At 54.9% G+C, this 57,671-nt stretch carries 51 protein-coding genes and 1 tRNA gene (1 of these 52 running past the window's edge); 4 read left to right on the top strand and 48 right to left on the bottom strand.

The features are described 5' to 3' along the window. Window positions 1-360 precede the first annotated feature (360 nt). The 25 genes from JNK54_05595 to JNK54_05715 all read right to left on the bottom strand — a co-directional run bounded on the left by JNK54_05595 (window position 361) and on the right by JNK54_05715 (window position 24,538). On the bottom strand, window positions 361-3,036 hold the full coding sequence (locus JNK54_05595) for a phosphoenolpyruvate carboxylase (protein ID MBL8023740.1): 2,676 nt from the start codon (window positions 3,034-3,036) through the stop codon (window positions 361-363). Window positions 3,037-3,313: 277 nt separating this feature from the next. After that, window positions 3,314-4,441 carry a radical SAM family heme chaperone HemW gene (gene hemW / locus JNK54_05600; protein ID MBL8023741.1) on the bottom strand — a complete coding sequence of 376 codons (1,128 nt, stop codon included), beginning with the start codon at window positions 4,439-4,441 and terminating at the stop codon, window positions 3,314-3,316. Window positions 4,442-4,444: 3 nt separating this feature from the next. Continuing rightward, window positions 4,445-5,194, bottom strand: a complete 750-nt coding sequence (lepB, locus tag JNK54_05605; GenBank protein ID MBL8023742.1) for a signal peptidase I — start codon at window positions 5,192-5,194, stop codon at window positions 4,445-4,447. 531 nt (window positions 5,195-5,725) lie between these two features. Then, the gene (gene lepA, locus JNK54_05610) at window positions 5,726-7,537 is read right to left on the bottom strand and encodes an elongation factor 4 (GenBank protein ID MBL8023743.1); all 1,812 of its coding nucleotides are present in this window, start codon (window positions 7,535-7,537) and stop codon (window positions 5,726-5,728) included. A 13-nt stretch (window positions 7,538-7,550) separates the two neighbouring features. Beyond that, window positions 7,551-9,305 (bottom strand): phosphoenolpyruvate--protein phosphotransferase, encoded by a 1,755-nt coding sequence (gene ptsP, locus JNK54_05615; GenBank protein MBL8023744.1) that lies wholly within the window; start codon window positions 9,303-9,305, stop codon window positions 7,551-7,553. 7 nt (window positions 9,306-9,312) lie between these two features. Further along, window positions 9,313-9,579, bottom strand: a complete 267-nt coding sequence (locus tag JNK54_05620; GenBank protein MBL8023745.1) for an HPr family phosphocarrier protein — start codon at window positions 9,577-9,579, stop codon at window positions 9,313-9,315. Continuing rightward, window positions 9,576-10,319: a PTS mannose/fructose/sorbose transporter family subunit IID gene (locus tag JNK54_05625; protein ID MBL8023746.1), complete on the bottom strand. Its 744-nt coding sequence runs from the start codon at window positions 10,317-10,319 to the stop codon at window positions 9,576-9,578. The genes JNK54_05620 and JNK54_05625 overlap by 4 nt, the downstream gene beginning before the upstream one ends. Beyond that, window positions 10,316-10,975, bottom strand: coding sequence for a PTS sugar transporter subunit IIC (locus JNK54_05630; GenBank protein MBL8023747.1), 660 nt, complete (start codon window positions 10,973-10,975; stop codon window positions 10,316-10,318). Before JNK54_05630 ends, JNK54_05625 begins: the two co-directional genes overlap by 4 nt. Before the next feature lies 1 nt (window position 10,976). Further along, window positions 10,977-11,465, bottom strand: coding sequence for a PTS sugar transporter subunit IIB (locus JNK54_05635; GenBank protein MBL8023748.1), 489 nt, complete (start codon window positions 11,463-11,465; stop codon window positions 10,977-10,979). Between the two features lies 1 nt (window position 11,466). Beyond that, complete coding sequence (locus tag JNK54_05640; protein ID MBL8023749.1) at window positions 11,467-11,889, bottom strand: PTS sugar transporter subunit IIA; 423 nt, start codon at window positions 11,887-11,889, stop codon at window positions 11,467-11,469. Next, window positions 11,886-12,752, bottom strand: a complete 867-nt coding sequence (rapZ, locus tag JNK54_05645; GenBank protein MBL8023750.1) for an RNase adapter RapZ — start codon at window positions 12,750-12,752, stop codon at window positions 11,886-11,888. Before rapZ ends, JNK54_05640 begins: the two co-directional genes overlap by 4 nt. A 41-nt stretch (window positions 12,753-12,793) precedes the next feature. Further along, window positions 12,794-13,780: an HPr(Ser) kinase/phosphatase gene (hprK, locus tag JNK54_05650; protein MBL8023751.1), complete on the bottom strand. Its 987-nt coding sequence runs from the start codon at window positions 13,778-13,780 to the stop codon at window positions 12,794-12,796. Continuing rightward, on the bottom strand, window positions 13,780-14,238 hold the full coding sequence (locus JNK54_05655; protein ID MBL8023752.1) for a PTS sugar transporter subunit IIA: 459 nt from the start codon (window positions 14,236-14,238) through the stop codon (window positions 13,780-13,782). Before JNK54_05655 ends, hprK begins: the two co-directional genes overlap by 1 nt. A 19-nt stretch (window positions 14,239-14,257) precedes the next feature. Continuing rightward, window positions 14,258-14,779, bottom strand: a complete 522-nt coding sequence (gene raiA / locus JNK54_05660) for a ribosome-associated translation inhibitor RaiA (GenBank protein MBL8023753.1) — start codon at window positions 14,777-14,779, stop codon at window positions 14,258-14,260. Between the two features lie 86 nt (window positions 14,780-14,865). Beyond that, on the bottom strand, window positions 14,866-15,585 hold the full coding sequence (gene lptB, locus JNK54_05665) for an LPS export ABC transporter ATP-binding protein (GenBank protein ID MBL8023754.1): 720 nt from the start codon (window positions 15,583-15,585) through the stop codon (window positions 14,866-14,868). Next, on the bottom strand, window positions 15,569-16,444 hold the full coding sequence (locus JNK54_05670; GenBank protein ID MBL8023755.1) for a hypothetical protein: 876 nt from the start codon (window positions 16,442-16,444) through the stop codon (window positions 15,569-15,571). The genes lptB and JNK54_05670 overlap by 17 nt, the downstream gene beginning before the upstream one ends. Beyond that, entirely contained in the window at window positions 16,441-17,004 is a 564-nt protein-coding gene (gene lptC, locus JNK54_05675) for an LPS export ABC transporter periplasmic protein LptC (GenBank protein MBL8023756.1), read from the bottom strand. The genes JNK54_05670 and lptC overlap by 4 nt, the downstream gene beginning before the upstream one ends. Continuing rightward, window positions 16,973-17,560 (bottom strand): HAD hydrolase family protein, encoded by a 588-nt coding sequence (locus tag JNK54_05680; protein MBL8023757.1) that lies wholly within the window; start codon window positions 17,558-17,560, stop codon window positions 16,973-16,975. Before JNK54_05680 ends, lptC begins: the two co-directional genes overlap by 32 nt. Continuing rightward, window positions 17,550-18,542 (bottom strand): KpsF/GutQ family sugar-phosphate isomerase, encoded by a 993-nt coding sequence (locus tag JNK54_05685; GenBank protein MBL8023758.1) that lies wholly within the window; start codon window positions 18,540-18,542, stop codon window positions 17,550-17,552. The genes JNK54_05680 and JNK54_05685 overlap by 11 nt, the downstream gene beginning before the upstream one ends. A gap of 7 nt (window positions 18,543-18,549) precedes the next feature. Beyond that, window positions 18,550-18,771, bottom strand: a complete 222-nt coding sequence (locus tag JNK54_05690) for a hypothetical protein (GenBank protein MBL8023759.1) — start codon at window positions 18,769-18,771, stop codon at window positions 18,550-18,552. Window positions 18,772-18,781: 10 nt separating this feature from the next. After that, a complete protein-coding gene (gene kdsA / locus JNK54_05695) occupies window positions 18,782-19,639 on the bottom strand; it encodes a 3-deoxy-8-phosphooctulonate synthase (GenBank protein MBL8023760.1) in 858 nt (285 codons plus the stop codon). 81 nt (window positions 19,640-19,720) lie between these two features. Beyond that, the gene (locus tag JNK54_05700) at window positions 19,721-19,921 is read right to left on the bottom strand and encodes a cold-shock protein (GenBank protein MBL8023761.1); all 201 of its coding nucleotides are present in this window, start codon (window positions 19,919-19,921) and stop codon (window positions 19,721-19,723) included. A gap of 208 nt (window positions 19,922-20,129) precedes the next feature. Next, window positions 20,130-21,578: a hypothetical protein gene (locus JNK54_05705; GenBank protein MBL8023762.1), complete on the bottom strand. Its 1,449-nt coding sequence runs from the start codon at window positions 21,576-21,578 to the stop codon at window positions 20,130-20,132. 237 nt (window positions 21,579-21,815) lie between these two features. Continuing rightward, entirely contained in the window at window positions 21,816-22,247 is a 432-nt protein-coding gene (locus JNK54_05710) for a hypothetical protein (protein MBL8023763.1), read from the bottom strand. Between the two features lie 53 nt (window positions 22,248-22,300). Beyond that, window positions 22,301-24,538: a UvrD-helicase domain-containing protein gene (locus JNK54_05715; GenBank protein ID MBL8023764.1), complete on the bottom strand. Its 2,238-nt coding sequence runs from the start codon at window positions 24,536-24,538 to the stop codon at window positions 22,301-22,303. 102 nt (window positions 24,539-24,640) lie between these two features. Between JNK54_05715 and JNK54_05720 the strand changes: the two genes are divergently transcribed. Together JNK54_05720 and JNK54_05725 are read left to right on the top strand one after the other, a co-directional pair. Then, complete coding sequence (locus JNK54_05720) at window positions 24,641-25,924, top strand: TolC family protein (protein ID MBL8023765.1); 1,284 nt, start codon at window positions 24,641-24,643, stop codon at window positions 25,922-25,924. Continuing rightward, the gene (locus JNK54_05725) at window positions 25,921-29,046 is read left to right on the top strand and encodes an efflux RND transporter permease subunit (GenBank protein MBL8023766.1); all 3,126 of its coding nucleotides are present in this window, start codon (window positions 25,921-25,923) and stop codon (window positions 29,044-29,046) included. Before JNK54_05720 ends, JNK54_05725 begins: the two co-directional genes overlap by 4 nt. Window positions 29,047-29,057: 11 nt before the next feature. Here the strand turns inward: JNK54_05725 and rlmD are convergent, their stop codons facing one another. The 11 genes from rlmD to JNK54_05780 form a co-directional block, all read right to left on the bottom strand. Beyond that, window positions 29,058-30,233, bottom strand: coding sequence for a 23S rRNA (uracil(1939)-C(5))-methyltransferase RlmD (gene rlmD, locus JNK54_05730; protein ID MBL8023767.1), 1,176 nt, complete (start codon window positions 30,231-30,233; stop codon window positions 29,058-29,060). Between the two features lie 33 nt (window positions 30,234-30,266). Further along, on the bottom strand, window positions 30,267-31,412 hold the full coding sequence (locus JNK54_05735; protein MBL8023768.1) for an ATP-binding protein: 1,146 nt from the start codon (window positions 31,410-31,412) through the stop codon (window positions 30,267-30,269). A gap of 44 nt (window positions 31,413-31,456) precedes the next feature. Beyond that, window positions 31,457-31,858, bottom strand: a complete 402-nt coding sequence (locus JNK54_05740) for a VanZ family protein (GenBank protein MBL8023769.1) — start codon at window positions 31,856-31,858, stop codon at window positions 31,457-31,459. Next, window positions 31,855-32,607, bottom strand: coding sequence for a DNA repair protein RadC (radC, locus tag JNK54_05745; GenBank protein MBL8023770.1), 753 nt, complete (start codon window positions 32,605-32,607; stop codon window positions 31,855-31,857). The genes JNK54_05740 and radC overlap by 4 nt, the downstream gene beginning before the upstream one ends. Before the next feature lie 4 nt (window positions 32,608-32,611). Continuing rightward, on the bottom strand, window positions 32,612-33,037 hold the full coding sequence (locus JNK54_05750; protein ID MBL8023771.1) for an acyl-CoA thioesterase: 426 nt from the start codon (window positions 33,035-33,037) through the stop codon (window positions 32,612-32,614). Between the two features lie 24 nt (window positions 33,038-33,061). Further along, window positions 33,062-33,472 (bottom strand): endonuclease domain-containing protein, encoded by a 411-nt coding sequence (locus JNK54_05755; GenBank protein ID MBL8023772.1) that lies wholly within the window; start codon window positions 33,470-33,472, stop codon window positions 33,062-33,064. Between the two features lie 329 nt (window positions 33,473-33,801). Beyond that, the gene (locus tag JNK54_05760) at window positions 33,802-35,463 is read right to left on the bottom strand and encodes a diphosphate--fructose-6-phosphate 1-phosphotransferase (protein MBL8023773.1); all 1,662 of its coding nucleotides are present in this window, start codon (window positions 35,461-35,463) and stop codon (window positions 33,802-33,804) included. Between the two features lie 103 nt (window positions 35,464-35,566). Then, complete coding sequence (locus JNK54_05765; protein ID MBL8023774.1) at window positions 35,567-36,646, bottom strand: class I fructose-bisphosphate aldolase; 1,080 nt, start codon at window positions 36,644-36,646, stop codon at window positions 35,567-35,569. 13 nt (window positions 36,647-36,659) lie between these two features. Then, entirely contained in the window at window positions 36,660-37,715 is a 1,056-nt protein-coding gene (locus JNK54_05770) for an acetyl-CoA carboxylase carboxyltransferase subunit alpha (protein MBL8023775.1), read from the bottom strand. A 5-nt stretch (window positions 37,716-37,720) separates the two neighbouring features. Further along, window positions 37,721-38,416 carry a hypothetical protein gene (locus tag JNK54_05775; protein MBL8023776.1) on the bottom strand — a complete coding sequence of 232 codons (696 nt, stop codon included), beginning with the start codon at window positions 38,414-38,416 and terminating at the stop codon, window positions 37,721-37,723. A 72-nt stretch (window positions 38,417-38,488) separates the two neighbouring features. Beyond that, window positions 38,489-40,285: an ABC-F family ATP-binding cassette domain-containing protein gene (locus JNK54_05780; GenBank protein ID MBL8023777.1), complete on the bottom strand. Its 1,797-nt coding sequence runs from the start codon at window positions 40,283-40,285 to the stop codon at window positions 38,489-38,491. A gap of 44 nt (window positions 40,286-40,329) precedes the next feature. Between JNK54_05780 and JNK54_05785 the strand changes: the two genes are divergently transcribed. Continuing rightward, window positions 40,330-40,803 (top strand): hemerythrin domain-containing protein, encoded by a 474-nt coding sequence (locus JNK54_05785; GenBank protein ID MBL8023778.1) that lies wholly within the window; start codon window positions 40,330-40,332, stop codon window positions 40,801-40,803. Between the two features lie 210 nt (window positions 40,804-41,013). Here the strand turns inward: JNK54_05785 and JNK54_05790 are convergent. From JNK54_05790 to JNK54_05805, 4 genes are all read right to left on the bottom strand, one after another. After that, window positions 41,014-41,090: transfer RNA gene (locus JNK54_05790), tRNA-Pro, on the bottom strand. Window positions 41,091-41,476: 386 nt separating this feature from the next. Beyond that, window positions 41,477-43,429: an LTA synthase family protein gene (locus tag JNK54_05795; GenBank protein MBL8023779.1), complete on the bottom strand. Its 1,953-nt coding sequence runs from the start codon at window positions 43,427-43,429 to the stop codon at window positions 41,477-41,479. Between the two features lie 76 nt (window positions 43,430-43,505). Beyond that, window positions 43,506-44,051: a YceI family protein gene (locus JNK54_05800; protein MBL8023780.1), complete on the bottom strand. Its 546-nt coding sequence runs from the start codon at window positions 44,049-44,051 to the stop codon at window positions 43,506-43,508. A 9-nt stretch (window positions 44,052-44,060) separates the two neighbouring features. Next, window positions 44,061-44,678 carry a hypothetical protein gene (locus JNK54_05805; protein MBL8023781.1) on the bottom strand — a complete coding sequence of 206 codons (618 nt, stop codon included), beginning with the start codon at window positions 44,676-44,678 and terminating at the stop codon, window positions 44,061-44,063. A gap of 23 nt (window positions 44,679-44,701) precedes the next feature. On the opposite strand from JNK54_05805, the gene JNK54_05810 reads away from it, so the two are divergent. Then, the gene (locus tag JNK54_05810; GenBank protein MBL8023782.1) at window positions 44,702-45,943 is read left to right on the top strand and encodes an MFS transporter; all 1,242 of its coding nucleotides are present in this window, start codon (window positions 44,702-44,704) and stop codon (window positions 45,941-45,943) included. On the opposite strand, the gene JNK54_05815 is transcribed toward JNK54_05810, so the two are convergent. The 8 genes from JNK54_05815 to JNK54_05850 all read right to left on the bottom strand — a co-directional run. Further along, window positions 45,897-46,898: a hypothetical protein gene (locus tag JNK54_05815; GenBank protein MBL8023783.1), complete on the bottom strand. Its 1,002-nt coding sequence runs from the start codon at window positions 46,896-46,898 to the stop codon at window positions 45,897-45,899. The genes JNK54_05810 and JNK54_05815 overlap by 47 nt on opposite strands. 22 nt (window positions 46,899-46,920) lie before the next feature. Then, complete coding sequence (locus JNK54_05820; protein ID MBL8023784.1) at window positions 46,921-48,093, bottom strand: TonB family protein; 1,173 nt, start codon at window positions 48,091-48,093, stop codon at window positions 46,921-46,923. Continuing rightward, a complete protein-coding gene (locus tag JNK54_05825) occupies window positions 48,093-48,515 on the bottom strand; it encodes a biopolymer transporter ExbD (protein ID MBL8023785.1) in 423 nt (140 codons plus the stop codon). The genes JNK54_05820 and JNK54_05825 overlap by 1 nt, the downstream gene beginning before the upstream one ends. Next, window positions 48,512-48,937, bottom strand: coding sequence for a biopolymer transporter ExbD (locus JNK54_05830; protein ID MBL8023786.1), 426 nt, complete (start codon window positions 48,935-48,937; stop codon window positions 48,512-48,514). Before JNK54_05830 ends, JNK54_05825 begins: the two co-directional genes overlap by 4 nt. Window positions 48,938-48,994: 57 nt before the next feature. Continuing rightward, window positions 48,995-49,618 (bottom strand): MotA/TolQ/ExbB proton channel family protein, encoded by a 624-nt coding sequence (locus JNK54_05835; GenBank protein MBL8023787.1) that lies wholly within the window; start codon window positions 49,616-49,618, stop codon window positions 48,995-48,997. 1 nt (window position 49,619) lies between these two features. Further along, window positions 49,620-52,625, bottom strand: coding sequence for a tetratricopeptide repeat protein (locus tag JNK54_05840; GenBank protein MBL8023788.1), 3,006 nt, complete (start codon window positions 52,623-52,625; stop codon window positions 49,620-49,622). Window positions 52,626-52,640: 15 nt separating this feature from the next. Next, the gene (locus JNK54_05845) at window positions 52,641-53,993 is read right to left on the bottom strand and encodes a PorV/PorQ family protein (GenBank protein ID MBL8023789.1); all 1,353 of its coding nucleotides are present in this window, start codon (window positions 53,991-53,993) and stop codon (window positions 52,641-52,643) included. A gap of 110 nt (window positions 53,994-54,103) precedes the next feature. Further along, window positions 54,104-57,671, bottom strand: partial view of an Ig-like domain-containing protein gene (locus tag JNK54_05850; protein ID MBL8023790.1) — the 3' portion only. Its footprint extends 2,366 nt past the window's final position; only the last 3,568 of its 5,934 coding nucleotides appear in the window; its start codon lies off the right edge, out of view; its stop codon occupies window positions 54,104-54,106.

Genomic DNA, 57,671 nt, shown 5'->3' on the forward strand with positions numbered 1-57,671 from the left:
TCGCGGGGACTACGGACAAACTTTTTTGGGAAGGAAAAAGGTCCGGATTTTTCGTCGAATCCCGCGATCCAACTGAAAATTACAGGCTAGTCTGCATCTGGGTATTGAGGAAGGGGGAGGCTCGCGACAGCCGTGACAATAAATCGAGCGCCGTCTGATTTCCTCTTATTGGGCAACGACTAAGAAGAAGTTCAGACGTTTCTCCCTCTCCCGCTCGCGGGAGAGGGTCGGGGAGAGGGTGGTGTTTTCCAATAAGGAAACGATCGATAATTTTATTGGTTTAAATTCGAACCCGTTCGGTGGCCATTTCAGACCAAAATGACCAGTCGCCCACTCGAGGACAAGAAATAAGGAATCCCGTTACCCCGTACTTTTCATGCCCGCGGCGAGACCGTTCACGGTGAGAAGAAGGATTCTCAAAATCCGCTCTTGTTCCGATGCGGAAAGTCCTGGACGACGCCAAAGGGCCAAATGCCTGACTTGAAGAGCGTTCAGAGAATCCACGTAAGGGTTTCGAACCCGGATGGACTCGCGCAGGACTGGATGGCCCGACAAAAGGCCCGGGTGGCCCGTCACACGGCGAACCGATCGCACCGTCCGATTGTATTCGTCGTGGATACGCCCAAAAACAATATCGCGAACGCGGGCGTCCTTGACCAACGCCGCGTACCGCGCGGCGATCGTCATGTCGGCCTTGGCTAAAGACAACTCCAGATTATCAACAAGCGCCGCAAAAAAGGGCCAACGCCGATACATTTCCTGAAGGTCCTCCCATCCCCGTGACCGTTCGTCCCCTAAACTTTCCAACGCGCTCCCGGCCCCGAACCACGCGGGAAGAAGCACACGGGACTGTGTCCAGGAAAACACCCAGGGGATGGCCCGCATTCCGTCTAAAGACCGCGCTCCACCGCGAAACACCGGCCGGGAAGCGATGCGCACCCGTTCAATCAAATCAATGGGAGTGGCCTCAAAAAAATACGGAGCGAAATCCGGTGTGTCGTAAACGAGAGCGCGGTAATGGGCGCGGGATCGGTCCGCCAAATCCGCCAAGAGGGGCTCATACTTTGCCTGAAGAACTCCCGCCAAATTCTTTTGAGGAGGTTCGAGGGCCGCCCCCAACACCGCGTTGGCCATTTGTTCGAAATTTCGACGGGCAATGGAAGGATGCCCGTATTTAAAAGCGATCACTTCCCCTTGCTCCGTGATGCGCAATTGAAGGTTCGGCGTGGCCGCGGGCGCCGCGCGAATGGCCCGGTGAGCCGGCCCGCCGCCGCGATCGATGGTCCCTCCTTTCCCATGAAAAAAATGAAGGTGAACTCCCACTTTCTCTGCCTCACGACAAAGGGCCCGTTGGGCCCGATACAAATGGGCGTTGGCGGCCAAATAACCGGCGTCCTTGTTGGAATCGGAGTATCCCAACATGATTTCCTGAACATCCCCCCGGGCCGTGATCAGCCCCCGGTAAACGGGATCTCGCCACAACCCCGCCATCAAAGAAGGGGCCCGTTCTAAATCTTCAACTGTTTCAAAGAGCGGAACAATATCGACACCAGACCGCCAACCTCCACGTACGGGGTGAAGGAGCCCCGCTTGCCGAGCCAGATAAATCGCCGCCCACAGATGCTCCGGGCTGTGGGTCATAGAGAGGATGTAGTGATTGGCCGCCCCTTCACCAAAGAGCTTTTGAATCGTGGCCAACATCTTCATCTCTTGAAAAGCCAGCCCCCCGCGGGTTCGCCCCACCTGCGAGAGCCCCTTTCGCACCAACCGCGGCCAATCGGAAGAGGCCGGGGAAGTCCCCAGAACATCCAGAGCCGATTCCCAAACTTTCTGGGAATGTTGTCGAAAATCCAACCGAGCGAAATGAAAACCGAACACCTCCGACTGCCGCTCCAACACTGTCAAGGAACCTCTTGCGGTTCGGTCATACCCACGCCTCTCCAAGTAATCGTGAACCAACCGAAGATCCGCGCGAAACGCTTCCGGCGTTTCGTATCCTCCCGATCGACGCGCTTGACTCCGCGCCAGCCTCGCCTCCACGGCCCACATTTTAGCCCGCACGATTTCCCCGGGCTCCCAAACCGCCCAAGACTTTTCAAGCTCGGGCAACTCCCGCCTGTCTTTTGCCAGGGAGGTTTCCAAGGCGCCCCCTGGGCCCGACCGGTCTTCCCGAACGGTCAACAAGGAAGCCAAGCGCGACACGGAAGCTCGGTAAAATTGGAGGACAGATTTTCTCTGTTCGGTTATCGTCCAGAGCGAAAGGCCTGGCGTCACCGCAGGGTTGCCATCACGATCTCCGCCCACCCACGTGCCGAACCGAATCATTCCCGGCGGAGTGGGAAAACCCGCCTCCGCTAAAGTCCGGGAGGTCGCGTCCCAAAATTCAGCCACGACCGCGGGGACAGAGGTGGAAAGATAAAAGAGGATATTCCGGACTTCGTCTTGAACGGTCAGCGATCGCGCGCGCGTCTGACGCGTGTTCCACAGGATTTCCAGTGTCTCTAAAATTTTAGCATCGCATTGGGCCCGTTCTTGGGGGGTTAAATCCGGCCGAGAATGAATGTCCCACAGGGAAGAAACCCGGTTCAAATGGCGAAGCACCGTCCGCCGTTTCGCCTCGGTGGGATGGGCCGTAAACACGGGTTCCAGGCTCAGGCGAGAGAGGGCTTCACTAAACTTTTTACGACCCGCACCGCGGCCCCATCGATCCACCGCTTCAGCGAAAGACAAGGCGGGCGATCGTCCCTCTCGTTCGTGGTCGCGCAAGCGTTCGCGACGTTGCCTTTCCTCGGCCAAGTTCACCAATTGGAAATACAGCGTAAAAGCGCGGACCATCCGAAAGGCTTCTTCTCCCGAAAGCCCCTGCACCAAACGATTGAGGTGCCCTTCGGCCGGTCGGGAGGAATTTCGGGCCTGCTTTGCCAAATGACGAAGCCGTTCCAAACGCGAGAAAAAGACATTCCCTTCCCGTTCCCGAATGACCTGGCCCAGCCAGGTGGTCAAGGTTCGAACGTCTGTTGAGAGCCGAGGATCCATGGGTGAGATTTTAGAATTTATCCGAAAGGGGTCTATGATAATTTTGAAGCGGAACGAAACTCTGACCACAAGGACAGCACCCGTCTTCTGCCGAAAAAGGGAAAAACTATTTCAGTCTGGCCCCGCCCCATCCAGGGAAAGGAGTCCCACAAGAATATGGGGTCAAGTCTTGATTTTCCATTCATTCACCATTAAGCCCCTCCCTATCCAGACCGCTCCACAAGGAATCCCTACCCCAAGCGAGATCCGTGCGGAGGTTCGATAACGAAAGCTAAACTTAAACCTCACTTTCGATCGAAGGCCCAAGAAGTCCAACGAAAATCCGGTTGGATAACTGCCACCCTCGGCAGGTGGGTCGATACCGATCTCCCTCCCGAACCAACAGTCCCTCTTGAACACAACGGTCAAGCCCCTTCCCATAGAGGGTCAACCCTCGCGGGGAAGGAACCACCCCTTCTTGAAGTCGAAGCCCGAGCATTACATTTTCTCCCTCACGTTCGTCCGGAGAAAGGGAAACAGTATCGAACTGCGGACGACCACCCGTCAATACCGACTCGATGTACGTTGTCAGATCGTGAGTGTTCGTGTGGCGTCGAACCCCGTCGTACCAAGCCGAAGAAACTCCCGCCCCCAAACATTCTTGGTTTCGCCAATAACGTAAGTTGTGCCGGCATTCAAACCCCGGCCGGGCAAAATTAGAAATTTCATAATGAACATAGCCGGCGGAATCCAGAAGGTCCACCGCGGCCTCATACATATCGGCTTGCAGGTCGTCGTCCGATTGAACACCCGACCGGTGGTAATAAGTGGATTCCTCCACTTGAAGCCCATAGGCGGAAAGATGGTCCGGATTCGTTTCCAACACGCCCCGTAAAGTTTTGATCCACCCCTCGACAGACTGACCAGGAAGTCCATACATAAGATCGACATTGATATTGCGAAACCCCCGAGCGCGAGCGGCGCTCAAAACCCGAACATAATCGTCGTAAGAATGCGTTCGCCCCAGTGACGCCAAAAGAGGCGGCTCGTCAGTTTGTAAACCAAAACTCAAACGATTCATCCCCGAATCCTTCCACGCCCTCAGTTTTTCATGATTCACGCCATCTGGATTACATTCCAACGTGGCTTCCCAATCCGGCAAAACCTCAAAACGATCCCGCACCACAGCCAAAAGAGAACTCCAATCCTTAGGTTCTAAGAGCGAAGGGGTCCCCCCCCCCACATAAAGGGTATTAAGAACAACGCGGGGGACCTTCTCCGTGATCACGTGAATGTCTTTATGCAACGCTTGAAGATAGAGAGGGATATCGTTTCGGCGCCCTGGGAAGGCCGCGAAATCACAGAACCGACATTTAACGGAACAGAAGGGGATGTGGAGGTAAAGTCCGGTCGGGTTGAGGCTCAAGCGCTAACGAATAACCTTCCACCGGGAAAACGGAAGATAAAGCAACCACGCCCGCCCTTTCAGATTCGCGTCCGGCATGGGTCCCCAAAACCGACCGTCAAAGGAGCGGTCTCGGTTGTCCCCCATAACGAAATAATTTCCAGGCGGAACAACGATCGGCCCAAAATTATCTCGCACGTTCTCCCCCGTCAAGGACCGCTCCATCCATCGGCTCTGCCAGAGTTCCTGAACCACCTGGGGATCCTTAAGAAGAGGCACCGGACCGGGATAAACCAAATGATCTTCAAATTGGGCGTAGGATTCCGTCTGCTCCACCCCATTCACAAACACCCGTTTGTCTTTAATCTCGATCGTATCCCCCGGAACACCGATGGCCCGTTTAATGAAATCTTTTCCATAGTGGGGATTCTCTTTCTCGTCCGCTGGAAACCGAAAGACGATGATATCCCCCCGCTGAACTTCCCGCCACCGAAAGATTCGCTGACCTGTGTAGGGAACCCGCAACCCATAAATAAACTTATTAACGAAGAGGTGATCCCCTTCCAACAGAGTGCTCCGCATGGACCCCGACGGAATTTTAAACGCTTGAACCACGAAAAACATGATCGTGGCGGCTAAGAGGATGGCGGAAAACCCCGTGTCCGCCCATTCCAAACTCTCGCGAAGAAGAACACCGTTTTCTTCCGCCGACCATTTCACGCGGGGGCGCCAGGTGTTGCCCAAATAGTAGCCGCCCGCTCCTAAAAAGACCATCGTCCAAAGGGATGGCCCCCCCGCCCCCGCACTGGAAAACCAATACCCGGCCAACGCGCCCTGGGCCGCCAAAAACCCGGCTACAGAAGCTCGGCCCACAGACACCGTCGTGTTCCGCGCCAAAACCCCCGCCCCTCCGCCCAAAAGACCGATACCCAAAACCCCCGTGATCCATCCCGCCCGTTCGATTCCCAACACCCCCCCCAAGGCCCCTGTCAATAAGACCCCCTGGAGCGACCAGAGAAACGGAATAGCCCCCCGCTTAACTTGAATCGGGAGTCCCCAAAGTACCCCCAGGATCCCCCCCGCCAGAGCACACGCCATCCCTAACGGAACGGAGAGCGTATTGAGTTCTTTATAAGAGGCAATCAGGAATCCCGCCGCCAGACCCACGAAAGCCCAAAAAAGTCCATTGAGCAATAGAACGCGCGTGGATTGTTCCAAGCGTTTCGGGACTCGCAAGAACAGCTTGAACGCCAGGGCGTAGCCCCCACTCACCAACGAAATCCAAAACAGTTTTTCTTCCATGGGTTATTCCTTTTTGGGCCCGCCGTCGTCCCGACGAAGGACCGCCAGAAACGCTTCTTGGGGGATTTCCACCGCACCAAACTGACGCATCCGCTTTTTCCCTTCTTTCTGCTTTTCCAAAAGTTTTCGTTTACGTGAAATATCGCCCCCGTAACATTTCGCCAAAACGTCCTTGCGCATGGCACGCACGGTTTCTCGCGCGATGATCCGCCCGCCCAACTTCGCTTGAATGGGAATCTCAAACATTTGCCGGGGAATCAGTTCCCGTAATTTCTCGCAAATTTCCCGCCCCCGATAGGCCGCCACGGCCGCCGGAACCACAAAAGAAAAAGCGTCCACTTCTTCCTCGTCAATAAGGATGTCCATGCGCAACAGATCGCCGGGACGATAGCCCACGTGTTCGTAATCAAACGACGCATAGCCTTTCGAAATAGATTTCAACGCGTCGTAAAAATCCACAACCACTTCCGCCAAAGGGGTCTCGTATTTCAAGACCACCCGTGTGGGTGTTAAATATTTCATGTCCAGGAATTGACCCCGGCGCTCCTGACACAATTGCATGACCGGCCCCACGAATTCAGACGGCACCACAACCGTGGCGAGCACATAGGGTTCCTCAATCTCTTTTATGTCCCCGTAGGCAGGAAACTTGGCCGGGCTGTCGTATTCAGCGGTTGCCCCGTTTTGCGTCGTGACGCGATAAATGACGGTCGGTGCTGTCACGAGGATATCCACGTTAAATTCCCGCCTGACCCGTTCTTGAATAATGTCCATGTGCAACAATCCCAAAAACCCACAGCGGAAACCGAACCCCAACGCCACGGAAGTCTCGGGCTGGTGAAAGAAAGCCGCGTCTTCCAAATGAAGTTTGTCGATGGCCTTTTTTAAACTTTCGTAGTCCGCCTGGGCGATAGGGTAAAACCCCGCAAAAACGAACGGTTTCATTTCCCGATACCCCACATGGGGCGTCAGGGTGGGACGCAAATGCTCCGTGATCGTGTCCCCCACTTGGACCTGGTGAATGTCTTTGATCCCGCAAACCACATACCCCGCTTCACCAGCGGAGAGGGACTCCGCCTTCACGTATTTCAGTTGAAGGTGGCCCACCTCTTCCACCTCATCCACGTCCCCCGACCCCATGAACCGGACTTTTTGACCTGGTTTAAGAACCCCATCAATGATTCGAACGTAGACAATAACCCCACGATACGCATCGTAAACAGAATCAAAAACTAGAGCCGCTAAAGGCTTCTCCGGATCTCCCGTGGGAGCGGGAATCCGCTCCACAATGGCCTGAAGAATTTCCGGAATCCCTTTTCCCGCCTTGGCACTCGCGGGAATCCCAGGGATATCCAGTCCCAAAAATTCATGAATTTCATTTTGAACACTGACGGGATCCGCGGAGGGAAGATCAATTTTATTAATGATCGGAATCAGTTGGAGTCCCGCGTCAATGGCCAGTTGAGCGTTGGCCAACGTCTGCGCCTCAACCCCTTGGCTGGCGTCCACCAAGAGAAGAGCCCCTTCACACGCCGCCATCGCGCGGCTCACTTCATAGGTAAAATCCACATGCCCCGGGGTGTCAATCAAATTCAGGAGATAGGTCTTCCCCTGAGACGTCCAGTTCATCCGGACAGCTTTGGCTTTGATGGTGATCCCGCGCTCCCGCTCCAATTCCATCCCGTCCAATATTTGGGCCCGCATTTCACGGACCTGTACCGTCCCCGTCGCCTCTAAGAGTCGGTCGGCCAGGGTGCTTTTCCCGTGGTCGATGTGGGCGATGATGCAAAAGTTTCGGATATCGGCGGTTTCCATGGAAGAAGGACGGTTAACGGTTTCGGAACCGACGAAGGATGTTTTGAACGTTCTCCGAGGAAGGATCTTTCATCATCTCCACCGCAAGGGAGTGACATTCCGCGTAATTCGTTTCTCGAATCACCTTCTTAATTTTGGGAACCATTCCAGAAGAGACAGAAAGTTCGTCCAACCCCAACCCCAAAAGGATCGGCGTCAGTTCCGCGTCGCCGGCCATTTCACCGCACATGCCAACCCATTTCCCCGCGGCGTGGCCGGCCTGCACTGTCTGCAAAATCAAGCGAAGGATCGCCGGGTGCAAGGGCTCGTAGAGATGAGAAACTTCATCGTTCACCCGGTCCACCGCCAAGGTGTATTGAATCAGGTCGTTGGTCCCGATGGACATGAAATCCGCTTCCCGGGCCAAATAGTCCACCACCAGAGCCGCGGAGGGAACCTCGATCATGAGCCCCACTTCAATTTTATCATCAAAAGAAATTTTCTTATGGCGGAGCTCCGTCATGCATTCCGTTACTATTTTTCGCGCCTCCCGAAATTCTTCGAGCCCGGAAATCATGGGAAACATCACCCGCACTTTCCCGTGGGCGGACGCCCGCAAAATAGCGCGGATCTGTGTGCGAAACATGTCCGGATGCCGCAACGCCAGGCGAATCCCCCGAAGACCCAAAAACGGGTTGGGCTCGCTTTTGCCCATCCCCGGAAACCCCAGATCCATCAGCTTGTCGCCCCCGATATCGAGGGTGCGCAGAATCACGGGATGGGGCAACATGGATTCAGCGACCTTGGCGTAAAAATGGTAGTGATCGTCTTCCGTGGGAAGGGTGGTCCGGTTCAAATAGAGGAACTCGGTCCGATAGAGCCCCACCCCTTCGGCCCCATTGGCCAAAATATTTTTGATTTCGCTCGGGGAATCGATATTGGCCGCCAACGCAATCCGATGCCCGTCCAGCGTTTGGGCGGGCTGATCCCGTAACCGTTCCAAATCACGCCGTTCAGCTCCCCGAATGTCCCGTTCCCGCCGATAGTTATCCACCACGTCGGGCAGGGGGTTCAGGATCACCGTCCCGGTCCGACCGTCCACGATCATCATATCCCCGGGGCGAACGTGGCGTGTGATCTCATGCAACCCCACCACCGCGGGGATTTCCAGGGAGTTGGCTAAAATGGCGGTGTGACTGGTTCGCCCCCCAATGTCCGTGGCAAACCCTTCGGCGAATTGGGCTTTCATGTGAATGGTATCCGAAGGAGTCAAATTTCGCGCCACGATCACGGACGGTTCATCCAAATCTTCCAAATCATGGGGTTCATGCCCCAAGAGGTGAAGCAAAATTTTTCGTCCCACGTCCAACACGTCGTGCCGCCTCTCCCGGAAATATTCGTCGGTGGCGGATTCCAACGTTTTAACGGCGCCGGCCACCGCTTCGGACAGGGCGTATTCGGCGTTGACCCGATTGGTCGTAATGTTTTTTACCACGTCTTTTGAAATCAAGGGATCTTCCAAAATCAGCAAATAAGCTTCGATCAAGCGCGCGTGGCTTTTTCCCAAAAGTTTCAAAATCTTTTGTTGGGTCCCCACCATCTCTTTCCGCGTGTCGGCCACCGCTCCACGAAACCGGGACACTTCCGCCTTCACGGCTTCCGGAGGAACTTGCCAACGGCCCACCGCCAGGTCCATATCTTCCAAGACAAACGCCTTCCCAATGGCAATCCCCGGCGAAGCCGAGATCCCTTTAAAAACACGTGTTTCAGGCGGAGTGGCGGAGGACACCAAGGGATTATTCCTCGTGAACCTGATCGTTAAAGAATTGGGTCATATTGTCCATGACAGCTTGCTCATCGGGTCCCTCGGCGATGATGGTCAGTTTGGATCCGTATTCCGCCGTCAGGGTGAGAATCCCCATGATGCTCTTCCCATCAACTTCCTGGTCCTCTTTGCGAAGAAGAATCTCGCTCTCGAATTTTTGGAGCGCCGTGACCATGGCGGCCGCGGGTCGGGCGTGAAGACCCATTTTATTTTGAACCGTAAATGTACGCTCAATCATAGAAGAACCTTTCCCCAAGAGTAGGCCACGGCAGCTCCCGCAACCCCCATCGCCAAAATGGATGGTCGAACACCCAGTTTGAGCGTACCCCAAAATAAACCCACCCATAAAAAGCTTTGAACGGTTGAAAACCCCCGGAGCGGCACCAACCCTCCGCGCAAAAGAACCAACCCCATCCCCAACGCCGCCACCAACGGCAGGAGAACCTGAACCCGCACCGAAGCCAAGTGGGGGACTACTTCCGTTTTCCATCGGTACCCCAGCCATAATCCCGCTCCCCTCACCACCACGTGGGGGAGATTAAACAACAGCAAAAAAAGAATCGGCGCTCCGTTCACGCAGGACGGCCGGAAGGTCCCGGCCACAAGCGCCACCGCGAGACAAAAGGGAAGCCACGTTCCCCAGAAAAACCCTTCGCCCAACGCCGCCAGGGGGCCCGACATGGCCGAACGGGCCGAGAGAATCACCTCAGACGATGGTCCTTGCCCCAAAGATCGGTCCTCCTCCAGACCCACCACAACCCCTATCAGGACGCCGGCCGTGTAAGGATGCGTACTGAAATATCCCGCGTGCGCCCGGGCCACAACCGCACGATCTTCCCGGCGCGGATAGAACCGACGAAACGCAGGCCACACACTGTACAAATACCCTAAATTCTGTGCCCGTTGCGTGGTCCAGAGACCTTGAATCAAAAAAGACCGAAAAAAGATTCGAACCAGGTCCTCCCATTTTAACTTCATGAGGGTCCTCCAGACACCAGGGACCAACCGCTTCGGCGAAGTCGTGATGAAAAATGATGAAGGAGCGCGGCCAACCCCAACGCAGGCCAGAGCCGCCAGGCGAGAGACAACCCCTCCTCCCAGGGGCCAGCCAGGAGAGGAAGTAAACCATGAAAAACGCCTCCCCCTAACGATTGCGCCAGGAAAAAAATCACCAGACTTTTAAACCCCCACAAAACAGCGCCAAAGATCAGGCCATAACGAAGGGGGCCCACCACCCCCCGTTCCACTCCCGCCAGAGCTCGAACGGCGAAGACTCGCGTGTGACGGCGCATCCAATGGTCCACCCGCCGCCCCACCACCGCAAAGGGAATCGACAAAATGAAAGCCAAGGCCAATTCCGATCCCTTAACCCGGGCGCCGACAGTCCCCTCAAAAGCCCAAACACCGGCTAAGGCCACGGCCAACCCCACGTCCCATTGCCCCGCGCCCGAGGGGGGGACCATCACCCAAAGACATTCAGCGAAAAGACCTAAAGCAACACCCTGGGCCGGATTCCCAAACAAAAACCCGACCACCCCCCCCAGAACCAACGGACGAGAAAGCAGGAAAGGCCCCACCGAAAAATGGTCCAACGAAAATATTCCGTAGGTCAACGCCGAGAGGAGAGCGGCCATATTAGCCTTTCCTCAGTTGAGAAAGGTAGTCTTCCAAAGGAACCGGCACGTCCCCCGGAAGGGGACGAGTCTCAAATGAAATCCCCTCGGTCACCAACCGTGCCAACACTTCTTTTTCCTCCCGCGTAAACGCCAAATGGGGCGCCACCATGCGACGCCCGGGAGCGTCGTGCACCCCCCCCAGGTTCACCTGGGTCACTGGGGCACCCAAGGTCACAAAGTGAGCCAGTTCAAGAACCCCGGAAATAAGGAGCATCACCCGTTCGGTTCCCCAGGCTCCAGCTTTTAATGCCGTCGCGGCTTTCTCCAAGGGCAAAACATCGACGGCCACATGGTCCGGCACGGCCATCCGCATTAATCCTATTTGAAAGGGATCCGCCGCGGCCCGGTCAGACGCCACCACAATCCGCTCGGCTTGAATGACCGGCAACCAACCGCCGACCACCTGGCCGTGAATCAAACGATCATCGATACGAACGAGAACCAGCATTTCATCCGGCCTGCGAGAGATGATCCCTTAACCGCTGAAGAGGTCGTTGCGCGCTCCGGGACATGTCGTCCACCAACTTTTGAGCCAGTTGGGCCAGGGGCATGTAGTGACGGTTCGCCAGCGCTGTAATGAGCATAGGCAAGTTGACGCCCGTCACCAGTTCAAAATGGCACCCCGGGTCCCGGGCCAGCCGCAAACACACGTTGCACGGGGTTCCGCCCAACATATCCGACAAAACGAGAATTCCCGCGTTGGTCTCCATCGTTGCCAACGCCGCGCGAAGTCGCCCCTCAAATCCATCGGGAGACTCTGTTCCCTCCACCCCAAGAGCGAGAAGGGCGGATTGCTTTCCCACCACATTCTCCGCACACACCATCAATTCTTTGCCCAACCCACTGTGCGTCACCACCAAGACACCAATCATCGAGGCAACTCCTTTTCTCGGGTCGAATCCCGGTGATGAACGCGAACATCAAACCGTCCGTTCTTTCGAATGATCTCTGCAAGGGCTTCCGCCACCGCCACACTCCGATGTCGTCCTCCCGTACACCCCACCGCCAACGTCAAATAACTTTTTCCTTCCTGAGAAAAACGGTCCAAAAGGAAATCCTGCAAGGGAGCCAAATGTTCGAGAAAACGTTTCGTGAGCGGATTCTCCAAAACGTAACGGGACACCTTGGGGCTCAACCCCGTCAGGTTCCGCAAGGGGGCGACGTAGTTCGGGTTTGGCAGGAAGCGCACGTCCCAAACCACATCCGCGTCCAAGGGAACGCCATGCTTGTAACCGAACGATTCCACCACCACCGCCATCCCACGCGGGTGCTGAAGACCGAGAGTTTGCAGCACCATTTCCTTCACTTCAGGGGGCGTCAAATGGGAGGTATCAATGGTCTTGTCGGCCAAGGCCGCCACGTCATGAAGCATGCGACGCTCCCGTCGGATTCCATTGACCACCGAACCGGCCAAAGGGTGACGACGCCGGGTTTCAGAAAAACGCCGCAAAAGGGTGTTGTTGTCCGCGTTCATAAAAAGAACCCGCGGGGAAATATTTTGGTGGGTCAAATCCCCAATGGATCTCCGAAAAACTCGCGCGGGAAGACCGGTCCGAACATCGACGCCCACCGCGATCTTGGTCAACGCCTGGCCCCAATTTTGATACAACCGGATCAATGGGGGCAACAGGGAAAGGGGCAAATTGTCCACGCAAAAATAGCCCATATCTTCCAAGGCGCGCAGGGCGGTGGTTTTCCCAGCCCCCGAAAGACCGGAAACGACCACGCAGTCCATCCGGCGGGCGACCTTTTTTTTCGACCTACGCGGCGGGGCCATCAGGGACGGTTCTGGGCCCGCGCGCTGTGGCCCGACATGCGTTGAATAAGGCGCTCGTTCAATTCCCGAGCCGAGTGCACCCCGTGTTGCTTTAAGCGCTGGTTCAAGGTGGCCACTTCAATCAACGCGCCCAAATTTCGTCCCGGTTGAACGGGGACCCTGATTTCAGGGACGGCCACACCCAACAACGTGGTGCTTTTTTCTTCAAGGCCCATACGGTCATACTCTTTTTTGTTGTCCCATGTTTCCAAATAAATAACCAGTTCGATTAACGACCGTTTTAGGACAGCACCCACACCAAAAATTTTCCAAACGTCAATGATCCCCAGCCCGCGGACTTCCATGTGATGCTGAACCAACTGGTGTCCCGCGCCAACCAAAATACCGCCAGGCTTGTGGCGAACCTCCACGCGATCGTCCGCCACCAACATGTGGCTCCGTTTCAACAATTCCAAAGCGCACTCCGATTTCCCGATGCCCGACGAACCCAGGATCAAAACGCCCATGCCATACACGTTCACCAATGTTCCGTGCAGAGAAGTGGTGGGGGCCAAGCGCTCTTCCAAATAGGCCGTGAGTTCCCCGATGAAACGAGCGGTTTCCCATTGGGATTGAAAGAGGGGGATTTTGTAATGGTCACACTGCTCCAACATCTCGCGCACCGGCTCTCGGCCGTGGGTCAGGATAACGCAGGGGAGATCCGAAGCGGAGAGAAGCCGGTCAAAAATTTCCATGCGTTGAGCGCTCGACAACGTGGCGGTAAAAGCGGACTCTCCCATCCCAAACACCTGCATCCGTTCGCCCCGGTAGAACTCAAAAAACCCAGCGAGGGTGAGCCCCGGCCGATTGATGTCGGCCACGCGAATCAACCGTTGAAATCCTTCTTGCCCCGCCAAGAGAGAAAGGCGAAGGGGCTCCGCTTGGCTTTTCCAAAGTTCCTCGACGTGTAGGGGCGGGGGCTTCCCCGCGGCCGCGTCGGGAGGCATCAGTACTCGTCTTCTTCGCGAATGATCTTCAGGATTTCGTCGGCGCTCTTGGAATCTTTCAACGCTTGTCGAAAAAATTTATCCTTCAACAAACGAGAGACTTTCGCCAACGCTTTTAAATGATTTCCCGCCGCGTCCGGTGGAGCGATGAGAAGAAAAACGATATGCACCGGTTCCCCATCCAAGGAATCGAAATCCACCCCCCGCCGTGAAATCCCCAGAGCGGCGGCTTGGGCTTTAATCGACGGCGCTTTCCCGTGCGGAATGGCCACCCCTTGCCCAATGCCGGTGGAGCCGAGGGCTTCGCGTTCTTCGAGGATGTGAACCATAGCTTTTGGATCTGGCAGTTTTCCAGCTTTCCCCAACAGGGCACAGAGCTCTTCCAAAACTTCTTTTTTGGAGGCGGCCGACAACTCGACAGAGATGGCGTTGGAAGGGAGGATATCAACGAGTTTCATAGGGAAAGTCCTTAAAAGGCTAGAGGTTGGGCTCAAGCAGCCCGAATGTGGCATCCTGCCGTCGATAGATAATTCGAACAGCGTCGTCATCCCCCAAAAACAGGAGAAAATCCATGTCGGTATCGTCCAACGCACGGGAAGCCTCGGCAACGGAAAGGGTGCGGGGGGTGACTCGACTGATCCGCGTGATCACAGGCTCCTTGGAGGGCTCGGGAAGGGGGTCAACCTCCGGACGAGATTTCTCCCCCCGACGACCGCGAACCCGGCGATCCTTCTCGCGGGAAAAGTGCAACTGAAGTTTCTCCACCGCCAAGTCAATGGCGGCGTAGAGGTCACCCGCCACTTCGCGGGCGCGGAAATCATGATGCCCTTGAGCGTGGACAACCACTTCAGCGATGTGACGGTGTTTTTCAACGCCCAATATCACTTGGGCGCGCAAGACGATTTCGAAATGGCGGGCAATGCGTTCCAGCTTCTTGCGTGTGTGTTCGGCCAAGGCCGGGGTTAATTCGATGTGGCGGGCGGTAATATGAATTTGCATAGGGGTCCCTATGAATCAGTATTGGTTAAAACTCAATTTAACATTTACAACGGAAGAGTGTCAATTTCAAGCCGTTGATTTCAGGGTCATAACCGAAACTTTTCACCCAGATAGAGCCGCCGAGCTTCCGGAGATTTCATCAGATCGTGGGCCCCTCCGTGGACCAGAATGCGTCCGGCGTGAATGATGTAAGCCCGATCGACTATTTCAAGGGTCGCCCGAACATTGTGGTCCGTGATCAGCAAACCCAGCCCTTTTGATTTCAGTTGACCTAAAACCTCTTGAATATCGTTCACCGCTAAGGGGTCAATTCCCACAAACGGCTCGTCCAGGAGCAGGTAGCGCGGGTCGGTCACCAACGCTCGAGCGATTTCCGTCCGACGCTTTTCTCCCCCCGAAAGGGTGTAGGCCATCTGCTTGGCCAATCGGGTCAACCCCAGATCGGACAAAAGCCCATCACGTTTGGCGACTTTTTCCTCCGGGGTTAAGGGAAGATGCTCTAAAATGGCGTCCAGATTATCACGGACCGACAACCGTCGAAAAATGGAGGGTTCTTGAGCCAGATACCCCAACCCCGCCCGAGCCCGCTTAAACATCGGGAGGTCTGAAACATCTTTTCCATCGATTGAAATCCGGCCCCCGTCCGGACGAAGCAGCCCCACCGCCATATGAAAACTGGTTGTCTTCCCAGCCCCGTTGGGCCCCAAAAGGCCCACGATTTCACCGGGATTGACCTCCACGGTGACACCGTCCACCACAAGGCGCGCGCCATAGGCCTTCTTTAAATTTTCAGCGATTAGAGACACCGGTGTTCCCTCCTTCCCTTGATTCCCCCGCGGGAGTCGTCACAGCGGATTCATACAGGAGATCGGCCCGCACCCTTTTTTCCACCACCAGACGCCGATCCGTCGGATGCATATCGATGAGGAGGCCCCTTAACTCCCGCTTATCCCACCCGTGAATCTGCCGGGCGTAAGGTCGATCCAACGCGGGGGGAGGGCCCCCAGGAACCGCCATTCCCGACCAAGGAACGAAAGCGCCTTCCAGCCGAAACCGATCCAACGGGCCATCAAAATCCACTCGGTCGGACCATAACTCTGTCAGCCGATCGACCGGTCCCCGTTCGACACTCCTTAAGTAAACCCCGCCACTTCCCTGAACCACCCCAGCGGAGACCCCCGCGGAAGAGGTGGATCGTTCCACCCGAGCCAACGTGATCTGAGGGGATTCCATATCCACGGTCCCCCCGGACACACGACCCTTCACTTCCGGCGTCCGCCGCGCCCGGGCCGGACGGCCCTTCCCCCACAAGGTCCCGGAAGCGGTCTGCGTGTCGTAAACCGCCCGGTCTCCCCAGGCTTCCCACAGCACCGGCTGGTCCGAACTTTCCCGTCGAAAAAAAACACTCCCCCACGCACGAGCGAACGTGTTCTTTTCTTCCGTAACCAGACGATCCGCCGATAAAAAATCGCTCCCCCGCGTCAACGTCACTTTGCCCAGAAACTCCACCGATTCACCTTTCCCGATCACCCGAGCCGATTCACTCGTGATGATGGTCTTGGGAAGATCCGTGGACACCACCACTGGATTCTCCGCCGCTAAAACGCCCCCTCCCAACCCGAGAGCCATAATCAGCGCCCCCCCCAAAAAAGAGGCCTGGTTCATTTCTTTTTAAAAATCCGATTGTCTTCCGGGGCAATTTCTCCCCGTTGGTTCCGGATCACCAAATCCGAAAGGTCCGACCGTGCCTCCCACCCGATCCCCTTGACCACCGATCGCCCCCGTGTCACAGTGACAGGCGCGGTGGACACAAAACGATCCGCCGCCTTTTCATACTGAACCCAATCACTCTCCAGGCGAACGCCTTGGGCGGACACCATCACCACCCCGCCCCCCGCCCAAAAGTCCTTTGACGCGGTGTCCATACGCCCCTGGGCGGCGGTGACCGTTGAACTGGGCCGTCCCTCCGTGAAAAATTGGACTTGAGGCGTCTCCAAATCCACCCGGTGTTCAGTATCAAAAAGATCGGCGTGAGGGGAAAACAACGTCCAATGGTGCGTGCCCCCCTGAAAAGAGTCCATGGAAAATTTCCCCAACGTCTGATCCGGCGGTCCACCGCCAGGATCGGCTTCGCGAGACGTGACCGGGCCCCTCCCACACGCCGCCAAGGAGACCAACACGATCGCCGCGACGTTACGGGTTCGGCCGACGGTCCGGGTTCTCATAGTGTTCCAGTAACGGCCCCAGAAGTCCTTGGGATTCCAGAACGAAATCAACCACCTCCCGCACCGCACCCCGTCCGCCCGCCGCCCGCGTCACCCAGTGGCACACTTTTTTAATTTCGGGATGCGCGTCAGCGGGACACACCGCCAACCCGGCCCGCCGCAGGGCGGGCAAGTCCACCAAATCGTCCCCCACGAAAAGGGTTTCCGAACTTTTGACTTTCACGTCCGCCATGGTGGACTCGAGCGCGATCCCTTTGTGATCACAGTTCTGATGAAGGACAGCCACCCCCACTTCTTTGGCGCGGGCTTCCACCTGGCGGGATTTGCGTCCCGTGATCCAGGCCAGACGGAACCGTTCTCCGAACTTTTTTAACATGAAGAAAGCGATTCGGTCCTTCACGTTCCAAAACTTAATTTCTTCCCCTGACTCCAGAAGAATGATGGATCCCTCGGTCAAAACGCCATCCACGTCCATGGCGAACAACCGGATGGCGCGGGCGCGGGCGCGCAACGCCCGGGTCGTTAAAATCTGTCGCTTCGATTTTTTAAGAGACAAGTCCTTCCTCCAGAAGATCTTTTTCGTCCAAAACGCCCACGGGTCGTTTCCGTCCGTCCACCACGGGGAAATTGTCCAACCCAAACTTCCGAAAGAGGATGGCCACATCGGACGCCAACTCTTCGGGTGACAAGGTCCGGGGCCGGCGGGTCATGACCGACGAAAGGGTCCGGGTGAGCAAGGCCGGGTCCTCCTGCAGTTTCCGCCGAAGATCTCCGTCTGTAAACACCCCCACCAACCGGCCGCGTTTGTCCACCACCGAGGCGGCCCCCAACCGGGTCTTCGTCATCACGGCCAAAGCATCGTCCACCCGGCGGGATTCCAGAACAAGAGGATTATCCGAACCCTTCCGCATCAAATCGCCCACCCGGAGCGTCAATTTTTTTCCCAAGGTCCCCGCGGGATGCAAGCGGGCAAAGTCTTCCCGACCAAACCCCCGCATTTCCATAACGAGCAGAGCCAAGGCATCGCCTAGGGCCAACATGGCCGTGGTCGAAGCGGTGGGGGTAATATTGAAGGGACAGGCTTCGCTGGAGACCGCGGTGTTGATCACCACCTGGGCCGCGCGCCCTAACGGAGAGCGGGGCCGCCCCGTCATGGCAATGAGGAAAACCCGCAAGGTCCGTAGCGTCCCCAGAATTTTTTTCAGCTCCTCCGTTTCACCGGAATGGGACAACGCCAGAACGGTGTCTCCAGGGAGCAGCATCCCCACATCGCCATGCAACCCCTCCGTGGGATGAACAAAAAACGACGCGGTTCCAGTCGACGATAGAGTGGCGGCCAATTTTCGCCCGATCAGTCCTGATTTTCCAATGCCCATGACCACCACACGACCCCGGGTCCGAATCAGACGCTCCGCCGCCTGAAGAAATGACCGGTCCAAATGGCGCGCTTGTTCGGCCACCGCGCGAGATTCAATGAGAAGGGTTCGACGCGCACGGGCCAGCCAGCGCGCGGCCGATTGAGGGGAGGGTTTTTTCATTTCAAAACTACTTTTTTAACCAGGGGGTCAATTCCACGGGGATGTCCCGCAACGCGTAGGGCTCCGGGAGCGAAGAAAGCCACCTGTCGACGGCCAAATAAAAAATAGCGCAGAACACATAGATGCCCACCAGGGCTTTCAAATGCCACCGCCACGTGGGCCGCCACGGTGCGGTCAGAGGTGCCACCCCAGGGGCAGAGGGCATTTTCGGGGAGTCGTATTTTTTCATGGAACCCTCTCTAGAGGAAATTGTTGCGGGTGAACCCGCGCCCTTTGACCACCCGGTCGAGGGCTTGAAGCCGTTTCAAAAGTTCCGGCACATGGGCCAAACGAACCGCGTTGGGACCATCGGAAAGCGCTTTTTCGGGGTCAGGATGCACCTCCATAAAAACCGCCGCCACCCCCACCGCCACAGCGGCCCGGGCCAAGGGATAAATAAACTCCCGTTGCCCACCCGACGCCGTACCTTTCCCCCCTGGCAACTGAACCGAATGGGTCGCGTCAAACACCACCGGCGATCCGAACCCCCGCAGCACATCGAGACTCCGCATGTCCACCACCAAATTGTTGTAACCGAAAGAGGCCCCACGCTCGGTGAGAAGCAAACGATCAGACCCCGCGTCCCGCACTTTCTCAACAATATTTTTTGTGTCCCAAGGGGAGAGGAACTGTCCCTTTTTCACGTTGATCACCCGACCCGATTGGGCCGCGGCCACCACCAAATCCGTTTGACGGCACAGGAAAGCGGGGATCTGTAAGATGTCCGCCACCGTCGCTGCGGCCGGAATTTCAGAAACGGAATGAACATCGGTCAGGATGGGCAAGCCCCACTCCCGTTTGACTTTGGCCAAGACCGCCAACCCTTCCGAAGCCCCCCTCCCGCGAAAAGAAGTGGAAGAAGAGCGGTTGGCCTTATCGTAAGAAGCCTTAAAGATAACAGGCACACGCAACCGGCGACCGATCTCGTGAAGTCGGGCGGCAATCCGTAACGTGAGCGCTTCGCTTTCAACCACGCAAGGCCCCGCGATGAGGACAAACGGACGGTCGTTAGAAATTTTGATGGAGCCCAAGGAAACGGTGGTTTGTTTGTTTTTCATAGGGGACACATTATACCTAAAAAAAGAGAAAGGCCCCCACCGGCAAAACCGATGGGAGCCTTTCCTAACGAAGCCTATTGGTTACAACGGGCGAACGTTGGCGGCCTGCAAGCCTTTGGGGCCTTTGGTCACCTCGAGCTCCACCGCTTGACCATCATTCAGGGACTTGTAGCCTTCCCCTTGAATGGCCGAGAAGTGTACAAACACGTCCTCCGCACCACCCTCGGGGGTAATGAAACCAAACCCTTTGGATGCGTTGAACCATTTCACTGTGCCTTTCATTGAAACATCACCGTCCATGTAAGATAGTTTCTGAAGCGCATTCCTGAGCGAATCTCACGCGAAAAAAAGCCGCGAGGACGTTTGTCCACACGGCCTGTTACGATGATGTTCCACCGACGTACCGGAAGCCAAACTTCAATCTTACGGCCTTCATTATGCCATGTCTACAGATTTTGTCAAGTCTTTTTTGAAGCAACCTAAAGCCCTATCACTCCAACTTCCGAATGGTCCCGATGAGATAACCCAAGTTTCGCAAAGGACTGTCCGGGTTCTTTTTCTCGATAATTTTCACCGCCGCATCCACCCGTTCCCGCCCATATTGGCTTTCCAAACGAATCAACTGTTCCATCCCCTTCACATCGGAATCTTCAAACACCTCGGCGGCGGCCTTCCGGGCCCGGTCAAACGCCTCGTCCCCATAGCGCAAGGAGAGGGATTGCATCTTTTTTTTCAACTCCAACGGGTCGTAAAGCGCGTTGGGGGTGTAAAAAGTCGGCTTCCGAGGGATATCCGCTCCCGTGTAAGGCGCGTATTCAATCTCCAACAGGTTCCGCCGCCGAAGCCCTGTGGCTCCCTGACCAAAAAACCAACGCGAGGCCCCGTAACGACGGGTTAAGACCTTGTGCGCCACCGACCACCGGGGACGACGCGTGGACACCGCGGACTCATATTGAGAAACGAGATAAAAACTTTTTTCTCGAAAAAGGAGTTCCCGATCCCAGCCCAAAGACCAATAGGGCAGAGGGATAAAGGCCGAACGTGGGCCAGACCAAGGGGTGAGACTCACCGCCACGTGATGGGGGCCCGGTGTGAAGGAGAGAAGCCCATAGGAATTCTGAAGTTTCGTCATTATTTTCCTATTTTCACGACGATAAGACGAAGGTTTTCGCGTGGAGGTTCCCAACGCTTGCGCCAGTTTCAAATCATCCAATAAGAAGGAAACCCCAAAGGGAAGGTCCCGGGTGGCCTGCTCTTTGAGAAGAAACAGGTACAGATCAAACGCCCGCGCGTCCTGCCGCCTCACCATACGCCCAAACAGGTCCGGCTTTTCGAGAAACGCCCCCGGCACCTCCACGCCTTCCCTTTCGTTCTGGGGCAAGGGGTCCTGCTGGGGGATAGCCCGAACGCTGGCCAAGACATCCCGCGCCACGTCGGTGGACCGAACGATGACGTTCGCCTCAACATTCCGGTTAAAAGCCGAATCCGTCCAATTGGAGGATCCCAAAAGAACGGTTATTCCGTCGATCACCACCACTTTCGAATGGGTATAAGTGGACGGGCTGTCGAAATAAACGGGAATCCCCTGCGCCCGCAGGAATTGATAAGCCGGCGTGTTCTTCCCTTCGGACAAATCCCCCGTTCCCAAGAAATCGATGTTTTGATCCAGAAGAACTTCCACATGAACCCCACGATCATGGGCTCTCTTGAGGGCATGAGCCAATGCAAACACCGGCGACTCCGATTGATGGGGCCGAAAGGTAAAGGAGTAAAGACAAACCGTAATCGAGGAAGTCGCCTGCCCTAGTTCCGATTCAACCGTCTGAAAATATTCCCGAGCCGGCACAAACCGAACCTCGCCCCCCCAACCCACTCCAGAGCAAACCGAAATCCAGAAACAAACCCACCCAAAGAAAAGCCGTCCCCTCCGTCTCTTCAACAAGAGATCCCTCCGATTTACAGTGTTTTATACTCCAGCATTTAGGGGAGGTTGTGTCAAAATCGTGGGTGTAAATCCCGCGTTCCGCTTCGCCTTCTTCACCATTTCTTCCACCATCCCTGCCTCCTCGCGGAGGCCTTTGGGAGGGGATCTCTAGATGAGTATCGGGTTAACTGGTCCAAAAATTCATCCGACGAGAAACATGGGAATGATAAAACTGAACCCGGACTTATATACCTAGGACTCCACGATCTCCAACCGATCAATTCCATGGGTTTCCGTTTCGGCCTGGTATCTTTCTTCCAAGGGACGAAGGGCCCGTAACTGTTGATCCGGGGACATCTTTTCTAAAGCGTCTTGACCTTTGTCCTCCTCCACATCCCGAATCGCCATTCGGGTGACCAATTCTTCCCAAAAGGTCTCATCATTGTATTCGTCCAATACCCCGTGAAACTTCTCCTCCAAGTTTTGCGAGGGGACATAGACGTTCTCTTTTCCGTTGAAGGTCACCCAGTCTCCACACCCCGCCGCCTTGGCCTCTTTATATATTTTCTGTTCAAGGGAATACGGATTCACCGTTGAATCGGGTTCCGCGTGTGCGTTTTTCACCCAATCGGCCAAACAAACCATTTCAAGCAACTTCCTGAATTCAGCTTCTGAAAATTCCATTTGAACCATCCTTCCCTCCACTGAGTCACGTTTTTAGGAAATTTTTAAAAAAGTTAAGCGGGCTCGAAGTTGGCGTAGCGGGCTAAAATTTGTTTTCGCGCTCCGGAATCGAAGAGGACCGTGACTTTAACGTTTTCCCCGGTCCCGGATTTGTCCAAGATCTTTCCTTCCCCAAAGAGGGGATGGCGAACCCGTTGTCCCGAACGAAGGGGATTGGGGCCCTTGGCGAGTGTGGGAACTGTGGCGTCCTCATCGGGATCATAGGACCCCAGCGGAGCGGGGGCGGTGGCCCCCCGCGATGGGGAAAAGCCCCGTGACTCTTGCCCCCAAGAAGAAGACGTGGAAGCCCGGGGCATGGGAGCCTCGATCAACCCCGCTTCGGTAACAAATCGGGACGGGACGTTCCAGTGGGACCTCCCATAAATACGACGGGAAGAAGCCGAGGTCAGCGTCAAAAGTTCCCGGGCGCGCGTGATGGCCACGTAAGCCAGCCGCCGTTCCTCTTCCAACTCTTTTTCATCAAAGGAAGATTCACCGATGGGGAACAACCCCTCTTCCAAACCCGTCACATAGACAATGGGAAACTCAAGGCCCTTGGCCAAATGAACCGTCATAAGAGTGACCGAGCCGCCATCTTCCTTAAGAGCATCCAGCCCCGAAGCTAATGAAACCTTCTCGAGGAAAGACGCCACAGTTTTGTCTTCCATGGCTTCCTCAAATTCTTTAGCCGCGTTCACCAGTTCCTGCAGGTTGTCCAGTCGGTGCGCGGCTTCCGGGTCCGACCCAGCCTGTTCTTCCCAATAAGCCCAGTAACCCGCCGACTCTAAGACGGTTTGAACCATAAAAGCCGCCGTGCCCGTGGGCAGGGCGGCTTGCAAGGACTTCATGATATCCAAAAACTTGTTTAAATTTCCCCGGGCACCGGAGGGAGCCTCGGGATTCTGGGCCATGACGGTGACCGCGTCATAAAAACTGACACCACGGACGGCGGCATCTGCTTCCAGCGCCTGAAGGGTCGTTTTCCCTATCCCCCGCGTCGGGACGTTAATGATGCGTTTGACCGCTACAGAATCGGCCGGGTTCACCGCCACGCGCAAATAGGCCAAAACATCTTTTACTTCCATCCGCTCGTAAAACCGCAAGCTTCCCACCAGCGTGTAGGGAATATTTTCCCGACGGAACGCATCTTCCAAAACCCGAGACTGGGCGTTCGTGCGATAAAACACAGCGATGTCCGACCGCCGCCGGCCCTCGGCCAAATACCGGGCCGACTCTCGCGCAATAAACCCCGCCTCTTGAAGTTCGTCCGCAAATTCCTGAAACCGAACGGGCTCTCCCTCCCCTTTGTCTGTCCACAATTGTTTGTCTTTCCGGAACTTATTCTTGGAGATCACGTTGTGGGCAACGGTCAGAATGGGTTGCGTGGAGCGATAATTCTGCTCCAACTTTACCACTTTGGCTCCAGAATAATCCCGCTCGTATTCCAAGATATTGCGCACATCCGCCCCACGGAAAGAGTAGATGGATTGGTCATCGTCCCCCACCACACAGAGATTCTTGGGAGGAGCCACCAAATGTTTCGCCAACAAATATTGGGCGTGATTGGTGTCTTGGTACTCATCCACCATCACATGGCGGAACCGGGCCTGGTATTTCTGCCGAAGAGGGATATTGTCCCGCAACGCCACCGAAACGCGCAGGATCAGGTCACCAAAATCCAAAGCGTTCGCCCGGATCAGTTTTTTCTGGTAGTGCCCGTAAAGAGTGGCAGCCACTTGGCGAAAAGGATCGTTTTGAGCCATGGCATGGATCGCGTAGGATTCCGCGTCCAGGAGGTCATCTTTGGCACGGGAAATAACACCCAAGACCTGGTTTGGTTTGTATTTTTTCTCGTCCAATTTCAATTCGCGGAGAACTTCTTTCAACACCTGGGCCTGATCGTTGGAATCGTAGATCACATAGTGCGGGTCCAACCCCACCGCGGCCGCTTCCACCCGGAGAAACTGGGCACAAAAAGCGTGGAACGTGGATATCCAAACCCCCCGCCCCGCCCCGCCCGTAAGCTCGTCCACCCGGTGCCGCATTTCGGCCGCCGCCTTATTGGTAAAGGTGACGGCAAGAATGTTCCAAGCCGGAACGCCCTCCGACAACAAATGAGCGATCCGGAAGGTAATGACCCGTGTTTTTCCCGACCCAGCACCGGCCAAAATCAGCAGGGGCCCTTCCCCATGGGTCACGGCTTCCCGTTGAGGAGGATTCAATGTATCAAGGAGTTGCGGATCGAGGGCCATGGCTGGAAGGCGCATTATACCAGATGAAACCCCAGAACGTGGGGATGGGAGTTTATTTAATACCTGCAAGGAATCCCCGCTTTAGATAGAATGTGTCCGATCATGAATCGAACGATCCGTTTTGTTCCACTTCTTATCGCGTTCTCTATCTCTGCGAGAGCGGGCGATCTGCCGTCCCCACGAACAGGGCAGGCGTTTGACCTGAAGTACTGTTACCAGCTTGCCGCTGAAAAAAGTGAGCCGCTCAAACGCCAGAAAGAATCCATCCGTCAGTCCGCGCTCCAGGCCCAGGCGGCCCTGGGGGGTATTTTTCCCCGCTTTTCCTGGGATTGGAGAGACATCCGACAGGAGAGCAGCGGAATGAATTCCGGGTTATTGGGCGAGGGGCAGGAAAAAAATCAAGTGGAATCCAAATTCATGCTGGAGCAACCCCTTTTTACGGGCCTGAGAGAATTTTCCGCCTATTCCGGATTTAAGAAACAGCAAGCCCGGGACCAGTGGCGGTTGCGTCAATCGGAACTTCAACTCTATAACGAGGTCGCCCAGGCCTATTTCGATATTTTGTCTCTGGAAACCGCCCAGGCCAACGGCACCACTTCTGTAAAATTAGCCCAGGAACGAGTGGACGAACTGAAATCCTTTTTCCGGCTCGGCAAGTCCCGGGAAGGAGAAGTCTTGAGCGCGGAATCGCAACTGGCCGCCTTGAAAGCCGTCCAGGTTCACTTGAAGGGACAAATCCTCGTGGCCCGTGAAACCCTCACGTTCTTGCTCGGCCAGAACCTGGGCCCTCTCCCAATTTCCCCTCCCGAGAGGGGAGATCCCCCATCCCCTTTGAACACCTATTTAAACCTGGCCGCCCAACGGCCAGACCTGGAAGCCCAACGGGAGGAAATTTTAGGCCAAGCGCTTCGGGTTCGCTACGAAAAGGGTTCCTACTGGCCCAGCGCCAAGGTCGCGGGAAATTATTACACCCAACGGCCCTCGGTTTACGATTCCATCCATTGGGACGTGATGCTGAACTTGAACGTCCCCCTCTTCCAGGGGGGAACCGTCAAAGCCCGCGTGAACGAAGCCCGCTCCATCCTGACACAAGCCCAATTGACATTGGAACAAGCGGAACGGAGCGTTCAAAGCGACGTTAAAAAGGCCTACGCCGCTTGGACGTCCTCTCTTGACGAAGCCCCGCCCCTGGCGGAAGCCTACCGGACCGCCCAAAAAAGTTACGAAGCCCAACGGCGAGAATACCGGCTCGGGTTGGTGACCAATCTCGACGTTTTGAACGCCATGAACTTAATGCAAGCCGCCAAACGCGCCCTGGATGACGCGAGCGTGGAATCCCAACGTCGGCAGGTGGCCTTAGGGGTCGCCACGGGGACCTTACCATGAAACTTTCCGACATCGCCATAAAAAATCCTGTGTTTGCCTGGATGCTCATGGCAGGGATGATCATCTTTGGCATCATCAGCTTTTTCTCCATTGGAAAAAGTCAGTTGCCCGATGTGGATTTCCCCATCATCAGCGTGATGACCCGCTGGGAAGGGGCCTCACCCGAAGTGATGGAAACAGACGTGGTGGACGTGATTGAAGATGCCGTTACCTCCGTCAAGGGCGTGAAGAAAATAAATTCCACGTCCCGGCTTGGCCAAGCGTCCATCATTATCGAATTTGATTTAAAAACGGATGTGGATGTGGCCCTCCAAGAAGTTCAAAGCACCATCTCCCAGGCCCAATTCAACCTGCCGAAAGATTTGGATCCCCCAATCATTGCCAAGTTCAATCCAGAGGATCAGCCGTTCATGTGGTTGTCGGTTTCGGGAGACCGGCCCCTGCGCTACTTGATGGAGTTGGTGCGGGACAACCTGAAACAAGAGTTCACCACCATTCCCGGTGTCGGAAACGTCTTCCTGGGTGGCTATGTGGAACCGTCCCTGCGGGTGTGGTTGGATCCTCAAAAAATGAGAGACACGGAAATCACCGTCCAGGACGTGGTGGCCGCCGTTCAAAGTGAACACAGCGAAAGACCCGCGGGGTATTTAACCTCCCCCACGGTAGAATGGAACCTCCGGGTGATGGGGGAGATCTCGGACCCGGCGGAATTCAAAAACCTCATTATTCCCACCCGAAATGGAGCACCGGTTTATCGACCGTTCCGATTGAAAGACGTGGCCACGGTGGAAGACGGCTTGGCCGACGCCCGAGCCATCTCCCGCGTCAATCAGAAACCCGCCGTGGGGTTGGGGATCTTGAAACAGCGGAACGCGAACATGGTGGAAGTGGGCGAACGCGTCATCAAAAAAGTGGAAGCCCTTCAAAAAACCCTTCCGGAAGGCATCTTCTTGGCGGTCAACTTTGACGGCACAGCGTTTGTGAAACAGTCCACCCACGAGCTGAACTTTAACCTCATTCTTGCGGCGGCCCTCACCTCCCTCATCTGTTGGCTCTTCTTGGGTTCATGGAGTTCCGCCATGAACATCATCCTGGCGATCCCCACATCCATTCTGGGGACCTTCATTATTCTCCAAATGCTGGGGTTCACCCAAAACACGTTTACCCTTTTAGGCCTGACCCTGGTCGTCGGTGTCGTTGTGGACGACGCGATCATGGTCTTGGAAAACATCGTTCGGCACCGGGAAATGGGCGAACCACGGGTGCAAGCGTCCATCTTGGGCGCGCGGGAAATCTATTTCGCCGCTATGGCCACCTCAGTGGCCATCCTGGCCATCTTCGTCCCCGTGGTGTTTATCAAAGGGGTGATTGGCAAGTATTTCTTCCAGTTCGGGATGACCATTTCGGTGGCCGTCATGCTTTCCCTTTTAGAAGCCCTCACCTTAGCTCCCATGCGCTGTTCCCAATTTCTGGAAGTGGGCCAAGGGGGCATCGTTTCCCGAGGGATGGATCGGCTCATGGGTGTTCTCTCCCAGGGGTATACCACCGCGTTGCAACTCTGCCTGCGAAATCGATGGAAAGTGGTGGTCCTTTCGATCGTCCTTTTTTCCGCTTCTCTCTACCTTTTCAAACCCATTAAGAAAGAGCTGATGCCTCCCCAAGACCAAAGCATGCTTTTCGTACGCCTGCAAACCCCGGTGGGGTCCTCCTTGGCTTTTACCGATGAAACATTAAAAAAAGCGGAAGACTTCACCCTTTCGCGCGGCGAAGTGGAACGGTACTACGCCGCCGTGGGCGGTTTTGAAGGCGGTGAAATCAACTCCGCCTTCATGTTTATTACCCTCAAGCAACCGAACGATCGCCCTGTTCCCTCGGGCCGGAAAAAATCGTTCACCCAACAGGAACTCATGGACATTTTCCGGGACGAATTAAACAAGCTCCCTGGCGTTGAAAAAGCTCTTTTGCAAGACCTCTCCGTGGCCGGAGGCGGCGCGGAACCCGGGTTTCCCGTGGACCTCTCGCTGCGAGGCCGAGACTGGGACGAACTGGCGGAGGTCAGCGAAAAAGTCAAAACCCGGATGATCGAAACAGGTCTCATGGTGGATGTCGATTCCAACTACGAACTCGGCATGCCGGAAGTCCAAATATTTCCAAACCGCAAGGCCGCGGCGGAACGCGGCGTCAGTATCTCGGCCATTGGAGAGGTTGTCAATGCCACCCTGGGCGGTCAACGGGTGGGCAAATTTTCCCGGGGAGGACGACGCTACGACATCCGGGTTCGGTTCCCCGAACGCTATCGGGACAACCCCTCCGACATCCAAAAAATCAGCGTGCGGAACAACCGCGGCCAGGTGGTTCCTTTAACCGACGTGACCACGGTCCAAGAACGAAAAACACTGCTTACCATCACCCGGGAAAATCGCTCTCGAGCCATTCGCCTTTTTGCCAACGTCGCCACGGGAAAATCCCAGGCCGACGCCATGGCCGCCATGCGGAAAATCGAAAAAGAGGTCGTTCCAGAAGGCGTGAAGATGGTTTTCACCGGCGCCTCAGAAACGTTTCAAGAAGCCTTCCTGGGCCTCGTGGTCGCCCTGGTTTTGGGCGTGCTCATCGCCTACATGGTCATGGGGTCCCAATTCAACAGTTTCATTCACCCCGCGTTGGTCTTGATCGCGCTCCCCTTTAGTGTTACAGGCGCCGTCTTGGCCCTCTGGCTCGGGGGCCAGTCGCTCAACATGTTCAGTATGATTGGGATTGTGCTCTTAATGGGTATCGTGAAGAAAAACGCGATCATGCTGGTGGATTTCACCAATGAACGGCGAACCAAAAAAGGTCTCAATGTACAAGACGCCCTCATGGAAGCCTGTCCCATTCGACTTCGCCCCATTCTCATGACAACAGTGGCCACCGTGGCCGCCGCCATTCCCCCCGCCCTGGCCCTGGGCCCGGGCGCCGAAACCCGGGTCCCCATGGCCCTCGTCATCATCGGTGGTGTTTTGGTCTCCGCGCTCCTGACCCTCTTCGTCGTCCCCTGCGCGTACAGCCTCACCGCCAAACTCGAAAGCCACAAACACGACGCCGACCTCAAAGAAGCCCTCAAACAGTTGGGCGAACTTCCGTAATTCGAATCTCTTTACCTTTTTGAAAGGTTTTCCCTTTTATTCAAAAACACAACGGTTTCCACATGGGGCGTGTGCGGAAAAAGGTCCACCACCTGAACACTATCGATGCGGTAGGTCGACGCGAGAGAAACCAGATCCTTCGCGAGTGATTCCGGATTGCACGACACGTAAATCCATTGTTCAATGGGGTGGTCCAGCAAAAGTTTTCTCACATCGGGTTGAAGTCCCGGCCGGGGCGGATCCAAGACCGCCCGGGCGCCGGGGGATTTCCACCTTTCCAGGAATTCCGCTGATTGAGCAAACGTGGAGGCATCCATGGCGTGAAATTCCGTTTGGGAAACCCCGAAAGATTCGGCGTTGGATCGGGCATCCGCCACGGCTTGGGGATTGAGTTCAATCCCGATGACGTGCTTCACGCGATCCGCACAATAGAGCCCAATCGATCCAGAACCACAATAAAGATCAAAAAGTGTTCCCCCAGAGGTCGGAAGACCTCCTTTGATCACCTGATACAGTCGTTCCGCCCCCCGGGTATTGGTTTGAAAAAATGTCCGGGGCGATATCCGGAAAGTCAGATCCCCCAATTTGTCTTCGATAAAACCGGGTCCCAAAAGGACCGCCCGTTCTTCCCCCCACGCCACATCCGATAAGCCCGCGTTCACGCTCCAGACCACCGTGTCCACCCGCGCTTCGGAAGACCGAAGGGCCGCCAAGAAAGATTCCCGAGGGATTTCCCCCTCGCTGGTGACCAAACACACCATCCGTTGCCCCGTGTTCTTCCCTTCCCGCACCACAAGGTAACGTAAGAAACCCCGGTGGGATTTTAAATGATAGGTGGGAAGTTTTTCTTGAATGGCCCAGGCCCGTACCGCCGCAAGAAGGGGCCCCACCTCCGGGGATTGGAGCCGACATTCGGTCAGATCGACTATTCGATCGAATTTCCCTTTCTGACGAAGTCCCAAGAGCGGCGGTTGATCCTTCAACCCACCAAACGCGAATTCCATTTTATTGCGGTAATAAACGGTATCCGGGGAAGGAAGAATTGGGAGGAAAGCCGCGGGAGAAAAGGGAGCGAGCACACGTCGCACCAAATCCTCTTTGAACGCCAACTGATCCCCGTAGGCTTGATCTTGTGTGGCGCACCCCCCGCAAACCCCAAAATGGGGGCAAAGATCCGAATCGGTCAATGGAAGAGAATGGAAAAAGCGGAGAGGTTTTGACTATTCAAAAATTTCCCCATCCCAGAGCCGGGTTAAAAAATGGGGCACCGTCCAAACATCCCCGTGGGAAGACACGCGATCTCGATCTCCTAAAAAGACACCTAAGCATTTTACCCGCGACCCCAGTTCCTCCCGGATTCGACGCAGACCCTGTCCATAGCGGTCTTCCCACCTTGAAGCACTTTTTATTTCCAGGGCCAAATATCCACGTTGGGTTTCGAAGAGAACATCCACTTCCACCCCATCGTGACTTCTCCAGAACGACAGGGGATAATGGAGGCGGTGATAGGAAAGATAGGCGCGCAGTTCACTCAGGAGAAGCGTTTCAACCAGAAATCCTTTTTCCTCCGGCTGAACCGGATAGGCGGCCCGCTCCGATAAAGCACGGGCCACCCCGGGATCAAAAAAATAAAACTTAGGATGTGTCGCTTGTTTGGTGGCCCGTTTTAATTTCCAGGCCGGCAACCAAAACCCCATCAAGGTATCGATCAACACCTCAAAAAAACCCTGTACGGTTTGTCGAGCCACAAGCGCGTCTCGTGAAATATTTGAAACATTGGTGACCTGCCCGTTTTGGCGAGCCGCCACTTCTAAAAAACGAGCAAAACCACCCAAGTTTCGAGTCAGAGCCTCGCTTTTGACTTCTTCCTGCAGGTAGGTTTGGGTGTATCCCCTCAAAAAGGTGGCTGGATCTTCACTGTGCCAAGACAGGGGGAGAGTTCCAAACCGGAGAGCCCGCTCGACATCAAACCGATGGCCCAATTCACGGGAAACCAAGGGGAACAGGCTGAGCGGAATCGCCCGCCCCCCAAGCAAATTGGCTGCTCCCCGTCGGAGCTTTCGTGCGCTGGACCCCGACATTAAAAACCGAAAATGTTTTTCCTCCATGAGGCGGTGAACATCATCTAAAAGGGATGGGACTTTCTGAATTTCATCGAGGATAATCCAGGATCCTGGTTTTTTCCCAACCAGTTCCCGGTACAGGAGTCCCGGTTCCTTCCCCAAACGGAGGGATTTCTGGGCATCCAACAGGTCGTAGGAGATCCCTTTCGGGCCTTGGGCTTTCAACCACGTCGACTTCCCGGTTCCCCGCGGACCGAAAAGGAAAGCCGACGCTCGAGGAGGAGATAATAATCTGTTAAGCATGTCGGCAATTATACCGGAAAATTGCCGGCGATGTATACAGATATTTATTGTCCCGTTTTCGTTCCTTCCGACGTACGGGACATCCGAAAGCGCACGAAAACGGAAAGCACCAGTGCCGCGCCCAAAGAATCCAACGCCACATCCCGGACTTTACCGTACCGTCCCGGAACAAAGGTTTGGTGCCATTCATCGGAAGCGGCATAGAGGACGCAGAGCAACAACCCCACCCATAACACCCGCTGAACAGGCCACCCGGTCCCGGCCAGAGCCCGCGCCAACAAATAGGCCAAGAGACCGTATTCAAAAAGATGCGCAAACTTTCGAATCATGAGTTCGGGGAGTTCCGATCCCACGGTCCGCTGATCCGGCAGAGCGGAAATAAAAAATATGACACCCGCCCAAAGAATCACGGGCCCCCACAACGATAACCAACGGAAAAATTTCACAAGAGCCCCACATTCCGAAAACTGAACGATCGTCCATTTCCCACAATAATGTGATCCAAGACCGTGATCCCCACCGTTTTGGCCGCTTGGGCCAACAGGGTGGTCAAACGCTTGTCTTCCGGCGACGGGGTGGGGTCACCGGACGGATGATTGTGAACGAAAATTAAACCCGCCGCGTTGGCCGCCAGGGCGCCCGCCACCACACGGCGCGGATACACAGCCGCTTGATCAATGGTCCCTTCCGCAAGACGCTCCTTTCGAAGGACTCGGTTTTTAGTGGAAAGATAAATCACTTCAAAAACTTCGTTTTTTAATCCCTCCAGGGACGCCCGACAATAGGCCAAAACGGCCTCGGGTGAATTCAGCAAATCCGACTGACGGGCTTCCGTTTCAAAATAACGCTCCATCACGCCTCGAATCAAGGACACGAAGGATCCTGTTCCACCCCCCGCACCGTCGACCTGGGCCAATTGGTCCGGCGTGGCGTCCAACACACCTTTCAGAGATCCAAACTTTTCCATTAATCTTTTGGCCAAGGGTTTGGTGTCACAACGGGAAAATACATACGTAAGGAGGAGTTCCAGTATTTCATAATCGGCAAACCCTTTCCCACCGGAGGTTTCCCACCGCAACCGAAGGCGCTTGCGGTGCCCCAAATGATCGGGTTCCCCATCCAAAACAGTCTCCGTTGATTTCGGGACAACCGAGCCGCTCAAGGACAACACCCCCGATTCCCGTGCTTTCACCATCGGGTCAGATTCCGTTCACCGGAGTGGGGTCCATGGCCTTCAGAAGAATTTCTTTAACCGATGGGGGCACCCGGACCGGTTTCCAGGATTTGTTCACGAAGGGATGTTTCGTATACCCCATGGCCATGGGTTTCCCGGAATCGACGTTGACCAGCTCATAGGAAAACGTCAGGGAGGCACGGCCCAGCTCCGTGATGCGGGAACGAATTTTAATCAGGTCGTCGTAATGGGCCGGAGCCAAATAGTTCACCTTCGTCTCCATGACCGGAAGATAAATCTCTTTCTCTTCCAGATCACGATACCGAATCCCCAGTTCACGCATAAACTCTGTCCGACCCCGCTCAAAGAGAACCAGGTAATTGGCGTAATAAACAACGCCCATCCGATCCGTGTCCGCGTAAGAAACCCGAAAATCCATCTCATGGATCATAACGATCTTTCCTCAATGATTGTCTTAATCCCTCTCCCCCCGCGAAGCGGGTGGGAGAGGTGGCACAAAGTGCCGGTGAGGGGGGCTTAATGCCTCCTCCACTTTATTTAAAATAATCTCCGCGTGATCATAAACATCCATATTCCAAAACCGAAGAACCCGAAACCCGCGAGCTTCGAGATCGGATGTTCTTTGACTGTCCGACTCTGTTCGCTCAGCGTGTTGCCCACCATCGAGTTCAACAATCAGCCTTTTCTCCACACAACAAAAATCTGCTATAAACGGCCCAAGAATCAGCTGACGACGAAATTTATAGCCGCTCAGTCGCCGAGATCGGAGAAGGGACCAAAGGCGTTTTTCTGCGTCGGTTTGTTCGCGCCGTAAACGACGCGCCTGAATTCTTAGCCATGGACGATCGGGTGAAGCACGGCCCATCCCCCCCCCTCACCGGCCCGTTGGGCCACCTCTCCCACCCGCTTCGCGGGGGGAGAGGGAGTAATAGAATTCGCTAACCCATCTTTCAAAATCCCATCCGCCGGATTCGGACCGTCGCAGTGCTCCGGTCACCTGGGGCGGCAGAGCCGCTGTTTCGGACCGTCTAAGTGCTCCGGTCACCTGGGGCGGCAGAGCCGCTGTTTCGGACCGTCTAAGTGCTGCTGATCCGAAAGTGCTCCCATTTTTTTGGATGGAAGCTGTTTGAATTTCCTTCTCCCCGCTGTGGGAGAAGGTCCCCGAAGGGGGGATGAGGGGTCCTTCTGATCCCCCTAAGATTCCAGCTGAAGAGTCTTGGTCGTGAGGTCCGTGACCGACGCTGGACCAAAATATTGAATGGGTCCCGGGTAAACGTAACCGTCTTCCGCCACCAGGGAATCCCGAAGTTTGGCGTGGGCGCGGAACGGCGCACCGTCAAGTTTCACCAACGCCTTCTGGATCACAGGCTTCTCTTTTCCCTTTCGGCGTTCCACGTTCATCATCATCGTGAGCGGAACCCCGCCCGGAGCCCATTGGGCGGAAGGTTTGGTGAGATTTTTAATGGACGACACGTAACCCGTCAAACCGTTTAAGGCCAACACCGCGGCGTTATACCCGAGCGCGTAACAATAGGTGGCGTCAAAGTTCGACGGGGCCCCACAGCGCCCCTCGTAGCCAAAGAAATGCGTGATGGCGGAGAATTTCCCCACGAACGATCCCTCTTTTTTTAACAGGGACAAACGTTTCTTCACCATCTCCACCAACAATTTCTCGGTTTCAATTTGGGACACCTGAACGTTCCCGTGAGGATCCCGATCCAACATCAGTTGGGCTTGAATCCCCGCGGGAAGCGAATTCAGAAGGTCCGCCAAGGGCGCCGGCAAGGCGGCCGCCACGATCGCCCGCTTTTCGTCAAAATTCGCAACCGAGGACAAGCGGGACTCGTTTGCGGCGAGGACGTCATTCAAGGAGGAAATGAGTTCTTTCATTTCCGGAATAAATTCGATGAGCCCCTCGGGAATCAAAAGAACCCCATAGTTCTTTTTCGCCTTGGCACGAAGAGTCACAGCCTGAACCACGGTGTCCACCACTTGAGCCAACGTCATTTTCTTGGCCAATACCTCTTCGCCAATCAAGGCCACGTTGGGCCGCGTTTTCAAAGCGACCTCAAGAGTGATATGGGACGCGCTCCGCCCCATCAGACGAATGAAATGCCAATATTTTTGGGCCGAGAGCACGTCCCGTGAAATATTCCCCACCACTTCCGCGTAGATTTTAGTGGCGGTGTCGAACCCGAAAGACGCTTCGATGTCATCGTTCTTCAAGTCCCCGTCAATGGTTTTCGGAACCCCCACCACGCTCAGGGAAAGCCCCTCCGCTTTGAAATATTCCGCTAAGAGAGCGGCGTTGGTGTTGGAATCGTCTCCCCCCACCACCACCAAGGCATCCAATCGGTTGGTCTCCAGCGTTTTCTTTGCGGCGGTAAATTGTTCCGGGGATTCAATTTTCGTTCGCCCGGATTGAATCATATCGAACCCGCCGGTGTTCCGGTACTGGTCCACAATGCCCGCGGTGATTTCGATCCATTTATTCTCCAGAATTCCTGAAGGGCCTCCCTGGAAACCGATCAATTTGTTTTTCGGGTTCGCCCGCTTTAATCCGTCAAAAAGGCCCGCCAAGACATTGTGCCCCCCCGGCGCTTGCCCTCCGGAAAGAACCACTCCCAACCGAAGTGCTTTTTTACCAATTGAAGCGTTGCGTCCCTTCGTCAACTTCGCCAAAGGGAGCCCGTAGGTCTGGGGAAAAATAGCTTTCAACGCGGCCTGATCCGACAGACTTTGTGTCGGACGCCCCAACCGCGGAACAACACCGGTGGGTCCAGATCGCAACACCATCGGGAGGGTGGGTTTAAATTTGGATCGTTCAATTTGAAGTTCGGATTTTAGGGTTGGCATGGATTTAGACCTCAGTGGAGTGAGCGACACCACACAAACCGCTCGCGCGCCGTCCTCAATTCAGGATCGGCGCGCGAGGGTCGTGCGGACAGTGAAGAATTATTTAAGCAATGGTAACCGTTTTGTCCAGATACACATCCTGGATCGCGTTCAACAGGCCCACCCCTTCTTTCATGGGGCGCTGGAAGGCTTTCCGACCAGAAATGAGGCCCATGCCCCCGGCGCGCTTGTTGATGACCGCCGTGCGAACGGCGTCGGCCAAATCGGAGGCTCCCTTGGATTCCCCCCCCGAGTTGATCAGTCCGGCGCGTCCCATGTAGCAATTCATAACCTGGTAACGGCAAAGGTCGATGGGATGATCGGTGGTCAAATCCGAGTAAACCTTGGGACTGGTTTTCCCGAATTTCACAGCGTTGTATCCCCCGTTATTTTCCGGAAGCTTTTGCTTGATGATGTCGGCTTCGATCGTCACGCCCAGATGATTGGCCTGACCCGTGATATCCGCAGACACATGGTAATCTTTCTCCGCGGTCTTGAAGGCATTGTTCCGGGCGTAGCACCAAAGGACAGTGAACATTCCCAGTTCATGGGCCTGGGCGAAAGCTTCGGAAACTTCCTGCAATTGACGACGGCTCTCCACGGAACCCCAGTAAATGGTCGCCCCAATGGACGTGCATCCCATGTCGAAGGCCTGCTTCACTTTCGTGAACATGGTTTGGTCCGGGACCTGCGGGAGGGACATGAGTTCGTTGTGGTTGATTTTCAACATGAAGGGAATTTTGTGGGCAAACTTCCGAGCCACCGAACCCAAAACGCCGTAAGTGGAAGCGACCGCGTTGCACCCCCCCTCCATGGCCAATTTCACAATGTTTTCCGGATCGAAATAGTCCGGGTTCGGCGCAAAGGACGCCCCGCCAGAATGTTCAATCCCCTGGTCCACGGGAAGAATGGACACATAGCCCGTGCCTTTCATGCGACCGCTATCAATCAAATTCTGTAAGTTGCGAAGAACCGGGACTTTGCGATCGGAGTAGGCCCACACGCGATCCACATGGTCCGCCCCCGGCAAATGCAATCGGGAAGCGGGAACTTTCGCTTTATAGGTGAGAAGATTTTCAGCGTCTTTGCCCAACAACTCGGCAACAGAGACTTTTTTTGCTGTGGATTCAGGAACGGTGCTCATCGGTAGATCCTCCTCAAGTTTTAGAACGTTTTTTTGGGGATGGGGATTTTTTGGTGCGAACAGGTGCCACTCGTGCCTTATCGGTCGTTGAAAATTGGCCAATGACACGAAATTTCTCGTAACGTTTGTTCAACAGATCCTTCGAAGGGATGGCGCGAACTTCAGCCAGGTGGCGTAGGAGAGTTCCCTTCACCGTGGCCATCACGACGTCCACATCGCGATGGGCCCCCCCCAGAGGTTCGGGAATCATTTCATCAATCACCCCCAACTCTTTCAAATCAACAGCCGTAATTTTAAGGGCCCGAGCGGCTTCTTGAGCTTTTGACGCGTCATGGTAAAGGATTGAAGCGCACCCTTCCGGAGAGATCACGGAATAGTAAGCGTTCTCCAACATTAAAATTCGGTCCGCGACTCCCAGCGCCAAAGCGCCGCCGGATCCCCCTTCGCCAATCACACAGGTGAGGATCGGGACATTAAATTGGGACATTTCACGTAAGTTTTCCGCAATAGCGGTGGCTTGCCCCCGTTCTTCAGCTCCAATTCCAGGGTAGGCCCCCGCGGTGTCGATAAAGGTCACAATAGGAACCCTGAACTTATCGGCCAGTTTCATCAAACGGAGCGCTTTCCGATATCCTTCCGGATGGGGCATCCCAAAGTTTCGCGCCATGGAGTCCTGAAGCGTTCGCCCTTTTTGGTGGCCCATGACAACAACAGGCCGCCCTTCCAAATAAGCCAACCCACCGACAATCGCTTTATCGTCAGAATAATGACGGTCGCCGTGCAACTCGATAAACCCTGTAAAAAGGTGTTCAATATAATCCAGAGTGTAGGGGCGGCGCGGATGGCGGGCCATCTGCACCCGTTGCCAAGGAAGAAGGGTCCCATAAACCTCACGACGGACCTCGTCCAAACGCTTAAGAAGGCGGTCCTTCTGGGCCGTTGAGTCAAGGGAGGGATCTTCAGAACCCGCCCTCTCTAATTCCCGAAGCTCTTCTTCCAGATCCAAAACGGGTTTTTCGAAATCAAACCCTTTAAAAGTTGTTGTGTGTTCGGCCAAGGCTGTTGTCATCCTCCTTAAAAACCTCCCGAATAAACCAAACGAACAATGCGTTCAGGCCGGCGGCGCGGCCCGCCTAAATCGCGACCGGCAAGCTCCACCGCAAAGCTGGGGGTCATCCACCACCCCAAACCCACGTTCAGCCGGCTGTCCCGCCCCACACGGATGTTGTCCCACTCCGCATTCAAAGCCACCACATCACGGAACAAATAGCGGAAACCCATGAACCCATACACGTGATCTTCGGTGAAATCATACACATTTATGCCCCCATGAAGGCTTAAATCTGGAACAATGATTTCTCCGCTCCCCACCAAAAACAGCCCTTTTTCCCGCTGGGCGTATTTGTCGGTGGATTTATTAAAGAAGAGCCCCTGCCCATCATACCCCAAAGCCAGGGCCGGCAAATTTCTCTGTCCATCGAAAAAACGGAACCGAACATTCAGGGTGGGTTTATGCAAATCCACCGATTCGTTCCCGACGAACCCATCGGCGTCCAACCCGAACCCCACGTTCAATCGTGGGAAAACACCGAAATGGGTTTTGACCAACACCCCGCCTTCGGAATAGAATCGGTAAGAAGAATCAAATCCATAGCGATCAAGGACTTCCGCGGTGGGCACGTCAATGACCTCCATCAGGGGAGCCCCCGCCTGGGCGTTAAAAACTCCCAACAGGAGAAGCAACAGGAATAAAGATGCAATTTTTTTCATTGTTTTCCTCACGATGATTCGGCTCATTTTATCACATCCCCCCGGGTTGTCAATGCGACGGAGACGTTTCCCCTATTGGTCTTGGCTGAGCGCGGTCTGAATCTCTGCCAATTCCGTTTGACACTTCTTTAAAGCCAAATCCAACTCCGTCAGCTTTTGGTAGTCGCTTTGAATGAAGACGGAACTCATTTGGTGGTTGAGGTCCTCTATTTCTTCTTCAACCTCTCGGAGACGGGCGTTCCGTTTCTTTCGCCGTTTGGAACGAGCCTTTTCGGCTTCCCGAATATTTTTCAAATCGTCGGAAGACGACTTCACCCAGGTCGGTGTGCCCAAGGTCTTACCGGACACCACGGCTTTTTTTACCCCATCATCCCCCGCCGAGAGTCGGGCCGACAACCGGAGGAAATCGTCATGGTTCCCCGTATACAGTTTGACCCGGCCCTGATCCACATGGGCCACATGGTTGGCCAAGGCGTTCACGAAATAGAGATCGTGACTGATAAAACAAATCGAGCCCTCGAAATTGTGAAGGGCGTCCACCAGCGCGTCCACGCTCGCCATGTCCAGGTGGGTGGTGGGTTCATCCAGGAGGAGAAGATTGGGCGGATCCAAAAGAAGTCGGGCGAGGGCCAGACGACTTTTTTCTCCTCCGCTCAAAACGTCCACCGTTTTAAACACCGCGTTGTCTCGAAAGAGAAAAGTCCCTAACACCGTTCGAACCAGGAGGTCCGGGTTCATCCGTTTCGTTGCCATGGCTTCCTGAAGGACCGTCCTCCCCGAAGTGAGGGTTTCCCACCGATGTTGAGAAAAGTAGCCCGACTCCACGTTTAACCCAAGCGTTCGCTCTCCCCGATCGAAAGGAAGTACCCCCGCCAACATTTTAAGCAGGGTCGACTTTCCCGCACCGTTCGGCCCCACAAACGCCACTTTCTGGCCTCGTTCCAGTTCGAAATCCACGTTCTCGTAAACTTTCACATCCCCGTAGGATTTGGCCACCCCTTTCAATGACATCATTTTGACCCCGGTTTTACTTGGTTGCGGGAAATGAATTTTAATCTTTTTAATTTCGGGGGGGATTTTGATCCGTTCCATTTTATCAAGCATCTTGATCCGACTTTGAACCTGGGGAGCCTTGGACGCCTGGGCCCGAAACCGGTTAATGAATTCCTGGGCGTCCTCGATATCTTTTTGTTGTTTTTTGTAGGCCGCCACCAACTGATCTTGCTCCATTTGTCGCAGGGAAAGGAATTTCTCAAAGTCCCCCACATAGCGGAAAATCTTTTGATCCCGCAGGTCCAAGATGCCCTGAGCGACCGCGTTCACAAAAGAACGATCGTGGGAAATCAAAAGGATAGAGCTTTTGGAGCGTTGGAGGTAATCCTGAAACCAAAAGAGGGACTCCAAATCCAAATGGTTCGTGGGTTCGTCCAAAAGCAGGAGATCCGGCTCTTGCAAGAGAAGTCGCGCGATGGCGACCCGCATGCGCCACCCCCCCGACATGGTCGAAGCCAGCCGATCAAAATCCGTCACACGGAACCCCAGTCCCATCAAAATTTTCTTGGCTTCGGCGGTTCGCCGTTCCGGTGTCACCTCCGCGGAATGATCCCCCGTGAGCGTCTCTTCTAAAACGGATCCCTCCCCTAAATCCGCGGTTTCCTGGGGTAAATACCCGATCCGCACCCCACGGGGGAAAGTGATGGTCCCTTCGTCCGGAAGGTCGAGCCCACGAAGAATTTTAAATAGTGTGGATTTCCCAGCGCCATTGGGCCCCATCAGAGCAAAACGATCCCCGGCATTCAGCTGAAGAGACACCCCTTCAAAAATAACCTGTTGGCCAAATGCCTTGTGTAAGTTCTGTACGGTAAGCAAATTATTCCCCTTGAAATAAATCGATTTAACCCTTATAAATCATCATGTCGATTATCGAACGGTTTTTGGAAGACCACCGATTTTTTCGTCAACACATGGAAGAGGCCCGAAAAACAGCTGAAAGGCTTCCCGCGGGCGCGCCTCCTCCCATCCTTTCCGATGTCGATCGGGAGTTCACCCAACGACTTCGACGCCACGCCCGGATGGAGGCAGAATTACTCTTTCCTTGCCTTCAGCGAGCCTCCCCGGAAGACGTCCGGCACGAAACGGTCAAAAAATATCTTGACCATGGAACAGACGAACACGCCTCCGTCGCCAAACGCCACGCCACGCTCACCGAGACAGTTAATCCGTCGTCTCACCTACGAGAGGAATGGCGATCCGCCCTGCACCATTTCGCGGAGGGATTGGAACGTCACATGGAAATGGAAGAACGGGAAATCTTTCCAGACGCCGCAAGACTGTTGACTCCCGAAATCCTTGCCGAACTCAATAAAAAAGCCGATCTCATTCCTTAAAACCACAAATGGTCGGGGTGACTGGACTTGAACCAGCGGCCTCCTCCCCTTCGGGGCCAGTCCGGCTGAAGCCGGGCGCGCCAAACGTGTGCCCCATGGCACACGGCGCCCCACGCAGGCGACCGCGCTAGCGGAAGTGGCTCGCGGGAGAGCCCGACCGCGCTAGCGGAAGTGCCTCACGGGAGAGGCCGACTTCTTACTTCAACCAAATGGTCGGGGTGACTGGACTTGAACCAGCGGCCTCCTGCTCCCAAAGCAGGCGCTCTAGCCAACTGAGCTACACCCCGTCTTTCTTGTTCTTTCCGCCTTCTTAAAATTTGTCGCAGGAGGCCGGCCTCCTCCTTCCCCTCGCCTAGCGGCGAGACTCAGGCCAGGGTGCTAGCGCACCCGTGAACAGTGCCTAAGGGCACTCTTCACCCCAAAGCAGGCGCTCTAGCCAACTGAGCTACACCCCGTCTTTCTTGTTCTTTCCGCCTTCTTAAAATTTGTCGCAGGAGGCCGGCCTCCTCCTTCCCCGGGTTCAAGGGGGTTCCCTCTCTCGCTTGCGGGAGAGGGGGAGGGAGAGGGGATTTCCATTCGTTTCTTTTCCGTCGATGATTATACTTGACGAACGCTAATTGGTCAAACGAAACCGATCCCTTCAGAGGGTTAGACCACGAAAGAAGACAACGGGTTAGTTCATTCGGCCGTTTTTAAGCCGAAGACGTCGCTGATCGTACAACTCATAGGCCGTCTGATACAGGGCGGCTCCATCGTTAACAAGATCATCATCCCCGGAATCGGGTTCAGCCAAATGGAACCGAAATTCCTGCCGATCGTAGAGATAAACCGTGGCCGATTTGTCCGGTCGATAGACCGCCAGACGGTCACCCCGGAGGAACCCCACATCCCGATCATGCTGAAGAAGAGCGTACCCCTCCCCGGAAGGAACGTCAAACAGATCTCTCCCAAAAAACACGGATTGGATCGTCCAATCGGTCAACCCCACCAGGGTGGGAGCCACATCCATGGAGGAAGCCAGCGTGTCCACCCGCCCGGGCTTAACAAGGAACGGAGCATAAATCAGGAAAGGGACCTCATAGGAGTGAATGGGGATAAAGTCCGCCCCGTAGACCCGGGCGCCATGGTCGCCAATAACCACAAAAATCGTGTTCTTAAAAAAACCTTTTGATTGAGCGGCGTCAAAAAATTGGCCGAGAGCCCAATCCGCGTATTTAACAGCGTGCTCACGTTTCCGCCTAAGGGGATCCAAATCAATTCGGCCCGCTGGATAGGTGTAGGGCTTATGATTTGAAACGGTCAAGACCATCGACAAAAAGGGCTTCCCCTGGGAATGGAATTGTTCAAATTCTTCCAAACCGCGTTGAAAAATATCCTCGTCCGAGACGCCCCAGGCGGTAGTAAATACGGGTGCCTTAAAATCTTTTTGTTCGATAAATCGATCAAACCCGTTGGCCCGCATGAACGACCCCATCCCGTCAAATATTCCCCGGCCCCCATAGACAAAAAGGGTTTCATAGCCCCGCGCCTTGACCACGTCGGCCAGAGTAAAAACATTTTCAGATTTGGACCGCTTTAAAATAGAAACCCCGGGAATCGGGGGAAACCCGCACAAAATGGCTTCCAACCCCCGAACGGTCCGGGACCCGGTGGCGTAAAACCGGGTAAAAAGGAGCCCTTCCTTTGAGAGCCGATCAAAAGAGGGTGTGATTCCATCCGAACGCCCCCCCAAAACCCCCGTAAAACTCGCCCCAAAACTTTCCTCCACAATGATCACAAAGTTGGGTCGGGAAATCGTTCCGTCTTCGTGAAGAGATCTCTCCAGGGGGTTCGGTGCCCCCTCCAACGGAGGGCCTTCTTCCGATTCGGCCAACAACCTTTTTGTCCGGCGAAGAGCTTCCCCCTTATCCAATGTTTTGTAGAAAGCGTCGTAATTCAAATCGTTCGTCAATAGAGCTTGAAAAAAGGTAAGGACGCCATTGGACGCCACTTCATTTTGAACACGGTTCTGGCTGACGGACAGGGAGGAGAGGGGTGTGGTCAACCAGAGGATGACCAAGAGGACCCCGTGAAGGATCAATAGCTTTGCCGTCCACCCCGCCGATTGACGGAGCCCGCACTCCAAAGAGCGATGGGTGAAGAAGAAGATCACACCAGCCAAAAACCCCACCCCAACCAAAATCCAGAGAACGGGATAGGATTGCCAAATATTACCGGCCACTTCGGTGGGAAACAGCAAATAATCGACGGCAATATAGTTAAAGCGGGCGTTAAATTCATCAAAAAAAGCGACTTCCGTGGTTCCGATAAAGAGGAAAAGGAAGAGGCCCAGGAAGAAAGCCGCACGAAGGAGAGACACCCCCACCCGCCCCTGCCACAACCGCGCGGGCAGAACACCCAGGCCGAGAGCCACTGGAAAAGAGAGCAAAAGCGCCGCCAGAAGATCCAACCGAATGCCCACCCATAGGGTCCGAGCCCAGACAAAGAACCCGGTTTCGAGCATCCCGTGAACCCAGACAGCCAAAACCAGTCGAAGGAGGAAAAAACCCAAAAGGAAAATGCCAGAAAGAATGAAACCAGGGCCCAGAAGGTTTCTCCGGTCCTGATCGTCACGTGTGTTCTTCATGAATCGATTATACGCTTTTCAAACGAGGACCGCCCCGGCCGCATCCGGAAACGGGTGGTGCCACGGGAAAGATTTGTTACTTTGAGGCAGGGGCCCGGCGCCAGGACATCTCGATCTGGACGGGGACCTCCCGTTTGATGGCCATCCCCAACAGGGAAGGGGCGGGAATTTTAAAATCGTCAATATTTAAGGGGACCACCCCCGTGAACCGGAGGAGATCTCCCGAACGGTCGATAACGGCGAAAGGAACCGCCGCGTAAGTTGCTTTATGTCCGGAAAATTCGATGACCAAATCCGCTAAAAAAGGAGAGGTGTCCGGCACCTTCGGCAATGCAACCGACACCGTCACCATGGGAAAAGAAGCCCCCCGGGTGGTTTCCATCATGTGCAGGTCCCGATTCGTATCACCCGAAAGGAAACTGGCCACCGGAGCGGCCACGAGGAAACGACACCCCTCCTCCTGACAAATCCCTTTCCCACGGGCCACCGTGCTGGTTCCCTCCACCGTATGGAGTGTGTGTTTCACGTGGTAGGTTAGGGAAGATGTTTCCAACCCCCAGTTTTCCGCCCGAACGGTCAGAACCGTGCCCATCACCAGAAGACAAGAGAGAATTTTTTTCATGGAAGGCTCCTAGAAGTCCCAAACCATCACAAGGAGTGAAGCCATGTACGCACCGTAGGCGACACCGGCCACGGTGGAATGGTGCTTGGCCGCGCCGTGAACTTCTTCCCCCCGATCCCGCTGCTTGTACGCTTGGTACCCCAGAAAGGGCGCGATGAGCATGGCCGGGAAATGAACCCAGGCCAGAGTCTTGTGGATTTTGGTAGCGCCCGTGGCCTTCTTTTCTTCGACTTCCGGCGCCAGGATGGAAAAGCTCGCGGTGGTAAAGTAAAGGGCCCCCGTCGCAATGCCGAGATTTTTATGCCTATCGGCCTTGGACCCGTTGGTGGAGTCATCCCCGGGCCCCGTAAAGAGTGTTGCCGTCATGGGCACCGCTGTGATCAACCCCAGGATCTGGTGGGTTTTTAGCATTTTGGACCGCTTATGCAACGTCGCCTGAGTCGCCGGGTCGGATTTCAGTTGATCCGCACTAAACCCCAAATCGTCAAGCGTCAGGTCCGCCGCCCGAAGTCGCCCCATTCCCGTTGCCGGGACAAAAATAGCCAACACTAAAATCAGTCGCATCACTTTCATCAGGCGATCCTCACTTTGAGATTTACCGTCCATTTCTAACCTGTCGTCGATCATAGAATTTCCTTTAAAATGATTCAATGATATCCCTCATGAATTCGGCCACACCCAAACACCACCCTCTTCCCCGAACGGTAAAGGTTTTGGGCGGGGTCAGCTTCTTGAACGACGCCGCCAGCGACATGATCTACCCGCTTCTCCCCCTCTTCCTCACCCAAACCTTAGGGGCCGGACCCGCCGCTCTGGGACTTATCGAAGGGGTGGCCGAATCCACCGCTTCCCTCTTCAAACTTTTTTCCGGGGCCATGTCCGACCGTTTCCGGAACCGAAAAGTTTGGATTCTCGGCGGATACAGCGCTTCAAATCTGGTCCGGCCTCTTATGGCCATTGTCACCGCCTGGCCCCAAATTCTCTTCCTCCGATTCGTTGACAGGATCGGGAAAGGAATTCGGACCTCCCCCCGAGACGCCCTGGTGACCGACGCCGTATCGTCGGATCAGAGGGGTCGCGCTTTTGGCTACCACCGCGCCATGGACCACGCGGGGGCCGTGGTGGGTCCCTTGCTGGCCGCCCTGTTCCTTGTGTTGTGGGACCAACCGCTCCGCACGTTGTTTCTCTTTTCGGCCATTCCTGGAACCCTATGCCTCCTCCTGGTCTTTTTTGGAATTAAACGGACCGAACCTGTTCCCCACGCTCGCGCCCCCTTTCACGCCAAAGAAGCTTGGGACCAAGTCCCCCGCACGTTCAAAAAATATTTGGTCATCCTGTTCGTTTTCAGCCTGGGCAACGCCAGCGACGCGTTTTTGATTCTTAAGGCCAAAGATCTGGGGATCGCTGTCCCCGGAATCCTCACCTTATGGAGTTTTTTCCATATGGTAAAAAGCGCCACCTCCCTGGGGGGTGGCCGCTTCTCCGACCGGGTCGGTCGTCGGGGCATCCTCGTTGCAGGATGGGTGCTCTATGCCGCGGTCTACGTGGGCTTTGCTTCGGCGAATTCACCCGTCCACGTTTGGACCCTTTTTGCGGTTTACGGTCTTTTTTTTGGAATGACAGAAGGAGTGGAACGTGCCTTGGTGGCGGACTTAGCACCGAACTTCTTGCGCGGATCCGTTTTTGGCCTCTACCACCTAACGGCGGGGATCGGGGCCCTGTTGGCTTCCTTAATTTTTGGTGGCCTTTGGAAATGGGGCGGAAACACCTTGGCCTTTTACACGGGAGCCGGTTTTGCTCTCACCGCCGCCGTCGGTCTTACCTTTCTCTCTTTGCCCGGCCCGGTCAGCGGGTCTTTATCACAAACCGCAGGACATCGCTCCGATCTTTAATCGGAGAGTAAGTGTATTTGATGCTGTCCGGAGAAAGTAAAAGATCGGCGGCGATTTTTTCGGTCACTAATTTTTGGCGACGTTTAACGGTCTCCCCTTCCGGTTCCAACGTTTGAAATTCCAGGGCGAACGGGTAGCCGGAATATTCCCGCAACACATCCATCGTTCGGTCCAGAATGGGGAGAGCGTCTGGGTTTATTTTGTCGTCATTAAAGAGGTAACTGGACGAAATTTCCACCACCACATTTTTTTTATCCTTATATTTTAAGTGGCGTAAAATAAAGGCCTTCCCCAACGTGGTGTGCGTGTCTTTAAACTCGTCCACGGTGATAAACCGAAACGAATACGCCGAGGAGACCCGAATCATTTTCCCGTCCTTATTAAACCCGTCCCACACGATTTCTTTAACGGGGTTTCCCTTGCCCGAAAGGGTGTGAACAATGTCGCCTTTGTCATCGGCCACTTCCAACCGCCAGGCCACGACCGTGGTTTGGGCGGGAGCTGGTTGAAAACTAATGAGCGGGGGCTCCACCAGATCGGGCAACCACGGTCGAGCCGTCTGCTGGGAATCGATTCGATCGAACCGACGAAAATCCTCCTCAGAGGGGATCGGTCGGCTTTGCTCCAAGAGTTTCTCTGTTTTGTCTGTTACGGAATCCACCAGTTCTTTAATATCCACTTTAATTTCCGGGGTCACTTTTTCGATGGCCACCTTGTCCTTGGCTTGGCCGGTGACTTCCATGGACCCCAGGTTTTCACTTCCGGAAGAAGGGGGGGGAGGTGGCGGCACATCATTTTTGCGCGGTGCCGAAACGGGCTTGGAACTCTTTTGAGCTGGAGCCTCCTTCGGCGACGGGGGAGGTGGCGGGGATTTTTTTAAACTGGGCGTCGAATCGGACCATGACAGCCCCACTCCCAAAAACAAAATGATGATTGCCAGCGCACGTTGTCTCATTCCAACCTCCTCAAAGGAACCATTACAAAGCCTTAAACCTGAACGTAATTTGACCGTATTGTTCTTTGCCCTTCATGGACAAATCCAACGCTTCAAAGCGCCATTGGTTGAGCGCTTCTTGGGCCAAGATGTCGATTTTTGAATAACCACAGGACCGGGACACAACCGTTTTATTGGTGTTAACTTCCCCGGTCTGACGCACAAAAAAGTCCAAAATGACCGTGGCAAAAATACCCTTTTCCCGGGCCCATTCCGGGAAGACGGGCATCACCTGATAAAGGATCCGCCGGCCCGACAAAGGCCCGGAAATTTCGTAGGGAACCCTGGAAGAGGATGCCCCCGCGGTCCCACGATTCCCTCCTCCTGGTGTTCCCACCAACCCGCCCCCCGACGACGACGTCCCGGGGGCCCCGATAGGAGAAAACCCGCCCGACACCCCCACCAGGCCTCGTCCGCCTTCTTTATCTTTTAAATTTCCCCCACCCCCAGCGCCCGCCCCATCGCCGCCCCCGGTTCCCCCCCCTGTTCCAAAAAATGCGGTAGAGACCGTTTTGACTCTCTTGTCTGTTCGATTGGCCAAAGCAATTTGAGGGGCGTCTCCGTCAGATGAGGTCAGCCCCGCACCGCCCTTTTGAACCGCAAAGGGCAAATCACCCCGGGCGATCTTGAACCCCGAAGACTTATCTTTAATCGTTCCCCCACCCCCCACTTTTTCTCCCGCGCCCAGTCCCACCCCGGCCAGGCCCCCGGCACTTTTGGTCTCAATTTTTCCCACATCAAAAGAACTGGCCAAACTTCGTTCTTTGTTCACCAATTTTGAATCCTTTTGAATGGCCTCGGCCGCCCGCGTAAGCGATTGGATTTGGTTGGGTGTCGAGGCGCCCACCAATTCCGCCTTGGGCTTTTCAGAAACGATCAGTTTGGGCATGGGTTTGGGCGTGCTCAACCCCACGGCTTCTTTCACGCGTTTAAAAAAGGTGTTATCTTCTTTTTTCTCTTCCACAGGAGGAAGTGGGGCCGGCTTCTCAGGCACCACCTCTTCAACGGAGAAATCGATTTCCGCGATGGGATCGGCCAGGGACCCCACGATGGGTCGAGCTTGCCAAAAATAGAGCGGCACATGGATCGCCAAAGCCAGAGTCACACACAGGGTTTCCCGAAAACTCCCAAAAATATGTTCGTTGACCGCCAGCATTACTTTTTCCCTGCCACAACCTGCTTCTGTTGTGTGGCCACGGCAATTTTCTTCGCGTGTGTCTTCATTTTAATGGTTTGGATCAAGTTCTCCACGCTCTCGTAATCCACATCTTTGTCCGCTCGAATGATCACTACCGAATTTGGTTTTTTCTTGAGGACTTTTGACAACAACCGGGGCAGATCTTCGATCAGAACTATTTTATCGTCGATGGCCACCCGCAGGTCTGTCCCCATCGAAACGGAAACGTTTTGATCTTTGGTCTCGGATGTGTAGGCTTCTGGCAATTCCACGGTCATGTTCGGGATATTCAACACCGGCGCGGCCACCAACATAATGATGAGCAAGACGAGCGTGACATCAATGATCGGGGTAATGTTAATCCCCGAGACGGCGTTTCCCTGTTCCCGAACCTTTTTCATCTCGTCGCCCGCTTCACCAACGAAAGTTTTCCAGCGCCCGCTTGTTTCGACATGTCCAACGCGGTCACCACCATCCCGTGCCGCACCCCTTTGGCCGCGGTAATGATCACGGTGCGATCGTTTTTTCGGGACAGCTCTCCCGCCAAAAAGTTTTGGAGGGCCACCGCCGTTTCCATTTTGTTCTGGTTTAACCAGAATCCATCCGGACGAACTTCCACGATCAGGGGTTTTTCCGGGGAGGCGTCTTTGACCTTCACCGCCTTCGCGGACTGAGAGGCGGAGATGTTAATCATCGACTGCATCGCCATCGGCGTGATCAGCATGAGAATAATCAGGAGGACCAAAGAGATATCGGCCAAGGGGACGACGTTAATTTCCGAAATGTCTTCCCCTTCGCCTTTCTCAATGGACCCACGCCTCATGGCTTCCCCCTCCGAACCGGACTCATGAGGTTCGACACCGTCCGCCCATGAAAGTTCTTACCGCTTCTCGCCATAAATGGCCAGGAGCAGCCGCTGCCCATAGGTGTTCATCTCCACCAACGTGGCGCGAAGCCGGAAGTTGAAGTAGTTGTAAATAATGGCCGCGGGAACCGCCACCACCAACCCCGCCACCGTGGTGATCAAGGCTTCGGAAATACCCGCCGCCACCACCGAAGGACCGCCGGAGCCCGAACGCGCCAAACTTTGAAAAGCGTGCAACACGCCCAACACGGTGCCCAGAAGGCCGATCAAAGGAGAGATGAAACTGATGGTGCCGAATAACCCCACCCGTTTTCTCAGCGTTTCCTGGCCTTCTTCTTTATCGATCACCATGCCGTCTTCCGCGTCCAACCGGGACACCAAGGATCCTTCCAATCCGGACCGAAACACCCGCGCGAAAACACCCGGGCTTACTTCACACAACGCGATCGCGTCGCGGACCCGCTTCTCCCGCACCAAACCCAGGATGCGTTCCCAAAGGTCTTTCGGAAACTTGGCTTCTTTCCGGAAAACCCAGAACCGCTCCAGCGTGAAGGCCACGAGCAGCACCGACATCACCAGAATGGTGCTGATGATGGGGGGATTGATCATGAACCACTCTTTGAATCCCATCTGCATCATTTTACTTTCCTCCCTTGAGTTCCTTCACTTTTTGTTGGGCAATGGCCCGCCATTCCGCGTTATCGCTGAAGGAGGCAATGTCCGAATAAATTCCAATGGCTTGAGAAGCGTCGCCTTCCCGCTCATATATTTCCCCCAAGAGAGCCAACCCGGCCAAACGGAACGTGTTGTTCTTGGGAGACAATTGCCGTAAGGTTTCATAGGCTTTCTTCTGTTCCGTTGGCGCTTTTAGTTTTTCGTAACAACGGCCCATGTTAAAGTTCGCTTCAAAAATATCCTGTTCATCCATCGGCACCTTTTTATAACTCTCTACCGCTTTCATGTAGTCCTCAGCGGTCTCGTAAAGCTGACCAATTTGCATTTGAACGTAACTGGCTTTTTCATCGTTCGGATATCGCTTCAAAAACGCGCCGTAGGCGTCTATCGCCTGATAGGGTCGGTTGGCTTTTGTATAACAGACGGGGATATTGAGCGCGGCGTCCCGGGATTTCAGATCCGTCGGGTGAGCTTCCTGGTAATCGTTAAAAGCAATTCCCGCTTGCCCATAATCTTTCAAACTAAAATAGCTCACGGCCAACTTAAAGCGTGAATCTTTGGTGAGGGCGTCCTGGGGATAGTTGGCGATGAAATTCTTAAACGTGTTCACCGCCGCCGTGTAATTGCCCTTAAGGAAATTCGAATCGGCCTTGTAATAGAACGCCTGCATGGCTTGAGCCGAGTCCGGGAAATCCAAGATCAAACGCTCAAAGTAATCCAAAGCGCGATCGTAATCCTTGCGGTTGTAGGCCTCGGCCCCAAGTTCCCAATAGATGTCCGCCGTGAATTTGCTTTTGGGGAACTGGGTCACAAGGCCTTTCATGTCCCCATCCTTTTTCCCCTGTTTGTAGTACGCCATTTGGAGGAGTTCCTGAACTTCGTTCGACTTTTCGTCTTCCGGATACCTCTTCATGTAGGCGGTGTATTGATCAATGGCTCGGGGGATGTCCCCGGAATTGTAGAAACACTGGCCCATTTGAAGCATGGCCTCTTTCGAGAGCGGGGATTCAGGATGTTGTTCCGTTAGCGTGCGGAAGGATTGGTAGGCTTGGTGATATTGACCCAATCCGAAAAAGGTACGGCCGGTTTGAAACAAAGCGTCTGGCGCGTATCGACTGGTTTTAAACCGGGCCAGGAGCGTGTTCCATTTGGTGATGGCATCGGTGAAATATTCCTGGCGGTAGAGGGAAAGGCCCGCCTGGTAGAGGGCCCGTTCGGTCCGGGTGTCGTCCGGAAATTTCGTGATGAACTCCTCGTAAAAACTGGACGCGCGTTCGTAGTCGCGCTTGTTAAAGAACACGTCGGCCGAATCCAGAATCCCCGTTTTCTTGGCGTCCGCCAACCCCAACTCCGACGACATATTCCGGGCGCGAGCCTGCATGTCCGCCGCCTCATCGTACATTCCCAATCGGGACAAACTCGCGGCCATCCCCAACATCGCACCGGGGACCAAGGGCGAACCACGGTAGTTTTTGGTGATCAACTCATAGGTTTCCTTGGCCAATTCAAATTGTTCAATGTTGTAGTAGGCCTCCGCCACCCAGTAATAGGTTTCCGCCTGCCAGGGGCTCGGGGTCGCGGGGGCTCGCTTCAGGAACGTGTACACATGGGTAACCACTTCCGCGTAACGACGGTCTTGGGCCAGGGTCACCGCCATGAGATAGAGGGACTTGTCGAAATAAGCCGTGTTCGGGTATCGATCAATAATGAATTGAAAAGTGGGAATGGCTTCGTCGGGTTTCCCCATCCGCATTTGGCAAAGCCCCTTCAAGAGGCTCACTTTCGCGTGAAGTTCTCCCCATTCAAAATCCTTAAGGAACCGGTCCGCCTTCGTAATGGCCACGTCGTACTGCCCTTGGACGGCCAGGCTCCAAATCACTTTGTACTGGGCATCCAAGGTGTAATCGTTGTTGGTCACCAAAGCGGAAAACCCAGGGATGGCTTTGGCCAACTCTCCCTGCCGCAACGAAATTTCCGCCAACAAATATTGCCCCGCTGGTCCCGAAAGATTTTGCGGAAACTCTTTCACCAGTTGGGTCCAATTCAACGCCGCCTGCTCAAAGTTGCCGTTTTGAAAATCCACACATCCCATGCGGAACAAGGCAAAAGGGCGAAGGACACTTTGTAATTCATTCTTGTAAATCTTGCGAAACGAATCGTAGGCCAAGGGATATTCTTTGGATTGGAAGTAGGATTCCCCCATCTGGTAGAGGGCTCTGTCTGTCCACACCTTATCCACATCGTTGTCCAAAACCTCTTTGAGCAGAACGGCGGAAGCGATCACCCGATTCATTAACCGCTGGCAAACCCCTCGATAAAAGAGACACGCCGCGTCACTGGGCTCCCGTTCCAACAAAGTGATCGCGCTTTGATATTCCCCCCGCTCCATGTAGAGGAGAGCTAGGGGAACAATCACCCGAGGAAGTTTCGCGTAACCGGTGTGTGACTCCAATAGTTTGACGAAGAAACTTTCAGCTTTCGCGTTTTCGCGACGGGCCAAATGACAATAGGCCGATCCCAACAAAGATTCCGCCCGCATCACGTCATTTTTGGATTTCCCGACCCAGGCGAAATGGTCCAAAGCCGCCAAGTATTTTTTGAGGTTAAAGAGGCATTCCCCCATGCGAAACCGGGCGGAGATCACCAGGTTGGCGTTTTCGGAGCCACGATTGTTATCAATAAACTCTTTGAATTCCGCTGAGGCTTCCGGCCACCTTTTCTGCAAGAAGTAAGACTCGGCCTTAATGTATTGGGCGGCGGCGGCTTTGGGGTGCCGGGGAAATTGGCGGAGAAAATTTCGGCTTTCCGCAATGGCGGATTCGTATTTCCCTGACTGGAAGGCTCCAGACAAAACAACGAACAATCGTTCGGCGTCCGGGTTCACAAAACCCGCGCGACTCACAGGGGGGAGTGCCACTCCCGAAAGAAGAAGCGCCACCGCCAGCCCAAGAACTCGACATCGTTTCATCATGGTGTCCCTCGATCCTTAATTTGGCGTTACCGTGCCGGCACTGTCCAAGGTTGGAACAGGTTCCGGGGTCGGCACCGGGGGTGTGATAGGGGCAAACTGGGGCGCGGGATCCGCGCCTTCCAGCCCGCCCGGAACCCGCATGCGCAACTCAACCTCCGGAACGATATTGGTCTTATAGTCCAGCCGGAACTTGCCCCGCTCTTCCCACACCTTACCTGATTTGTATTCAATCGCAAATCGGTAACGGTAGAGGCCACGCTTCACCGGCCGACCGTTTTCGTCAGTCATGTCCCACAAAAGGGCCGATCCGGGATGATAGTGTTCCGACATACTTCGCACCACTTTCCCCTCCTCATCACTGACCATCAATGTCCAGTGGGCAATCTTCAACTTGGGCACATCCACCGCAAATCGGACTTCGTTTCGGAGCCCTTCTATATATATCGAATCCGAATTAGGCGCAAGGCCAACGGGCGTAATTTTCGCCCGATAAATGTTGCCCCAACGGAACGTGAGAGACACTTGGTTCGTCGCCCCCAACGCTTCCTGATTGACAAAAGCATAGTCAAAACGGAGGTTTCGCAGAGTGACGCCCATCCCCACGGTCACGTCCTTATTTTGGTCCCACCCGGTCCGAAGGCTCAAGAGGGGGACAGGATTGTATTCGAGACCGGACACGAAATAGACGCTTTGTTGTTCCGTTTTGTTCGCGTCGAAGGAAAGGATAAAGAGGTCCCGCGGTGCCCGGTAAGCCAACCCCAGCCGCGTGTGAGCCCGGAATTCATCCGCGTCGTTTCCGACAGTGATCGACGGTTTGTTCAGGTTATTAAAGGTCGCCCCCGCGCTGATCCCGTTCCACGGGCGGGAATAGGCGGAGAGGTCTACCCCCATGGCGCTCCCTGAATCAGAAAGAATATTTTGCTGAAGGAATCGTAACCGCGCGCCTAAAGACCAGAGATCCATAAAGGAGCGTCCGTAGGAGAGGGAGACCGCGTTATGGGAAACATCCCCATTTCCTCCGGTCCTAAAATTAAGTTCGTCTCTCCTTTGAAATCCATCGGAACGGAGCGACAAAGCCGAAAGACCCAAGGTTCCCAACCGGGTTCCCATGGGCGCCCCAAAACCCATGTAATAGAGGTTCGACCCCATTCCGAACGGGGCGTACATGGTTTGAAATTGATATTCGTCCAAATAGGCCAAGGCGGCCGGATTCCAATAATCGGCCGACACATCGTCCGCCACTGCCGTAAACGCCCCCCCCATCCCCAAGGACCGCGCCCCCGCCCCATACCGCAAATAATCCCCCGCCTCTCCAAAACTCGTGTCCGCCCCACCCGAAAGAGGAAGTGCCCAAATAACCAACCCCATAAGTATTGCACGCCCCCAAGGACCAAGGGATTTCTTAAATAAGGGATTTCCCTCTCCCGCCTGCGGGAGAGGGGGAGGGAGAGGGGATTTTTGAAATTGTCTTAGGCTTCTCATTTGCTCACCGCAATTTTCCGTTTTAACGTCTGTCCATTCGTCGCTTCCAAAATCGCCACATACCCACCGTTCCCCACCACCACCCCATCCGCGTTCTTCCCATCCCAAGAAACCCGGTTCAGACCAGAAGAGCCGCCCACTTCTCCCTGAGAGTAACTTTTCTCCCGCACCCGATGCCCCATCATGTCGTAGATGACCAGGCGAACCCCCGCGTCCGATGTGAGATTGTATTCCAAGAAGGTCAGATCCCTCCCCGCGCGGAAGGGATTGGGGTAGTTCACCAATCCCTCTTCCAGGGTCGTCACGGCGGAGACAAAAAAGGTCTTACTGGTTTTCACCGTTTCTTGATGGGCCAATCCCGACTGGGTTTCCCCAAAATATTCGATGGTGTACAACCCCTCAGTAGTGATTCCGGCCAAGGGCCCAAACGTCACTAAACCAGAGGGCAGGGTCGTAAAGGGTCCAAAACTGGTGACGAGTTCGCCCCCATTAACGGAATAGCTCACACTCGTCAACGTGGTCCCCGGCTCCACCGCGATATCCATGTAAATCGGGTCCCCCGGTTTAAGGGCATACCCTTTCCCCTCTTCCACCCCAAGCCCACCGACACGAAGACTGGTTGTGGGCGGTCCCAGCAAGCGAAACGATTGGGATAGAGACTTTGACCCCGACGTGGCCAGAAAGGTCCCCAACCCGGACTTCTGTCCGCTTGTGGCAAAAACGGTTGGAGCTTGACCAAATACGTTGGACACTCCGGAAGCGGTGGAGAGGGTCCCCAACGACGCGTTGGAGAGAGCAAACCCCACGGTCTGATTGGGAATCGGGTTCGAAAAAGCATCAAGAAGGGTCACCATCACCGTCTGGCTACTCCCCGCCTCAAGAGTAGCAGGAAGGTCGGTGGTCATGGCCGCCAACGGACCCGACAAAAAGTTCATGGCGGAACTGGAAGACGTTCGAACACCGTCCGTCACACTGAAAAAGAACACCCCCGACTGAGAAAACGCCTGTTGAAAAGTGACCGCGCCCCCGCTCACCGTTTGAGCCGTCACCTGAAGAGTTCCCGTCACAGGAATCGCCGCGGGACTTACGGCAGCAATCGTCACGGCTTGGTTCCAATTTTTAGCAGTGGTCAAGGTATCCACATCCTGCGGCGTGATGGTCATGGAAAAAGTGTCCGGCGGCCCCACCCGACTCTCCACCGGGGTCGTCGCCACATATTCCACATTTCGAGGAATAAAGTGAATGGAAGAACTGAATCCCTGCCATCCGTCCTCATCATAAAACCGAAAGATAACATCCTCGGCGACCCGATAACCTAAAGTTAAGTTCAGGACACCGCCAGGATCCATCCGCACCATGTTCGGTTCGTTGGGATCAGGAATGGTCGGGCTCACAATCACCACATTGCTGATGGGCAACGGTTGAAAAGAAGGCGTGAGAGCCACCACGTAAACCTTCCCAGTGTATCCTGAAACCACCGTCCCCGTTGTGGAGTTAACGTACCGCCTCAAAGTAAGGTCCACATCAAAATCCCTGGGAGGACCACTGTAAAAATCGGCCCCAAAATTGGACGTCACCGTAGGGACATAGGCCCGCCCCGTTACAGGGATCACGACGGACTGAGGGAATAGGCTAGAACTGGAAGTGTCCGTGGCCGTCACGGTCACTTGGGGAGGAGTCGCCAAGGTTAAACCCGAAAACAAAGCCTGTCCGTTGGCAAACCCTTGAAGAGACACCGTGGTGAGGGACCCATCCGAAGCGGACAACCGAACGGCGGGAGTGTTCGGTGTGTTCACAGCGGACACCACATTCCAATACCGGTCCACCGCATTCACGGTCAAGGCAAAGGATTCGTTGGCCGCCTGAGGGAGCAGACCGGAAGAATCTTTACCTGTTAAGGAAGGTCTGCCGGGAACAGAGACCTCCCCTGGGGCTAAAATCTGAACCTTCACGTATGCCCCGGGCAAAATATCCATGTCTTTGAGACCCGAAATCGAAGAAAATCCAGCCACCGTTCCCGACGCACGCACAACGATATGTTCCGCTTTGGTGTAGCTGAAGTTAAACGACGCTTCCCCCAGGGAAAACGTGGCCGCAGAAACGGGCGAACTCCCGACCGCAGGAAGGCCCCCCGACTCAACCCACAAATTGAAAGTGTGCTGATAACTCGAACTCCGAATGGGGTAGGCGTCTTGAACTGTGTCATAGAGCCCCACCGCAACAGGAAACGTATCGTCCGTTGTTTTTGTCGCGGGCAGAGTGATCACGTATTTTAATCCGTTAGGAACCACCGTGATATTGCCCGAATTAGATAACCGGTTAAAACTGTCGGTCACACGGATTTTAATGGTTTCCACGTGGCTGTAACTTTGTTGAAACGTAACAGACCCATTACTCAAGGTGGCCGCCGCGACACCGATGGGAACCGTGGCGGCTGTCCCCGACGACAAGAACGCCTGCATAAAGACGGAATTGTTCGCCCCCACCATGGGTAAGCCGGTGTTGGGATCAATCAGATCCACCGTCATTGAAAAGAGCGCCCCCACCGTTGCCGTGGAAGGAACGGTCACCACATACGTTGCACCCGGCGTTACCGGGACATCGGAATAGGACGTCTTCGAAATATCGGATTGGTCGGTGCCTGTAACGCGAACGGTCGATGGGTTGGGTAGGTTTCCCTTCAAAAACACGTTGGAGACGGTGGTGGATCCACTGTTCACGGCAATATTGGAGAGAGCAATGGCCCCATCGTTGGACGTCAACGAGATGTTGTTTCCGGAATAGGTCGTATCCCGATTGTAATACCGATCACACGCAAAAACAGCGTAGGACATCGATGTATTGGCTTGCACGGACGAGATCGCCCCAGTGTTTTTTCCCGGCGCTGAAGGAGAGCCTGGGAGAAGGGTTTCCCCGGGAGCCAATAACACCAATCGCCCCGTGCTCGCCGCGTAAGACCCCACGGAAATGGTGGCGTTGGAAGAATCGTTGAACCCGTTGGCCGTCACGGAGGCCACGAGAACGGAAGACCCAGCTGTATACACCTGGACGAACCCTACCCCTTGCCCCTGAGCCAGGGTCACCTGGGCTGGCGAACCCAAATTAGAAAAAACGTTTGCGGTTGGAACGGACAGGTCCGCCACCGCGGCCCGATCCACTTTGTTCCCATAACTGTCCACCGCCGTCACGGTCACCGCAAAGGAATTCCCCGCAAGGATCGTGGCGGCCGATCCCGTTTTGTAGGGAGCCCCCAAACCGGGTTGACGAACTTCCCCCGACAGGGTGACGACCACATCCGACCAGGTCGATAATTCTTTCACACTAAAAAAAGCGCTAAATCCCTCACGCATGGTCGGTGAAGTAACAAAGGCCCGCACTTGAAGGTTATCGGCCCCATTGCCCAGAGACTGCCCCGCGTAAGTGATGGTAATGGGTTGGTCCGGAACCACCCCCCCCGTTACGGGGTGAGCCACAAAATTCACACTGGAGGGAGAAATCGTTCCCCCATAGGAGAGGGGGGACCCATTTTCCCAAAGCTCTAATTGAACGGCTCCACTAAAGTTA

The sequence above is a fragment of the Elusimicrobiota bacterium genome (assembly GCA_016788905.1).
Lineage (GTDB): Bacteria > Elusimicrobiota > Elusimicrobia > FEN-1173 > FEN-1173 > JADKHR01.

Coding starts and splice junctions, on each gene's coding strand:
- JNK54_05595 (MBL8023740.1), bottom strand. CDS start 3,036: ATGGATCCTCGGCTCTCAACAGACGTTCGAACCTTGACCACCTGGCTG.
- lepB (MBL8023742.1), bottom strand. CDS start 5,194: ATGGTCTTTTTAGGAGCGGGCGGCTACTATTTGGGCAACACCTGGCGC.
- lepA (MBL8023743.1), bottom strand. CDS start 7,537: ATGGAAACCGCCGATATCCGAAACTTTTGCATCATCGCCCACATCGAC.
- JNK54_05620 (MBL8023745.1), bottom strand. CDS start 9,579: ATGATTGAGCGTACATTTACGGTTCAAAATAAAATGGGTCTTCACGCC.
- JNK54_05625 (MBL8023746.1), bottom strand. CDS start 10,319: ATGAAGTTAAAATGGGAGGACCTGGTTCGAATCTTTTTTCGGTCTTTT.
- JNK54_05630 (MBL8023747.1), bottom strand. CDS start 10,975: ATGGCCGCTCTCCTCTCGGCGTTGACCTACGGAATATTTTCGTTGGAC.
- JNK54_05635 (MBL8023748.1), bottom strand. CDS start 11,465: ATGCTGGTTCTCGTTCGTATCGATGATCGTTTGATTCACGGCCAGGTG.
- JNK54_05640 (MBL8023749.1), bottom strand. CDS start 11,889: ATGATTGGTGTCTTGGTGGTGACGCACAGTGGGTTGGGCAAAGAATTG.
- rapZ (MBL8023750.1), bottom strand. CDS start 12,752: ATGGACTGCGTGGTCGTTTCCGGTCTTTCGGGGGCTGGGAAAACCACC.
- hprK (MBL8023751.1), bottom strand. CDS start 13,780: ATGCCTCCCGACGCGGCCGCGGGGAAGCCCCCGCCCCTACACGTCGAG.
- JNK54_05655 (MBL8023752.1), bottom strand. CDS start 14,238: ATGAAACTCGTTGATATCCTCCCTTCCAACGCCATCTCTGTCGAGTTG.
- raiA (MBL8023753.1), bottom strand. CDS start 14,779: ATGCAAATTCATATTACCGCCCGCCACATCGAATTAACCCCGGCCTTG.
- JNK54_05670 (MBL8023755.1), bottom strand. CDS start 16,444: ATGAACCAGGCCTCTTTTTTGGGGGGGGCGCTGATTATGGCTCTCGGG.
- lptC (MBL8023756.1), bottom strand. CDS start 17,004: ATGAGAACCCGGACCGTCGGCCGAACCCGTAACGTCGCGGCGATCGTG.
- JNK54_05685 (MBL8023758.1), bottom strand. CDS start 18,542: ATGAAAAAACCCTCCCCTCAATCGGCCGCGCGCTGGCTGGCCCGTGCG.
- JNK54_05690 (MBL8023759.1), bottom strand. CDS start 18,771: ATGAAAAAATACGACTCCCCGAAAATGCCCTCTGCCCCTGGGGTGGCA.
- kdsA (MBL8023760.1), bottom strand. CDS start 19,639: ATGAAAAACAAACAAACCACCGTTTCCTTGGGCTCCATCAAAATTTCT.
- JNK54_05700 (MBL8023761.1), bottom strand. CDS start 19,921: ATGAAAGGCACAGTGAAATGGTTCAACGCATCCAAAGGGTTTGGTTTC.
- JNK54_05710 (MBL8023763.1), bottom strand. CDS start 22,247: ATGGAATTTTCAGAAGCTGAATTCAGGAAGTTGCTTGAAATGGTTTGT.
- JNK54_05715 (MBL8023764.1), bottom strand. CDS start 24,538: ATGGCCCTCGATCCGCAACTCCTTGATACATTGAATCCTCCTCAACGG.
- JNK54_05720 (MBL8023765.1), top strand. CDS start 24,641: ATGAATCGAACGATCCGTTTTGTTCCACTTCTTATCGCGTTCTCTATC.
- JNK54_05725 (MBL8023766.1), top strand. CDS start 25,921: ATGAAACTTTCCGACATCGCCATAAAAAATCCTGTGTTTGCCTGGATG.
- JNK54_05735 (MBL8023768.1), bottom strand. CDS start 31,412: ATGCTTAACAGATTATTATCTCCTCCTCGAGCGTCGGCTTTCCTTTTC.
- radC (MBL8023770.1), bottom strand. CDS start 32,607: ATGGTGAAAGCACGGGAATCGGGGGTGTTGTCCTTGAGCGGCTCGGTT.
- JNK54_05750 (MBL8023771.1), bottom strand. CDS start 33,037: ATGATCCATGAGATGGATTTTCGGGTTTCTTACGCGGACACGGATCGG.
- JNK54_05755 (MBL8023772.1), bottom strand. CDS start 33,472: ATGGGCCGTGCTTCACCCGATCGTCCATGGCTAAGAATTCAGGCGCGT.
- JNK54_05760 (MBL8023773.1), bottom strand. CDS start 35,463: ATGCCAACCCTAAAATCCGAACTTCAAATTGAACGATCCAAATTTAAA.
- JNK54_05765 (MBL8023774.1), bottom strand. CDS start 36,646: ATGAGCACCGTTCCTGAATCCACAGCAAAAAAAGTCTCTGTTGCCGAG.
- JNK54_05770 (MBL8023775.1), bottom strand. CDS start 37,715: ATGACAACAGCCTTGGCCGAACACACAACAACTTTTAAAGGGTTTGAT.
- JNK54_05775 (MBL8023776.1), bottom strand. CDS start 38,416: ATGAAAAAAATTGCATCTTTATTCCTGTTGCTTCTCCTGTTGGGAGTT.
- JNK54_05785 (MBL8023778.1), top strand. CDS start 40,330: ATGTCGATTATCGAACGGTTTTTGGAAGACCACCGATTTTTTCGTCAA.
- JNK54_05795 (MBL8023779.1), bottom strand. CDS start 43,429: ATGAAGAACACACGTGACGATCAGGACCGGAGAAACCTTCTGGGCCCT.
- JNK54_05800 (MBL8023780.1), bottom strand. CDS start 44,051: ATGAAAAAAATTCTCTCTTGTCTTCTGGTGATGGGCACGGTTCTGACC.
- JNK54_05805 (MBL8023781.1), bottom strand. CDS start 44,678: ATGATCGACGACAGGTTAGAAATGGACGGTAAATCTCAAAGTGAGGAT.
- JNK54_05810 (MBL8023782.1), top strand. CDS start 44,702: ATGATATCCCTCATGAATTCGGCCACACCCAAACACCACCCTCTTCCC.
- JNK54_05815 (MBL8023783.1), bottom strand. CDS start 46,898: ATGAGACAACGTGCGCTGGCAATCATCATTTTGTTTTTGGGAGTGGGG.
- JNK54_05820 (MBL8023784.1), bottom strand. CDS start 48,093: ATGCTGGCGGTCAACGAACATATTTTTGGGAGTTTTCGGGAAACCCTG.
- JNK54_05825 (MBL8023785.1), bottom strand. CDS start 48,515: ATGAAAAAGGTTCGGGAACAGGGAAACGCCGTCTCGGGGATTAACATT.
- JNK54_05830 (MBL8023786.1), bottom strand. CDS start 48,937: ATGAGGCGTGGGTCCATTGAGAAAGGCGAAGGGGAAGACATTTCGGAA.
- JNK54_05835 (MBL8023787.1), bottom strand. CDS start 49,618: ATGATGCAGATGGGATTCAAAGAGTGGTTCATGATCAATCCCCCCATC.
- JNK54_05840 (MBL8023788.1), bottom strand. CDS start 52,625: ATGATGAAACGATGTCGAGTTCTTGGGCTGGCGGTGGCGCTTCTTCTT.
- JNK54_05845 (MBL8023789.1), bottom strand. CDS start 53,993: ATGGGGTTGGTTATTTGGGCACTTCCTCTTTCGGGTGGGGCGGACACG.